The organism is Mesorhizobium sp. CA5 (assembly GCF_020165105.1).
In the GTDB taxonomy this organism is placed as follows: Bacteria; Pseudomonadota; Alphaproteobacteria; order Rhizobiales; family Rhizobiaceae; genus Mesorhizobium.
In genome coordinates, this window is the sequence record NZ_JAIUHJ010000011.1 from 112697 (window position 1) to 168630 (window position 55934).

Sequence of the window (55934 nt, forward strand, 5' to 3'; positions counted from 1 at the left end):
GCGGCAATCGCGAAAGAACCACGCGGTTCCGCACTCACCCATGCAGGTCCCTTGCAATCACCGGCCCGATCGTGAAGCCGGAGAAGGTCGCCTCAAAGCCTTCGCGCTGCGGCGAGCAGCACATCATACCGACATCGACCGTTTTCGAGATCGGGAAATAGGCCAGGCGCACCGGTTTCCAGTGGCCGTCCGAGGGGTCCAGATACTGGATGCGGATCGCCTCGGCGTGGCGGGTCAGGCGGATCCTGACGCCGTCCTTGCCGGCGGCAATGGCGACCAGCGACCAGTCGGATGTGTCGTTGGTGACCACGACGGAGAAGTATGCCAGCCCGTCGGTGTATTCGATGCCGGCCTTGATCCAGTGCGTTTCGCTCAGGCGCAGCATCAGCCCCGCCTGATCGTAGAGCACCTTGTAGTCGCCCTTGACGGTGACTTCGGCGCTGAAATCACCCTCGACGGAACGGTAGAGGAAATGGCCGTTGTCACGCCGGAAGCCGTAGAAGGTCTCGCGCCAGAAGTCGGTGTCCTTGCCTGTTCGGACGGTGAGCGTGCCGTCGCCGACCCTGTGCTGCGGCGGCGGGTTGAGCCATGTCATGTCGGCCACGCTCATCGATCTCCTCCCGGATTGGACTAGTGCGTTTCACCGTTTCATGGAAACGGCGAAACGCCCTATCTCCTTGTTTTTGCGCAATTCCGGACGGAAAACCGCCAACACTTTCCTGGAATTGCTCTAGCCGGCGAATGTATAGGCGGTTTTCACCGTGGTGTAGAACTCCATCGCGTAACGGCCTTGTTCGCGCGGGCCGTAGCTCGAGCCCTTGCGGCCGCCGAACGGCACGTGGAAATCGACGCCCGCCGTCGGCAGGTTGACCATCACCATGCCGGCTTCGGAATTGCGCTTGAAATGCGTCGCGTGCTTCAGGCTGGTGGTGCAGATGCCGGAGGTGAGGCCGAACGGCGTGTCGTTGGCGACAGCCAGCGCTTCGTCATAGTCCTTGACGCGGATGACATTGGCGACGGGGCCGAAAATCTCCTCGCGCGAGATGCGCATCGCATTGGTCGAGCCGACAAACAGCGCAGGCTGCAGGTAAAAGCCAGGCGCGCCGCGTTCCAGCCGGTCACCGCCGAAAGCGAGCTCGGCGCCTTCCTGGCGGCCGATGGCGATGTAATCCTCGTCCTGCTTGAGCTGGTTCTGGTCGACGACCGGGCCGATTTGGGTCTTGGCATCGAGCGCGTCGCCGATGACGAGCTTGTCCAGCCGCTCCTTGATCGCGTCGACAAACCGGTCGTGGATACCGTCGGTGACGATCAGGCGCGAGGACGCCGTGCAGCGCTGTCCGGTCGAGAAATAAGCGCCGTTGACCGCGCAGTCGACGGCCACCGCGAGATCGGCGTCGTCGAGCACGACGAGCGGATTCTTGCCGCCCATTTCGAGCTGAAATTTGCGCATGTGCTCCACACTTGCCGCGGCGACGCGCTTGCCGGTCCCGACCGAGCCTGTGAAGGAGATGGCGTTGACATCGGGATTGTCGAGCATCGCCTGGCCGACCACCGATCCCTTGCCCATGACGAGGTTGAGCACGCCCTTGGGCAGGCCGGCGCGGTGCAGGATATCGACGATGGTCCAGGCGCTTTCAGGAACCAGCTCGGCCGGCTTGAAGACGATCGTGTTGCCGTAGGCCAGCGCCGGCGCGATCTTCCAGGCGGGGATGGCGATGGGAAAATTCCACGGCGTAATGATGCCGACGACGCCTACGCCTTCGCGCGTCATCTCGACGCCGACGCCAGGCCGAACGCTCGGCACCATCTCGCCCGACAGACGCAGCGTCTCACCGGCGAAGAAGTCGAATATCTGCGCGGCGCGGATCGTCTCGCCGACGCCCTCTGCCAGCGTCTTGCCTTCCTCGCGCGCGAGCGACCGGCCGATCTCGTCCTTGCGTGCCATGATCTCGTCGGAGGTTTTCTTCAGCACGGCGTGGCGGGCAAGAGGCCCGGAACGCGACCAGGCGGGGAAGGCCGCCTTGGCGGCGGCGATAGCCTGCTTGGTTTCCTCCGGCCCGGCCGAAGCGTATTCGCCGACGACGTCGTTGGTGTTCGAGGGATTGATGTTGCGCGAGCCGGCCTCGCCAAGCCACTCGCCGTCGATCAGGTTCTTACGCAGCACGGTCATTGTCTTGTTCCTTGAAGCTGGGGTAGCGGCAGTCCGTCGGCCGGTCAATTGTCGGACAAATGATATAATGATTGTCCCGTGGCAGGTCTACCGGCCTTCTGCGACAAACCTAGGGCCTTGCGGCGTCAGGTCGAGAACGACCAGAACAGGCAGGCGAGCGTGACCGCGCCGAAGGCGACGAAGAACAGGCTTCTGAGCAGGACGTTGCGGCGAAGCTCGTTCATGGTGAGATGCGCCGCAACGATCACTGCCACGAACAGGAAACGCCAATTGAAAAGCGCCCAGAGCACCTCGTGCTGGCCGAACGCCCATCTGGCAAGCAGCGAGCCGACGATGGTCGCGAACAATACGATCGTCGCCCAGAAGATCGCATCGGCCGCATGAGTCAGGACGACGCCGGCGGCGCGGATGGGCAGGATCATCATCAGCATGGCAGCGAAGAAATAGACAGCGGCGATCGCCAGGAACGAGCCGGCGTCGGCGATGCCGTCGAGACGCTTCACGCCGAACGCGCCATAGGGATAGCCGTGCCTCGCCACGGCCAATGACAGCGCCATCAGCAAAGCGCTCAAAACCGTGACCAGTGCGAATGTGCCGAGGGCCTTGCTCATGCCTTTTCCTGTCGAGACGAATCAACAGGAGTCTAGCAGAGCATGGCCCTCGAAAGCCGCAATTCACTGCTCGACATTCTCGAAGACGTCAGGGCCTTTGCGAAGCCGAGACGAGATCGGCCTTGCGCCGGGCCGTCTCCAGGCCGACCGCGATGAAGCGGCGCGCATGACGAGCAAGCTCCATATTGTCGGTCCACAGATTGCGCCAGATCGCCGTCTTCCGCGACAGATTCTCGTCGACGATCTCGGACGAGAAGGATTCGAAGCTGAGATCGTCGCTGTAGCCGATCGCCGCCAGCGCATCGAAGATCGCCGAGAAATCGATGCTGCCGGTGCCCAGAAAGCCGCGATGGCTCTCGCCGATATGGACATAACCGATCTTCCTCGCGGCATGGCGGATGGCCAGGCCGACATCGGCCTCCTCGATGTTCATGTGGAAGGTGTCGAGGTGCAGGAAGATGTTGTCGGAGCCGGTGTCTTCGATGAAAGCTAGTCCTTGCGCGGCGGTGTTGAGCAGGTTGCTTTCGAAGCGGTTGACGATTTCGAGATTGAGCGTCACGCCGGCGGCCTTGGCCGTTTCCGCAACCCCGGCAAGTGTAGCGGCGCTGCGGTTCCACTGATCGCGCGTCGGCGGTTCGGTTTGCAGGCCGTGGCTTGCCGAGAGGATGCCGCCGACCTTTTGGCCGCCGAGATCGCGCGTGAGGGCGACGGTGCGGTTCAGGATCTCGACGCCGCGCGCGGCGACCGCCTTGTCGGGGCTGGAGATGTCGCCGTCGGCCGGCAGGCCGATGCTGATCGCCACGCCCAGGCCGAGATCGGTGATGCTTCTGGCCAGCCTGCCGATATCGACATCGGCCGGATCGAGATAGGAGAATTCGATCAGGTCGAAGCCGGCTTCCTTCGTGTTGGCCAGCGTGCGTTCGAGATCCGCCTGCGCCGAGCTCGCAGACCAGACGAAAGAATGGATACCAATGCGCGACATGATCGTCTCCGTCCGATGAGTGAGGCGCGGCCGGACCGATCCGGCCGCGCCAGCCTTGGGAGCAGGCTTTTTAGCGGGCCGCTGTCCAGCCCTTGTAGTCCTTCAGGTTCTCGGCGGTGATCAGCTTCGGATCGAGCAGCACGGTCGGCTCGGCCGGCTTCTTGCCGGCGAGCACATCTGCCGCCATCGTCAGCGACTGGCCGGCCATGACATAGGGATCCTGCGAAGCGGAAGCCTTGATCATTGAGGTGCCGGAGGCGAACTCCTTCTCGATGTCGGGGGCACCGTCGACCGCGGTGATGATGAATTCCGAGCGATTGAGCTGCTTGGCGGCAAGCTGCGCGCCGATCGCCGTAGGATCGTTGATGGCGAACACCGCGTCGATCTTGTCGAAGCGGGTGAGCAGCGACTGAAACACTTTCAGGCCGCCGTCGCGTGATCCTTCGGCGTTCTGGTCGTCGGACAGGATCTTGATGTCGGCGTGCTGCGAAAGAACGTTCTTGCAACCCTTGACGCGCTCCAGGATCGACGACGAGGCTGGGCCGTTGAGGATGACGTAGTTGCCTTTGCCGCCGGTCTGATCGACCAGATACTGGCAGGCCTCCTCTCCGGCCTTGACGTTGTTGGTCATCACGGTGACGTCGGCGCCCGGCGCCGAGACGTCGAAGGCAGCGACGACGATGCCAGCCGCCTGCGCCTTCTTGACCGCGGGCGCGATCGCCTTGGCATCGACGGCATTGAGCATGATGACATCGACGCCGGCGGCGATGAAGGAATCGATCTGCGAGACCTGCTTGTTGAGGTCGTAGTCGGCCGACACCGACGTCACCTCGACCTTCGGATTGATCTTCTTGGCCGCGTCCTCGATGCCCTTGATGGTGGCGACGAAGAAGGGGTTGCCGAGCAGGCCGACCGAGATGCCGACCTTGTTGAGGTCTTTGGCCGATGCCGGCGCGATGGCGAGGGCCGCGAGGGCTGCGCCGCAGAGCAGTTTGGCGATGGTCTTCATTTACTTGCTTCCTCCGATTGCCCCGCGCCTCTCACGGTGCGTTACACACAATCCGGCCCGTCTAGGCCGGCGACCGAGGTCAATCACGTTCTTGCTCCGGCCTGCAGCCGGTAACGGTCGAGGGCGACCGCCACGATGATGACCAATCCCTTGATGATGTACTGCCAGATGTCCGAGACACCGGCCAAAATGAGCCCGTTGGAGAGCACGGCGATGATCAGCCCGCCGATCAACGTGCCCCAAATCGAGCCGACGCCGCCGACGAAGCTGGTGCCGCCGAGAATGACGGCGGCGATGGCATCGAGCTCGTAGGACTGGCCTAGCTGCAGGCCATTGGCGGCGTAGAGTCTCGCCGCCGACATGACGCCGCCGAGGCCCGCGAGCAGGCCCGACACGCCATAGACGAAGAGCAGCACCAGCGGCACCTTGATGCCGGTGAGGCGCGCCGCCTCGGCATTGCCGCCCACGGCATAGATCCAGGTGCCGAGCACGGTGCGCTTGAGCACCAGCCAGGACAGCACCACCACGGTCAGCGCGATGATGACAAGCCAGGGAATGCCGAACAGTGAGCCATTGCCGATGAAGTCGAAAGGCAGGTCGGAATTGAAGACTGTCGTATCCTCGCCGAGCAGGCGGGCGACGCCGCGCACGGCGGTCAGCGAGCCCAGCGTGACAATGAAGGGCGGCAGCTTGATGTAGGCGACAAGCAGCCCGTTGATGACGCCGAAGCCGAGGCCGAGCAAAATGGCGGCCGGAATGCCGAGCATGCCCCAGTCCGGCACCAGCGACACCAGCACAGCGACCATCGCCGAGGCCGCGAGGATCGAGCCGACGGATAGGTCGATGCCGCCGGTGAGGATGACGAAGGTCATGCCCGCGGCCAGCACGATATTGATCGACGACTGCTGGCTGACGATGAGCAGGTTGGTGCCGGTAAGGAAGCGCGGGTTGATGAACTGGAAGCCGACAGCAAGCAGCACCAGAACCGGCAGCATGCCGAGCGCGGCGAAGGCCGTGCGCAGCCGTCGGCTCCTGACCGCTGCCTGATCCGCCGCTTTCGCCACTGTTGAGCTGTCGGTCATCTTGTCGGTCCTTCCTTGGCCGCCCCCGTCGCAAGTTCCATGATTTCTTCCTGACGCAGCGGCCTGCCCTCCGACGCCGTCACCTCGCCGGCGATGGCGCCGTCGCGCATCACGAGCACGCGGTCGGCCACCCCGATTACTTCGGGCAGTTCGCTGGAGATCATGAGAATGGCGATGCCCCGGCCGGCAAGACTGTCGATCAGCCGATAGATCTCCGACTTGGCGCCGACGTCGACGCCGCGCGTCGGCTCGTCGAGGATGACGATCCTGGGCTCGGTCTCAAGCAGGCGGGCAAGCAGCACCTTCTGCTGGTTGCCGCCCGACAGTGAGCCGGCATTGGCCTGCGCCGAGCGCGTGCGGATCGAGAGATCGGCGATGGCCTTGGCGGCACGCCGCTCGGCGGCGGTGAAATCACGAAAACCGCCGGCGCGCGCGTCTTTCGCAAGCACGCCCATATTGATGTTGTCGGCGATCGACATGTCGAGGAACAGCCCGAGCTCCTTGCGGTCCTCGGTGAGGTAAGCAATGCCGGCCTCCAGCGCCTCGCGTGGCGAAGCGATGGCAATCGGCTTGCCGTCGAGCTCCAGTTCGCCCGCGCTGCGGCGGTCGGCGCCGAAGATCAGCCTCGCGAGTTCGGTGCGGCCGGAACCAACCAGCCCCGCCAACGCCAGCACCTCGCCGTGGTAAAGATCGAACGAGCAGTTCTTCAGCAATCCGCCGTCCGACATGCCGCGCACCGACAGCGCTACCCGGCGCTGACTGTCCGGCGGCCGGTGATCCTTCTTATAGAAGGCCGAGAGATCGCGGCCGACCATCATCGAGACCAGGCGCGACGCATTGAGATCGGCGCGTTCCAGCGTGCCGACATAGCCGCTGTCCCGCAGCACGCTGACGCGGTCGGCGAGCTGGTAGACCTCCTCCATGCGGTGGCTGATGTAGATGATGGCAATGCCTTGCGCCTTCAGCGCCCCGATCACCTCGAACAGCCGGTCGGTCTCGCGCGAGGTCAGCGAGGTGGTCGGCTCGTCCATGACGATGATGCGGGCGCTGGTCGACAGCGCGCGGGCGATCTCGACCAGCTGGCGCTCGCCCAGCGACAGGCTGGAGACCGCGGCGCGCGCCGAAAAGGAAACGCCGAGCCGCTCGATGATTTCCTTGGCGCGACGGTTGCACTGGTCGCGGTCGACGATGCCGAACCTACGCGGCTCGTTGCCGAGGAAGATGTTCTGCGCCACAGTCAGGTTCGGCGCCAGCGACAGCTCCTGGTAGATGACCGCGATGCCCTGGGCGCGAGCCTTGATAGGATCGCCGCTGGCGACCGGCGCACCGTCGATCAGGATCTCGCCGCCGGCATCCGGCCGATAGGCGCCGGACAGCACCTTCATCAGCGTCGACTTGCCGGCGCCGTTCTCGCCCATCAGCGCATGCAGTTCGCCGGCATTGACGGTGAGCGATACGTCGTGCAGGGCCCGGACGGAACCAAAGGTCTTGGAGATGTGGCGCATCTCCAGCACCGGCCTTTGCGACGCCTCGACGCGGGCGGCGGCGCTCATCGCGCACCTCCTGCCGCCGCGCCGGCGATGTGGCGTCCGGCAATAAGGCCGCGCCAGTCGTCGCGGTAGCGATCCAGGCCTTTGAAGTCCGCGGCGCGTACCGGCTCCGGCCTATCGGCAGCGAATTCGCGGCCGATGCTCTCGAAGGCGAGAGCCGCGGCGCCCGTGGCGCTGCCTTCCAGCGTGGCCCCCTGCAGGAAGGATTGGCCGGGCCGCAGCGCCGCCAGGAGGCCGGCAAGCATCCCATCCGCATTCAGTCCGCCATCGACGATGACGGTGTCTGCCGAACGGATCAGGTCGAGCGAGAGATCGATCATCAGAGCCACATAAAGCAGCGCTACGGCGGCGCGCTCCCCAGCACCGGAAACGGGCCCGAGGATCTCGCCCGTCCGGCCCGGCAGCGGTCCGCCCGGGGCAAAGCTCGGCACGGCCATCGTGCCGGCGTCGATCGCCCGCTGTATGGCGGCCGAGGCGATCGCGCCTTGCCAGTTGCCGCTGATCACGGCGAATTCGCGCCCGCCCATGAAGCGGATCGTAGGCACCGGGCCGCCATCGACATCGACATTGGCCAGCATGTCGCGCTCGCTGTCGAGCGCCTCGAACGGACAGTCAGGGTTGAGAACGATCACCCAGGTGCCCGTCGACACCACGGTAAGCGGCCCGATGTCCTGCCGGCGATAGGCATGGAGCGCGGCATTGCTATCATGAACGCCGTTGTGAATGGCGACCGGTCTGCCCGCCCGGCCAAAGCGCCGCTCGCCAATGACGCCGCCGGCGTGCGCGAAGGCGGGCATGCGGCCCCGCCAGCCCTCGGCATCGACCAGCGAGGAGAAGTCACGCTTGCTCGGTGCCCACAGATGCGAGTGGCAGCCGAGATAGGAGACTTCCGAAACGGCGTGGCCGCCGAAGCGCCAGCTCCAATATTGCGGATAGCCGAGAATCGCCTTCGCCGCCGAGAACGCGCCGGGCTCCACTTCTTTCAGCCACAGCATGTGGCGGCCATAGTTGAAGCCGAGCGGCAGGCGCGGCGAGAAGGTCTCGGCGAAATCGGGAATGCGCCGATCGATCCGCGCGGCGATCTCGGCGGGCGGCTCCTGCTCATAGTCTAGGATCGGATGCGTCAGCGCCGTATCGTCGACCAGCGCGAAGGTGCAGCCGTGGCCCGACACCATCAGACCTTCGATGCCGTGGGCATCAGCGGCCTCGTTGACGGCGTCCAGCGCCCAGTTATGCAGCGCCGTTTCGTCAAGCACGCTGAGCCCGCTTTTGCGTATCCAGTCGGGTTTCGTGCGCCGTTCGTCGAGGATGCGCCCGTCCTGGTCGAAGACGAACAGCTTCGAATTGGTCTTGCCGAAATCGAGCACCGCCACCTTCACTGGACGGCTCCCGAAGGCGAGGCGATACGCACGGTGACACCGGCATCTTCCAGCATGCGCGCATCGGCGTCGGACAGGCCGTCATCGGTCACCAGCGTGCCGATGCGCGACAGCGGCAGCGCGACATTGCGGGCGTGGATCGACAGCTTCCGGCTGTCCGCCAGCACGACGATCTGGTCGGCGCAAAGGCTGAGATCGATAATCGAGCGCACCAGCAGCGGATGCGATTCCAGCACGCCCTCATGGCCGAGGCCCTGCGCGCCGAGAAAGAACTTCGAGGCATAAAACGGCACGGCCTGGGTGAGCGAATGGATGATGCCGGGCTCGCGGTGCAGATCGCCGCCGGCGATGGTCAGGCTGCAATGGCCATGATCGCTGAGATAGGCGGCGAGCGGCATGGAATTGGTGAAGAGGCGAATGTTGCGGTCGGCAAGCTTGACGCCGAGATGGAAGCAGGTCGAGCCGCCATGGACGATGACCGCATCGCCGTCGCGCACCATGGTGGCGGCTACAGCGGCGATTTGCCGTTTGGCATCGACCGCCAGGTCACGGTTCTCGTCATAGGGCCTCGCATAGGCGATGCCGGCATGCGAGGCGCCGTCGAGCGCCGAGATGCCGCCATAGACCTTCCTGGCTTCGCCGGCCTCGTCGATCTTGTCGATGTCGCGCCTGACCGTCGCCGCCGACACGCCAAGCCGCTCCTGCAGTTCACGCACCGAAGCGAACGGCCGGTCCCGCAATAGCTCGACGATCTGACGCTGGCGGCCGGAGTCGCTCAACTCTTCCTCCCGACAATGCCATTTTGCATGACAATTGATGCAACTTACTCAACATCAGTCGGATTGCAAGCCCGTTTTGACGATAATAGATCACTGTTGACGTAGATCGCTCGCATCTGCGATATCAGCACCAATCATTCTCCTGTAATGGGAGATCGTGCGAGACCGACCGAGCCGTTGGAGGAAGATCGCCATGGCGACCACAGTTGATGCGCAGGAGCTGGCCGCCTTGCGGACACTTTCGGCAGCCATCGGCGACGATCCGCACCTGACACAGGCAGCCGGCGGCAACACATCGCTGAAGGCAGGGGACACGCTGTGGATCAAGGCCTCCGGCACCTGGTTGAGGGACGCGCTGACGGACGACATCATGGTACCGGTCGCGATGGGTCCGCTCGTCGAGGCCCTCGAACGGCGTGATCCGAGCGCCGACAAGCCGCAGGCCTTTGCCATCGATGCCCTCAATCCGCGCGGCTTGCGCCCTTCGATCGAGACCATCGTACACGCGCTGATGCCGCAGCGAGTGGTGCTGCATGTCCACTGCGTCGAGACAATTTCACTCGCCGTTCAGGCCGATTGCGAGATCGAGGCCGGGCGGCGTCTCCAGGGCATCGCGTGGGCTTATGTCCCCTATCGCCGGCCGGGCCTGCCGCTTGCCCAGGGCATTGCCGAGCGTCTCGGGCAGGGGGTCGACGTGCTGATCCTCGGCAATCACGGACTGGTCGTCGCAGCGGAGACCGTGGCCGAGGCGGAGCGTCTGCTGCACCGGGTGAGATCGCTTTTGGCCCGCCCGGCGCGGCAGACACCGATCCCGGATATAGCGGCGCTGGCGGCACTTGCCGACGGCAGCGGTTACCGATTGCCGGCGGATATCGAGGCGCATGCGGTGGCGCTCGATGCGGACAGCCGCCGCATCGCCGAAGCCGGCAGCCTCTACCCTGACCACGTCATCTTCCTTGGCCGGGGCTCCGTGGTGGCAAGGCCTGGCGAGAAGGTCGCCGACGTCGTCGCGCGGCTGGGCACGAACCCCGTCGCGGTCCTCTTTCCAGGCGCCGGCGTGCTGATGCGCGGCGACGCCAGCTCCGGCGCGGACGCTATGCAGCGCTGCCTCGCCGACGTGACCGCGCGGATCGACACCACGGCGCGATTGAATTATCTCACCGCCGCCGAAAATGACGAGCTGGTCAACTGGGATGCCGAGCGGTATCGCCAGAGACTCAACGCGGCGGGTTAGGCGAATGGCGCCTCTTGCATTAGGCATCGACATCGGCACCTCCGGAGCGCGCGCCGTCGCGATGCGTCCGGACTTCTCCACCGCCGCGAGCGCCGCCGTGCCGCTCGAGCGCTTCGGCGCGAACGGCCGCGATCCGGCCGTTTGGTGGGCCGCCGTCGAAGCGACACTGCACGAGCTTTTTTCGCGCATCGATCGCATGGCTGTGCGCGCGATCGCCGTGGACGGTACGTCGGGAACCGTGCTGCCGACCGACGACGCCGGACGGCCGCTAGCCGAGCCGCTGATGTACAACGACAAGGTTCCGGATGCGGCCATCCTCGCCGTGATCGCCGGCACGGCGCCGGAGGCAAGTGCTGCGCATGGGGCGACCTCCGGTCTCGCCAAGGCGCTCTGGTTCCAGCGCCTGCCTGGCATCCACGCCGTGCTGCACCAGGCCGACTGGATTGCCGGGCAATTCTCGGCCCGCTTCGACATCAGCGACGAGAACAACAGCCTGAAGACCGGCTACGATGCCGAGGCGCGCCGCTGGCCGGAATGGATCGCGGCGACCGGCATGCGCGTGGAGCTTCTGCCCACCATTGTCAGGCCGGGTAGCGTGACCGGCAGGCTTACGGCCGCCGCCGCCGACCTGTTCGGGTTGCCGCGCGATGTCGCGGTGGTCGCCGGCACCACGGACGGCTGCGCCTCTTTCTTGGCGACGGGCGCGGCGGCCGCGGGCGACGGTGTCACCGCTCTCGGATCGTCGCTGACCATCAAGATCCTGTCCGACCGGCCGATCTCGGCGCCGCGCTACGGCATATACAGCCACCGGCTCGGCGATGCCTGGCTCGCGGGCGGCGCGTCGAACACCGGCGGCAAGGTGCTCGCCCAGCATTTTTCGCTCGCGCGCATCGTCGAACTCAGCGCCGCAATTGATCCCGCGACGGAGACCGGCCTCGACTATTATCCGCTCGGTTCGGCCGGCGAACGTTTTCCGGTCACCGATCCAACGCTCCAGCCGCGCCTGCTGCCCCGACCGGAATCGGACGCCGACTATCTCAAGGCGATGCTGGAAGGCATCGCGGCCATCGAGGCGCTCGGCTACCAGAGGCTCGCCGAACTCGGCGCGCCGAAGCTCACCTCGGTTCGAAGCGTCGGCGGCGGCGCCGCCAATGCCGCCTGGACCGCGATCCGACGGCGCAAGCTCGGCGTCGATTTTCTGCCGGCGCTCTCCGATGAGGCTGCGGCTGGCACGGCGCGGCTGGCGCTGATGGGCGTAAAGGAGGCGGGGCTGCTGCTGTGAGCGCGAAGCACGCCGTGCATCTCGACGGGATCGCAGCGCTCGCCGAACGCTACGAAGTGTTCCTGCTCGACCAGTTCGGCGTGCTGCATGGCGGACAACAGGCTTATCCCGGCGCGGTCGAAGCCCTGTCGGCGCTGAAGCGCGCCGGCAAGACCGTGGTGCTGATCTCGAATTCCGGCAAGCGGGCGGAGCCAAACGAAGGGCGGCTGCTGAAGCTTGGTTTCGAAGCGGGAAGCTGGGATCATTTCGTCTCATCCGGCGAGGTGGCTTGGCGCATCTTCCGAAACATGGCGGACTCGGGCGCGCTGCGGGCTGGCACGAGATGCCTGCTGATCAGCCGCGACGAGGACCGTTCGGCGATCGAGGGCCTGCCACTCGTTCTGACCGAGCGCGGCGATGACGCCGATCTGGTGCTGATTGCGGCCAGTGAAGGCGACCGCTACGACCTCGACCACTACCGAAGACCTCTCGGCCCGGCGGCGGCGCGGAAGGTGCCGTGCTTCTGCACCAACCCCGATCGGATCATGCTGACCGCGGTCGGACCGCGCTTCGGCGCCGGCGAGATCGCCGATCTTTACGAACAGCTCGGCGGCAGCGTCACCCGTATCGGCAAGCCCTATCCGGCGCTCTACGAAGCTGCGCTGGCGCTTGCGGGACATCCGGCACTCAGCGATGTGATCTGTGTCGGTGACAGTGTCGAGCACGATATAGCCGGCGGCAACGCGGCCGGCGTGTCGACCGCGCTGGTGATGACGGGAATATTGGCCGACAGGAGCGACCTGACGGGGCTGTTCGCAGACCTTGGCGCGTGGCCTGACTACACTCTGGGCGCTTTCCGCTGGCGCTGATCCGCGGACCTATCCAATCCGGTTTCCGCTCTTCGGATCAAACAGATGCAGCGCAGCCGGATCGGCGCCGAGGCGGATGATGTCGCCCGGCCTCACATCGCTGCGGCCCATGACGAAGACGCAGACCTGCTGGTTGGCCAGCCTGACATAGAACTGGGTCGACAGGCCGAGCGGCTCGACCACCTCGACCTCGGCCTTCAGCGCGCCGTCGTCCACGAGCTTGATGTGCTCCGGCCGCAGTCCGATGGTGAGGTCGTCGCCATCGCTCAGCGGCAGGCCATCCGGCAGCCGCAGCTTCTGGCCATCGGCGAGCACGGCATCCGCCTTGCCGCCCTTGGCGACCTTAGCCGGCAGGAAGTTCATACCCGGCGAGCCGATGAAGCCGGCCACGAAGGTGTTGACCGGACGGTCGTAAAGCTCCAGCGGGCGGCCGACCTGCTGCACATAGCCGTCATGCATGACGACGATGCGGTCGGCCATGGTCATGGCCTCGACCTGGTCGTGGGTGACATAGACCGACGTGGTCTTGAGCTGCTGGTGCAGCGCCTTGATCTCGGCACGCATATGGACGCGCAATTTGGCGTCGAGGTTGGAGAGCGGCTCGTCGAACAGGAACACCTTGGGGTCGCGCACGATGGCGCGGCCCATGGCGACGCGCTGGCGCTGACCGCCGGAAAGCTGGCGCGGCAGTCGGCCGAGATAGGCGTCGAGGCCGAGCCGCTTGGCGGCAGCACCTACCCTGCCGTCGATCGTCGTCTTCTCGGCCTTCTTCAAAAGCAGGCTGAAGCCCATATTGGAGGAGACATCCATATGCGGGTAGAGCGCGTAGGACTGGAACACCATGGCGATGTCCCGGTCCTTCGGCGCGACGTCGTTGACCAGCCGCTCGCCGATATGGATCTCGCCGCCGGTAACTTCCTCCAGGCCGGCGATCATGCGCAGCAGCGTGGACTTGCCGCAGCCGGACGGGCCGACCAGCACGACGAACTCGCCATCGGCGATCTCGAGATCGACGCCGTGCAGGATGCGCAGCGCGCCGTAATCCTTCTCGACGTTTTGCAGCGTGACGGAAGCCATCTTTTATCCTTTGACCGCGCCGGCGGTGAGGCCGGTGACGAGATAGCGTTGCAGGAAAGCGAAGAAGACGCAGACCGGGATCAGCGCCAGGATGGAGGCCGCCATCATCTGCCCCCAGTCGACGGCGAACTTGCCGATGAAGGTGAGCAGGCCGACGGCAAAGGTCTTCTGCTCGTCGCTGGAGATCAGCATCAGCGCGAACAGCAACTCGCTCCAGGCGGCGGTGAAGACGAAGCCCAGCGTCGCGCCCATGCCGGGCAAGGTCAGCGGCACGATCACCCGGCGCATCGCCTGCGCGCGGGTGCAGCCGTCAATCATCGCCGCTTCCTCCAGGTCTTTCGGGATGCCGTCGAAGAAGGACTGCATCAGGAAGGTTGCGAAGGCGGTGTTGAAGGCGGTGTAGATGATGATCAGGCCGATCAGGCTGTTGGTCAGGCCGAGGTCGCCCATGATGCGGTAGATCGGCGGGATGACCATGACCAGCGGGAAGGTCTGGGTGAGCAGCAACAGGATCGCCAAAGTCGCCTTGCCGCGGAAAGTGAAGCGCGACATGGCATAGCCGGCAAGAGTGGCGATGACGGTGACAAAGGCGGCCGTCGACACCGAGACGATGACGCTGTTGAGGAAATAGCGCGGAAAGTCGGAGGCCTCGAGCACGGTGGCGAAGTTCTGAAAAGTCGTCTGCGACGGCCAGAAGGTGATGCCTTCGGAATAGAGCAGGCGTTCGGGCGTCACCGAGATCTTCAGCGTCCAGAAGATCGGAAACAGCGCGAAGATCACGTAGGCCGCGATAGCGCCGTAGAGACCGATGCCGCCGAAAATGCGCGAGGAGGTGGAGCGACCGGCGATCATCAGACGTGCCTCACCAGGGTGCGGCGGATGGCGATCAGGCCGATGGCGTAGGCGATCAGCAGCACCAGAAGCAGCACCGCGACTGCCGAGGCGTAGCCTTTGTCCAGCGACTTGAAGGCGCTGACATAGATGTAGACCGGCACCGTGCTTGTGGAGCCGGCCGGCCCGCCCTCGGTCATGACGAAGATCAGGTCGGCGAAGGTGGCGATCCAGATGGTGCGCAGCATGACGGTGATGACGATGGTCGGCGCCAGGAAGGGCAGCGTCACCTTGGTGAAGCGCTGCCAGGGCGAAGCGCCGTCGATGGCCGCCGCTTCATGCAACTCGGAGGGGATCGACTTTAGCGCCGCCAGCAGCGTGATGGCGAAAAAGGGAATGCCGAACCAGATGTTGGCGACGATCGGCCCCCACATGGCGGTGGCGGGATCGGACAACACGTTGGTCGGCTCCGCCTTCAGGCCAAGCGCGAACAACCAATGCGGCAGCGGCCCGATGATAGGGTTGAACAGCCAGGCCCAGGTGAGGCCCGAGAGAAAGGACGGCACCGCCCAGGGCAGGAATACCACCGCCTGGACGACCTTGCGGCCGTAGAAGGGCTTGTCGAGGAGCAGCGCGAGACCCAGGCCAAGGAAGAACTGGAAGAACAGGCTGGCAACCGTCCACCACAACGTGTTGATCAGCGCCTGGCCGAGCACTTGGTCGGAGAGCATCGCCTGGTATTGGGCAAGGCCGACATATTGCGACTTGAAGGCCGAGAATTTGCGGAAGGAATAGCTGATGCCGATGATCAGCGGCACCAATAGCACCAGGACCAGCAGGACGATCGCAGGCGATAGATAGAGCCACGGCTCGATCGCGGCCTTGCTCAGCCGTTGCTTTCGCGGCCGGGCGGCGGATCGGATTTCGGAGACGGCGTAGGTCATACGTTTTGGCTCTACGGTGGTGAGTGGGTGCCGGCGGGCAAAACAGCGTTCTTCTCCCCGTAAAACGGGGAGAAGATGCCGGCAGGCAGATGAGGGGCGGAGCCAGCCTTTCAGAAGTCAGCGCTGCCCCTCATCCGGCCCTATCGGGCCACCTTCTCCCCGTAGAACGGGGAGAAGGAAATGGCCTGCGTTTACTTCTTGTTCTTGGCCAGCCAGTCCTGCTGTTCCTTGGTCAGGAACTTCGCCCATTCGTCGGCCACGTCCTTGGCCGGCTTCTGGCCGAGCAGCACTTCCTGAAAATTCTTGATCGCCACCTGGTCGACGAAGTTGCCGAGGTTTTCCAGATGCGTCGGCGGAGTCACCATTTCATATTTGGAGCTGTCGTTGAGCTCGGTAAACCAGCCCTTGAACTGCTCGGTCTTGAAATGCGCGTCCTGGTCGGCGCCGTTGTGGATCGGGACGACACCGACTTCCTTGGCCCATTCCAGATTGTCCTTGGGCGACAGAAGTGTGGCCATCAGCTTCCAGGCCTCGTCCTTGTGCTGGGAATTGGCGAACATGGCCCAGCCGGCATAGCCCAGCGTCGGATAGGACTTGCCGCTCGGGCCCACTGGGAGCGGCGCGACGGCGAAATCGTCGGCGCTCATCTTGTCTGCGATGCCGAGCAGCGCGTCCGGATCCTGGTTCAGCATGGCGCAGGTGCCGGAGTAGAAGCCGGTCACCGTCTCGTTGAAGCCCCAGCTCACCGAATCTTTCGGCGCCAGACCGTTCTTGTACATGTCTGCCAGCATCTGCAGGCCCTTGACCGAGCCTTCGTCATTGATGGTCGAGACACCGTCGTCGGTGAAATAGCCGCCCTTGCCGTCGGCGATGTTCATGAACATGTGCATGCCGTTGAAGGCGCCGGGGCCGCCGCGCAGGCAGTAGCCGTATTTGCCGGGGATCGCGGAGATCTTCTTGGAGAAGGAGACGAACTCGTCGAGGTTTTCCGGCGGACGGTCGAGGCCGGCTTCCTTGAACAGCTTCTTGTTCCAGAACAGCGCGTTCACATAATAGCCATAGGGTATCATGAACTGCGTATTGTTGACTGTCGAGCCGAACTGCTTGGCTCGGTCGCCAAGCGTCTTGGCGTCGGGCCACTTGGCCATGTAAGGGCCGAGATCCTCAAGCTGCCCGTTGTTGGCATAGAGGCCCATCCAGCGCTCGGGCATTTCGACCACATCGGGCGTGTCGCCGGCCTGCACCATGGTGAGGAACTTCTCGAAGGCCTGGCCCCAGGGCAGCGAGACCACCTCCACCTTGATGCCCGGGTTCGCCGTCTCGAATTCGGCAATCTGCTTCTTCAGGAATTCGGTGCGCGGCGGGCTGGTGATGACCTCGACCAGCTTGATGGTGGTATCGGCCAGCGCGCCGCTGGCGGAAATCGCCAGGCCGGCTACGGCGGCAAACATGAAGGTCAGTTTTTTCATCTTCGGGACTCCCATTTTGGACGACTATTTTTTTGATTTGTCGAAGGCTTTACTTTTGTCGAAGGCTTGGGCGATGTCGGCCCAGAGGTCCTCGACATTTTCCAATCCGACGTTGAAGCGGATGGTTCGAGGGCTGACGCCGAAGCGCGCCATCGAATTGATGCCCGGCGTCTGCTCGAGCGAGGCTTTTGCCGGCACGACCAGGCTTTCATGGCCGCCCCAGCTGACGCCGATGCGGAAATATTTCAGGGCGTCGACGAAGGCCGGGATGTCGACATCCTCGGTGACCTCGAAGGAGAACAGCCCGGCATAGCCGGCTAAAGTCTTCTTGCCGGGGTGGTTGGAATAGGCGGGATGGTTGACCCGCTCGACCTTGCCATGCGCCTTCAGCCGCTCGGCAATGATGAGCCCGCTCTTCATGTGGTGCGGCAGGCGCAGCGGCAGCGTGCGCAGGCCGCGCAGCAACAGCCAGCCTTCGAAGGGCGACAGCTTGCCGCCAAGCTGGGAATAGGTCTGTTCGTTGATGTGCTTGATATGGGCGGCTGAGCCGGCCACCACACCGGCGACGGTGTCGCTGTGGCCGCCCAGATATTTCGAGGCCGAGTGCAGCACCAGGTCGACGCCATGCGAGATCGGCTTCTGGAAAACGGGGGTGGCCCAGGAATTGTCGATGGTGGTGACGATGCCCTGCTCCTTCGCCAGCCGCGTCAGATGCTCCAGGTCCTGCAGCTCGAACATCATCGAGGTAGGGCTTTCGAGGTAGAGCAGCTTGGCGCCGGGAAGCGCCGCGGCAACCGCGTCAGGATCGGAGCCGTCGACATAATCGACCTTGATGTGTAAGCGCGGGAACAGCCGCTCGAACAGGCGGTAGGCGTCGCCATAGCAGTTGCGCACGGCAACCATACGCTCGCCGGCGCCGACAAAAGCGAGCACCGTAGCGCTGATGGCCGCCATGCCGCTGGAAAAGCCGCGCGCGGCCTCCGCGCCTTCGAGCGCGGCGACACGCGCTTCGAATTCCATCACCGTCGGGTTGTCGCCGCGCGAATAGATCGGCTGCTTTCGCCGGCCGGCGAAGGTGTCGGCCATGTCGGCATAATTGGCGAAGGTGAACAGAGAGGTCTGGTAGATCGGCGGCACCACCGCACCGTCGGGAAACGGATCGTCATGCGCCAGAAGCGTCGCCGCCTCGCTGAGATAGTCGCTGGCCATCGAGGCCGGGTCGAAAGTGCTGGGCTGCTCGTTCATCTGCGGTCCGAAAGTTTGAGGTTGGCAGCGCCGCGCTTCAAATCGTCCTCGACGGTGGCGATGAGTTTTAGCGCCTCGGCGCGAGCGCCATCTGGGTCACGCGCGGCGATGCAATTGAAGATGGTCCGGTGATAAGGAAAACTGGCATGGCCGAAGTCGCGCACGCCAAGAGGATGCTCCCAGAAACGGTGGAACAGTTCGTACATGGCGGCGATGATCTGCTCGAACAGCGGATTGCCGGAAGCGCGAAAGATCGCCTGGTGGAATTCCCAATCCTCGTCCGAGGACATCCCGGCGCGGGTTTGGAAGGCCTCTTCCATGAGGTCGAGCTTGCGCTCGATCTCGGCGAGCTCGGCTTTGCCGGCACGAATGGCGCAGAGCGCGGCGGCCTCCGCTTCCAGCGCGCGCCGGATCTCAAGCGTCGACATCAGGCCGGCGAAATCATTGCCACCGGCTAATGTCAGCGGCATGTGCAGCATATCGGGCGAGACGGCGGCCTTGAGGTAGGTGCCCGAACCCTGCCGCCGCTCGACCAGGCCGAGGCCTTCCCAGCGCGTCAGCGCCTCACGCACCGTGTTGCGGCTGACCTTGAGGCGTTCGGCGAGGATGCGCTCCGTCGGCAGCTTCTCGCCGGGACCCAGAGCCTCCTGCCGCACGAACCCCGCCAAGGCCTTCAGCACCGCGTCGTCGCGCGCCGTCGTCTGGATGGGGGGCAGGAAATCGGTCACGCCGGCTGGGCCTAAAAGTGGTTCAATGGTCCAACCAATTTCTGCACAGGCGGAAAGATGAGTCAACAACCGAAACCAGGCCCGACGCCGAATGGCGGGTTTTCCGGTCACAAGGCGGATTGGTAAGTCGGCAAATCGCCCTTACAACGTCGCCGGCAAAGGTCCGATGGCGGCAAGGCCGGCTTCTGTCAGTGCATAGATGCCGCGCTCGGCGCGGGCGAACCAGCCATAGTAATTGTGCTGCAGGATGCTGGCGGCGCGCGGCGAAAGGGTTTTGAGGTCGCGCGGCCGTTTCGGGCCGTCGACCATCGCGGCGGCGCAGGCGAGCGCCTCCTGGCGATAAGCGGTCATGATCGGCTTCTTGCGCGTGCTGCCGCCGACGGACGGATCGCCCTTGCGGCGGTGATGCTCCTCGACCAGGCGCGAGCGCCGGCGCGGGTCGCGGCGCGGCGGCAAGGCGGCGGGACTGAGCAGCAGTTCCACCTCGCCCTTCTTGCCGACGCCCAACAGGCCGAAGCCGAGACGGCGGCAGAGCGCGCGGAAGCGACGGTCGTGCTCACGGCCCTTGCCGCGCGCCGACATCAAGGCGGCCAGCCAGACCTCGTCACAGGCCGCCGCGCGATCGACGGCCTGCAGGACGAGCTCGAGGTTGAATTGCAGCTTGAGCTCGCAGATGACGACAACCGGCGGCTCGCCGGCACGCACGCCGACCACGTCGCAGCCGCCGATCTCGCCCTTGACGGCGAAATCCAGGCTCTCGAGGAACCGCTTCACCGGCTCGTAGAGGGAAGTCTCCTGCATTCGGCTGGCATAGCCGATTCGCAGCGGTCCAGTCGCGCGGGCGTAGTAACAGTTTGCAGCGTCACCTTTCAGGGCCGATGCAGGTAGTCCTCGATTGACTGTGCCTTCATCTCGATCGAGAAGCCGGGCGCACGGGGCGGCATATAGGCGGCATCGCGGATCACGCAGGGTTCGACGAAATGTTCATGCAGGTGATCGACATATTCGATCACCCGTCCGTCCTTGCTGCCCGACACCGCGATATAGTCGATCATCGACAGATGCTGGACATATTCGCATAGACCGACGCCGCCGGCATGCGGCCAGACCGGCAGGCGGTATTTGGCGGCGATCAGAAGCACCGCCAGAACCTCGTTCAGCCCGCCCATGCGGCAGGAATCGATCTGCACGACGTCGATCGCGCCGCCGGCGATGAACTGCTTGAACATGATGCGGTTCTGGCACATCTCGCCGGTCGCGACCTTGATCGGCGCGACAGCCTTGCGGATCTTCGCGTGGCCGGCGACATCGTCCGGACTGGTCGGCTCCTCGATGAAGAAGGGCTTGGCGAAGGCAAGGTCCTTGAGCCAATCGATCGCTTGGTCGACCTCCCAGACCTGGTTGGCGTCGATCATCAGGTAACGGTCCGGGCCGATCACTTCGCGAGCGATCTTGAGGCGGCGGATATCGTCGGCGCGATCGCGCCCTACCTTCAGCTTGATGTGATTGAAACCCTCGTCGACCGCTTCCTGGCAGAGGCGCCTGAGCTTGTCGTCGGGATAGCCGAGCCAGCCGGCCGAGGTGGTGTAGCAGGCATAGCCTTCGCGCTCGAGCGTGGCGATGCGCTCGGCCTTGCCGGCCTCGGCCCTCTTCAAAATCTCCAGCGCCTCGGCCGGCGTGATGGCGTCGCTGAGATAGCGGAAATCGACGATGCGCACGATCTCTTCCGGGCTCATCTCGGCGACCAGGCGCCAGACCGGCTTGCCGGCTTCCTTGGCCCAGAGATCCCAGACCGCGTTGACCACCGCGCCAACGGCAAGATGCATGGCGCCCTTGTCCGGCCCGATCCAGCGCAATTGGCTGTCGCCGGTGACGTGGTGCCAGAAGCGGCCGGGATCCTCTTTCACCCAGTCGAGGTCGAGCCCGACGACGAGGTGGCGCAGCGCTTCGATCGCCGCGCAGCAGATCTCGTTGCCGCGGCCGATGGTGAAGGTGAGACCATGGCCTCTCAGCGACGGGACATCGGTGTCGAGAATGACATAGGCGGCCGAATAGTCCGGGTCCGGATTCATCGCGTCCGAGCCGTCGAGACTTTGCGACGTGGGGAAGCGCAGGTCGAAGGTTCTGAGGGCTGTGATTTTTGTCATTGCTGCCTCGTACTGGCTCGCCTCGTAACTGGATTGCCGCCCGCGCTCAACCTGGCTGCCGCAACGGCCTCAGATCGACCAGCCGCCGTCGATATTATAGGCCTGTCCTGTCGTGTAGGTGGCGCCGGCGAGATAGACGGCAAGGTCTGCGATCTCGTCCGCCGTGCCGATCCTACCCATCGGCTGGCGGGAGATGAAGGCCGCGCGCGCCGCCTCATAGTCGCCCTGAGCCTGCATGCGGCCCTGAAGCGACGGGCTCTCCACAGTGCCGGGGCAAATGGCGTTGCAGCGGATTCCTTTAGCGACGTAGTCGGCGGCAATCGATTTTGTAAGCCCGATCACGGCCGCCTTGGTCACGCCATAGGCGAAGCGGTTCGGCACGCCCTTCGGCGCGCCGGCGACGGAGGCCATGTTGATGATCGAACCGTCGCCGCGCTCCAGCATGCCGGGCAGCACGGCGCGGATGGTGCGGATCATGGCGCGCACATTAAGATTGAAGGCAAAGTCGAGATCCTCGTCCTTCATCTCCAGGATCGAGCCGGCATGGACGAAGCCGGCGCAGTTGAACAGCACGTCGACGCGGCCGATTTCGGCGAAGGCGGCCTTCACCGCATCGTCGTTCAGCACATCGAGTTTTCGCGTCGTAATGCCAGGCGTCTTGCCAAGCTCGGCCAAGGCCGCCTCGTTGATGTCGGTGGCATGGACGATCGCGCCGGCCTTGGCGAAAGCCAGCGCGCTTGCCCGTCCTATGCCCTGCGCGGCCGCCGTGACGACCACGACCTTGCCAGTGATATCCGCCATGTTCTTTGTCTCCGTCTTTCAGCCGGGCCGTCGCTCGACGATATAGATGTGATCCGCCGCCAGCACGATCTCGTCGTGCTGGTTCAAAACCTCGACGTGTTCGATGACGCGTCCCGCGTTTGGCCGTTTGGGGTCGTCTTCCTTGGCGGCGATGGTGGTGCGCGTGCGGATCGTATCGCCGATGAAGACCGGCTTGATGAAGCGCAGCCGGTCGTAGCCGTAGGAGAAGGCGACCGGGTTGACGACGCTCGCCGTCAGCCCGACGCCGACCGAAAACACCAGCGTGCCATGCGCGATGCGCTGGCCGAAAGGTGTCGTCTTCATGAACTCGGCATCCATGTGATGCGGGAAGAAATCGCCGGTGTGGCCGGCATGGACGACGAAGTCCGTCTCGGTGATGGTGCGGCCGCTGGTGAGGCGCGACGAGCCGATCTCGTAGTCCTCGAAATAGGTGGTCTGTTCCATGTCCGGCCTTACGGCTTTGCAGCCAGCGGCGTCGCCGGCGCGGCACTCGATTTATAGGCGGCCTCGACCAGCGCCATTGTGTGCCAGGCGTCCTCGACGGAGCTGACCAGCTCCGCGTCTTCGCCGGATGCGAAGCGCTGGACATTGGCCATGCGGCCGACAAAGGCATCGGGGAACCATTCGCCGGCGAGCGACACGGTGACCCACTCCGAGCCGCCCTTGGGATGGATTTCCAGAATGTCCGGTTCGCCGCGCGGATAGTCGAGGTTGAGGCCGAGCTTGACATAGGCTGCGCCCTCTGTGCCGCAGATGCGGAACTCGCAAGCCTGATGGCGGCGCCCGAATTTGTGGTCGTGGTTGATCGAGAGCGCGCAGCGCACCGTATCGCCATAGTCGAGGATGGCGCTGGTGCGGGTCTGCGCGACCTTGTGATCGGGATGGCCGAGCGTCTTGGCATGCACGCCAAGCGGATTGCCGAGAAGCTGGCGGATCAGGTCGAGATAGTGGATCGAATGCATGGCGATCTCGACGCGCGGCGCCTTGAGCAGGAATTCCCAGAGCTGCCAGGGCGTGTCGAGCGCCAGAAGCGCGTCGAAATCCACCACCTCGCCCAGCCATCCCTTGGCAATGGCGTCCTTCAGCGCCAGCATCATCGGCGCGAAGCGGAGCTGGAAATTGACCGCCGCCTTGAGCTGCTTGGCGCGGCAGATCTCGAGAATTTCCGTCGCTTCGCCGAGATAATTGCCCATCGGCTTCTGGATCAGCGCCACCGCACCATCCGGCAAAGCCTTCAGCACCTCGGCATGCCGGCCCGGCGGGGTGGCGAGATCGAAGATCGCGTCCTTTACCGCAGCCGCTTCCTCGACCGAACGGAACGCCGTCACACCCCATGTCTCGGCCAGTTTTTGCGCCTTGGCCTGATCCGGATCGTAGAGGCCGGAAATCGGGAAGCCGGCCTTACGATAGGCGGGAAAATGCGCGTCGCCGACGATCGAGCCGGCGCCGAACGTCACGATCGAGCGCGGTTTTAAAGGCTTCGGCCAGGACTGCGCCAGCGATGCCGGATCGAAGGCATCAGTCATAATGGAAGACCTCGTCCATCGAGGCCCACCACTCGCCTTCCTTCCGCGTCTCAAGCGGCTCCTGACAGGGTATGCAAACGGACCACCATTCCTGCGTCTTCGGGTCGGCGGCCATCTTGGCCATGTCGGCGGCGTAGTCGGTGCCGTGATATTCGAAATAGGAGAAAAGCAGGTTCTCCGGCCGCTTCAGGTAGATCGAATAGTTCTTGATGTTACAGGCCGAGATCATGGTCAGCACGTCCGGCCAGACAGCAGCGTGAAGGCGGACATATTCTTCGACCTTTTCGGGCTTCAGGCCCAGCACCATTCCCATCCGCTGCATATCCGTCTCCCTATTTCGCGATCGCCGTGGTGAACTCGGCCATGCTCTTTGCCTTCACGGCGTCCCAGTCCCAGTCGATGCCGATCCCGGGCTCGCTGGGCGCCAGCGCATGGCCATTCTCGATGCGTATCTTGGCGCCCGTCAACTCGTCGAGTTGCGGAATATATTCGACATATTTGCCGTTCTGGATGGCGCAGACCAGGCTGACATGCAGTTCCATCAGGAAATGCGGGCAGACCGGCATGTCGAAAGCCTCCGCGGCGTGGGCGACTTTCAGCCAAGGGGTGATGCCGCCGATGCGACCGGCATCGACCTGGACGATGTTGCATGCACCCTTCTGCATGTATTCGCGAAAATGCCTTATCGAATAGAGCGACTCGCCGACCGCGATCGGCGTCGCGGTCGAGTTCGACAGCCGCACATGGCCGTCGATGTCGTCTGCCGGCAGCGGCTCCTCGATCCAGGCGAGATCGAGATCGCGCAACCGCTCGGCGCGGCGGATCGCCTCGTCGACGGAAAAGCCCTGATTGCAGTCGGTCATGATCTCGTAGCCGTCGCCGACCGCCTTGCGCACCGCCGACAGCCGCGCGACGTCCTCAGAACCGTGCGGCTTGCCTATCTTCACCTTGGAGCCGGTAAAGCCCTTGGCCATCGCTTCCAGTGCATCGTCGACCAGTGCCTGCGTCTCGATATGCAGCCAGCCGCCCTCTGTCGTGTAGAGCGGGCAGCGGTCCTTGGCGCCGCCGGCAAGCTTCCAGAGCGGCAGGTTCTGCTTTCTCGCGCGCAGGTCCCACAAGGCGATGTCGATGGCGGCCAGCGCGATCGCCGTGATGGCGCCGATGGTGGTGGCATGGGTGGCGAATTCGAGGTCGTGCCAGATCGCCTCGATCTTGTCGGCGTCGCGGCCGATCAGGCGCGGCGCGAGATGGTCGGCCAGAAGCCGCATCACCGACGAGCCGCCGGTGCCGATTGTGTAGCTGTAGCCGGTGCCCGATGCGCCGTCGGCATCGGTGATGGTGACGATCGGCGTCTCCTGGCTGACGAAGCTCTGGATGGCGTCGGTGCGCTTCACCTTCGGTACGAGGTCGACCATGCGCAGCTCGATTTTCTCGATTTTCGCCATGTCAGCTCCTCAGCGACTTGCCGGTTTCGGCGGAGAACAGATGCGCGCGGCTCAGGTCGAAGCTCATGCCGATCCTGTCACCTGCTTTCAGCGGCTTCGGATTGAGCATGCGCGAGACCCAGTCGGTGCCGTTGAACTCGGCGAAGACCAGCGTTTCGTTGCCGAGCGGCTCGGTGATGCTGACCGGCAGCTCGACGCGGTGGACTTCGGTCTCGCCGCCGGAGCTCAAGCCGTGGCCGGTCGGGTAGAAATCATCGGGGCGGATGCCGAATACGACCTTGTCGCCGGCAGCCGTCTTCGACTTGAACTGGCCGGGCAGCGGCAGGCTGTCGCCGCCGCTGAACATCAGCCTGCCGTCGCTCACCGTCGCCTCGTGCAGGTTCATCGGCGGCGAGCCGATGAAGCCGGCGACGAAGCGGGTCGCGGGACGGCTGAACACCTCGTCCGGCGTGCCGACCTGCTCGATATGGCCTGAGCGCATGATGACGATGCGGTCGGCCAACGTCATCGCCTCGACCTGGTCGTGGGTGACATAGATCACCGTCGACTTGACCTTGGCGTGCAGCTTCTTGATCTCGGTGCGCATCTGCGTGCGCAGCTTGGCGTCAAGGTTGGAGAGCGGCTCGTCGAACAGGAAGACATCCGGATCGCGCACGATGGCGCGGCCCATGGCGACGCGCTGGCGCTGGCCACCCGAGAGCTGCGAGGGGCGGCGCTCGAGCAGTTCGTCGAGGCCGAGGATGGCGGAGGCTTCGGCGACGCGCCGGTCCATGTCATCCTTGGCCGCACCCGCGATCTTGAGCGAGAAGCCGAGATTCTCGCGCACCGTCATGTGCGGATAGAGCGCATAGGACTGGAACACCATGGAGATGTTGCGCGAGCGCGGCGGCAGGTCGTTAACCATGCGCCCGCCGATGTCGATCGTGCCGCCGCTGATGTCCTCCAGCCCAGCGATCATGCGCAACGTCGTCGATTTGCCACAGCCGGACGGGCCAACCAGCGCGATGAATTCGCGGTCGGCGATATCGAGATCGATGCCATGCACAATCTCCATATTGCCGTAGCGCTTGGTGAGCTGTTTCAGCGAAACCGTTGCCATGGAAATCAACCTTTCACCGCGCCGGAGGTCAGGCCACCGACGAGGCGTTTCTGGACGATATAGGTGAGGGTCAGCGCCGGGATGATCATTACCACGGCCAGCGCGCACATGCCGCGCCAGTCGATGGTGAACTCGGCCGTATAGTCGAGTAGGCCGACCGGCAGCGTCTTGGAATTGACGGAACGAGTGAGTTGCGAGGCCAAAGCGAACTCGTTCCAGCAGGTGAGGAAGGCGAAGATGGCGGCCGAGGCGATGCCCGGACGCGCCAGCGGAAATTCGACCTGCCAGAACGCCTGCCAGCGCGTGCAGCCGTCGATCTGGGCTGCTTCGGCAAGGTCCTTCGGCACTTGGCGGAAGAAGCCGTCGATCAGCCAGATGGTGAACGGCACGTTGAGCGCGACATAGGCCAGGATCATGCCGATATGAGTGTCGATGATGCCCAGCCGCACATAGAGGAAGAACAAGGGCAGCGAGAGCGCGATGCCGGGCACGGTGCGGGTCAGCATCAGGCCGAGGAACATGCCCGACTTGCCGCGGAAGCGGTAGCGCGCGAAGGCGTAGCCGCCGGCCATGCCGATGGCCACCGCGATCGCCGTCGAGGTGACCGAGATGATCAGCGAGTTGCGGAAATAGTCGAGCACCGGGATGCCGCCTTTGCCGATGCCGCTGAACATGGCGACATAGGCGTCGACGGACAGCTGCTGCGGAATCCAGACCGGCGGCTTGGCCATGATCTCGACCGTGGGCCTGAGCGACGACAGCACGATCCAGATGCCCGGCAGGCAGATCACCAGCATGGCAAGGAATAGGCCGACGCGGTGCGCGACGGTGAGCGCGCGGCGCGTGAGGCGCGCGGAGGCGTTCTCGTCCATCCTCACCACTCCGCGCCGATCTGCGCGCGAGCCGCGGCGAGCTTGTTGTAGAAATAGACGGTGAAGGCGATCGATAGCAGAATCGAGAAATAGGCCATGGCATTGGCGAGGCCCATGCGGGCATCGCTGTAGGCCGTGCGCCCGACCAGCGTCCACAACAGCTCGGTGCGGCCGGCCGGGCCGCCATCGGTCATGATCTTGACGATGTCATAGGCTCGCGCGACATCGAGCGAGCGGATCGTCATGGCGATGTAGGCGAAGGGCATGACGAAGGGCCAGGTGACATAGCGGAAGGTCTGCCAGGGCGTGCAGCCATCGACGCGCGCCGCCTCGATCGGCTCCTTGGGCATGGCGAGCAGGCCGGCCAGGATCAGAATCGCGAAGATCGAGGTCGATGACCAGATCTCGGCGATCGAGATGGCGATGAAGGCGAGATGGCCTTCGATCAGCCACGGGATGGCGTCCTCAGTGATGCCCAGCGACTGCAGCGCATTGTTCACCAGGCCGATATTGTCGTTGAACATGAATTTGAACTGGAAGCCGACGAGGATCGGCGAGAACATCATCGGGAACATCATCAGCGTGCGCAGGATGCGCTGGCCGCGCGTTGCCTTCTCGACCAGCATGGCCAGGCCGAGGCCGAGCAGCATCTCGAGGTTCAGCGCGATGGTGAGCAACAGAACGGTGCGGCCGAAGGCCCACCAGAAATCCGCATTGGTGAGGATCGATAGATAGTTCCTGAAGCCGACGAAGACGAAGAAGGTCTCGGGCCGCGTCAGGCGGAAGGGCGTGAAGCTGGAATAGAGCGACAGGATCAACGGTAGCACCACCACAGCCGCCAGCACGACCATGGCCGGAAGCAGCAGCAGGAACGGCGCGGATGGCTTGAAGCCCTTCATCAGGATCCTGTGGTGTATTGCATTTCGGGCCGCCACGGGCATGGCCCCGGCCGGAGCGGAAAGTCAGCGGCGACAAGACGCTGTCGCCTCCCCCATTCACGATGGGGGAGGCAGCCTTGGGAGTGCTGCTTAGAGCTTGCCGGCGTCCTGAAGGATCTGCGTCGCCTTGGCGGCCGCCTCGTCCAGGGCCTGCTTGGACGTCTTGTCGCCAAGGATCGCCGCCTGCAGCTCGGGGTAGACGGCGTTGGAGATCTCGATCCACTCAGGCGTCTGCGGCACGGCGAAGGCGTGCTTGGCTTCCTCCTGGAAGGCGGCGAGGACCTCCTTCTTGTACGGATCGTTCTCAGCCTGCTTCAGGTCCCAGTCCCAAACCGCGGTGCGGGTCGGCAGCGGGCCGGCGGCGGCTTCCAGCTTCTGGCTGTCCTCATTGGTCAGCCACCACGCCAGAGAGGCGGCGGCTTCCTTGTTCGGGCAGTTCTCGGTCACTGAGAAGCCATGGAAACCCGACCAGCCGGTGCGCTTGCCGGAAGACCCCTTGGGCGCGACCTTCACGCCGACATTGCCGGCGACCTTCGAGGACTTCGGGTCGTTGAAGAAGCCGGCCCAGCCCGGCCAGTCGAGGTTGATCGCCACGGTGCCCGAGGCAAAGCCCTGGCCGAGATCGTCCCAGAGATAGTTGGTGGTGCCGGCCGGCACGGCCTTGGCCTTGTAAAGATTGACGAACCAGTCCAGCGCACGGATACCGGCCTCGGAATTGAAGACGGGCTTGCCATCCTTGTCGAGATATTCGCCGCCCTCGGCGACCACCATCTCGTAGAAGCGGCCGTTGATCGCCTCTTCCTTGCCGGCGAACTGCGTGCCGTAGAAATTGGGTGGGTTGGCGAAGAACTCGGCCTGATCGGTGACTTCCTTCCAGGTGTCGGGCGGCGCAAGGTCATAGCCGTATTTGGCCTTGAACTTGGTCTTGTTGTCGGCGTTCTCGTAGAGGCTCTTCTGGTAGTAGAGCGCCGAGACATCGAACTGCGCGCGCGGCAGCATCTCGAGCTTGCCGTCGATGGTCGCGGCCTTGATTGTCGACGGCACGAAAGCGTCGATCTCTTCCTTCGGCAAGAGCTTGCTGAGGTCGGTGTAAAGGCCGGTGTATTGCGGCGCGAAGGACGAATGGTTCCAGCCGACGCACCAGTTGGTGCTGCCCGAGGCGATGTCGGACTTCAGCTCCTTGTCGATGTCGAAGCCGTTCTTCTTGGTCAGGATGTTGACCTTGGCGCCGGTCGCCTTCTCCCATTCGGGGATGCGCTCATAGAGCTTTTCATATTGCTGACCGCCGATCAGCTTCACGTCGATCGTCACGCCCGGAAATTTGCCGGGCAGAGAGGCCGAAAACGCAGTGCCGCTCAGCAGCAGGCCAGCCAGGCCGGCGGAAATGCCTAGAACCAGTCTCGTCATGTTCTCCTCCCATGGGCTCGTAGCGACGGCCTGCCCGAGTGCGCGACCGATCGCCTGAGCTTCATTCATATGCAAATAGCATTTTCATTCCCGGGTCAAGCCGAATGTGCTTCCAGCGGAATGAAGTTCATGCATATATGCAGATCGAAATTCACTGGAGGGATGGGTGGCAGAGGAAGAAGATGGGGACCGCTACCGCGCGCCGGCGCTGGACAAGGGGCTGGATATTCTCGAGTTGTTGTCCAGCGTGGACGGCGGGCTGACGCAGGCGGAGATCGCCAAGCGGCTCGACCGCAGCCCGAACGAGTTCTATCGCATGCTCGACCGCTTGGTGCGGCGCGGCTATGTCACCAAGATCGACGGCGACCGTTACTCGCTGACGCTCAAGCTCTTCGGCCTCGCGCAATTGCACGCACCGGTTCGCCGGCTGGTGTCCTATGCGACGCCGATCATGCGGGAGCTGGCCGAAACCTCATCGCAGGCCAACCAGTTGGTCGTGTTCGACCGGGGCGCTGCCGTGGTGATCGCGCAGCAGGAAGCGCCTCGCTATTGGGGCATCTCAATCCGCGTCGGCTCGCATATCAGCCTGTTCGACACTGGTTCCGGCCATGTGCTGCTTGCCTTCCGCTCGCCCGAAGAGCGCAAGATGATGATCGCCGAGCATCTGCAGAGCACCGAGCATCTCAACCTGACGCCGGAATTCTTCGCCCGCCTCGACCAGGTGCGCGACCGCGGTTACGAGATGATGGCGTCGCTGCAGACCGCCGGCGTCTACAATCTTTCGACGCCGGTGCTGGGGCCGGACGGCAGAGCCATCGCGGCGCTGACCATTCCCTACATCACCTTAGTCAACGCGCCCACGGCGCCGGACATCACACTGACGATCCGGCATCTGCAGGATGCAGCGGCAAGGCTCTCGCAGCTCGCCGGGTCGGATGTGCCACAATCGTCGTAATTTCTTATTTGAATAATAGATTTTTCGGCGAGATAGTGTCTTAGGTGCGGGATCCGGTCATCCCGTCCTAACGCTTTGTTTTTTTGGAGCATGATCTTATCCGAAAAGTCTGCAACTTTTCAGGATCATTCTCCAGGCCACGGAGGATACGCCGCCATGATCATCGACACGCATCTGCACCTCATCGACCAGAGCGCGCTTCGCTATCCATGGCTTGCCGGTGTGCCGGCGCTGAACCGCGATTTCTCCTATGCCGAATATGCCGCCGATGCGCGGCGCTCAGGCATTGAAGCCGTGTTGCATATGGAGGTCGACGTAGACCCCGCCGACATCGCCGCCGAGACGGCGCACGTCAAGGCGATCGCCGGCCAGGCGGGCAGCCTGCTTCGCGGAGCGATCGCCTCCTGCCGGCCCGAGGAGGCCGGTTTCGAGGCTTATCTGGAAACGGTCAAGGCGGAGCCGTTCGTCAAGGGTTTCCGTCGCGTGCTGCATGTCGTTCCCGACGACGTTTCGGAAGGGGCGCTGTTTCGCCAGAACGTCAAGCGGCTGGCCGGCACTGGCCTGACATTCGATCTTGTGGTGCTGCCGCATCAGATCCCAAAGGCAATGGCGCTCGCCGACCTCGCGCCCGACGTCCAGTTCGTTCTCGACCATTGCGGCGTGCCCGACATCAAGGGCAATGCCGAGCATCCGTGGCGAGAGCATATGGAAGCAATTGCCAAGCGGCCCAACGTCACGGCCAAGATCTCCGGCGTCGTCGCCTATGCCGATCCGGCGACGTGGACGGTCGAGACGCTCCGGCCCTATGTCGGGCACACGATCCGGTGCTTCGGCTGGGACCGAGTGATCTGGGGCAGCGACTGGCCGGTCTGCACGTTGGGCGGCGGGCTGACGACCTGGATCGCCGCCACGCATGCGCTGCTGGCCGGTGCAAGCGATTCAGAGCGGACCTGCCTGCTCTCGGGCAATGCACGCCGGCTGTGGCGGATATAGACGTCAAGCTCGCCGAGCGTCGCGGCGGCGATCCGCACATCTAGCCGGCGGCTGGCACGAAACTCTCCCGGAACAGGCGATTGATGTCGGCGACGACATGGCCGGCGTCCTGCCGGCCGGCAAGGCCTTCATTGATGCGATCCGAAGCCAGCTGCTGGAAGGCCATGTAGCCGTCATGGCGCGGGCGGACCCAGGCGCCCTCGAGTGTCGCCCGCGTAGCGCGATAGAAGTCGCCGGTCGCGGCATTGACGGCATCGTCCTCCCAGGCCGCGGCGTGGCCGGGCTGGCCGCCTGCGGCAGCATAAGGGCCGCGCTGCACGTCGCCGCTGGCGATCCAGTAGGCGAAGTCGATTGCCGCCTGGCGCTGGGCGGAAAAGGCGGAGACGGCAATGCCGGTGCCGCCAAGCGCCGAGCCGACCGGGCCGTTGCCGCCGGCGACCGGCATGTCGGCGAAGGCGAGGCGGTGCGGGCGGAAACCCGCCACCGCATAGGGAACATAGCCATAGATCAGCGGCGCGCAGGCGATGCGCGAGCCGGACTTGGCCATCTTCTCGAAGACGGCGATCGGATCCATCGTCAGGCATGCGGGATCGACTAGCGCCGCAATCTCACGCAGCATCTCGAAGGCGGTTTCGCCGGTCTCGCCATCGACAAGGTCGTTCGAGCCGTCGACTATGCATGGCCGGCCGAGATCGGCGGCCAAAGTGTAGAAGCACATCAGCGAATGCGGCGGCCGCAGCGGCAGGAGCACGCGGCCCTGCTCGGCAAGCGCCAGCACTTCGGTCCAGATCGCCGGCGCGGCTTCGATCAGATCGGGCCGCCACGCCTGCACCTGGGTCGCGGCGTCGATCGGGAAAGCCCATTGCCGGCCCTGCCAGCTATAGCTCGGATAGGACTGGCCGACGCTTGCCGCAGCCAGCGCTTCGCGTTCCGCCTCGCGTCCGGGCACATCGAGCGGCGCAAGGCATTTCTCGGCGGTGATCTGGCCGACATGCGGGTGGTCGATGACGATCAAATCATAGGCGCGGGCGAGCTCTTCCACCGGGAAGGATTCGAAATCCTGCAGCGAGCGCTTTTCCCATTCGATCGAGACGCCGGTCCTTTCCTTCCACAGCGCCGAGCATGCCACCATCGGGTCGTAGCCGCGCGGATGGTTCCAGGTCATGCCTTTCAACCGGATCACAGGCCGAACTCCGCGCGGATTTTCTCGCTGTGCTCGCCGATCCGAGGGGCGGCCCGATCCACCTTGGCGCGCGCGCCGTCGACGCGCAGCGGCGAACGCGTGGTGAGGATCGACACGTTGTCCTCGCGTGTCACGGTCTGCAGCATGTCGAGGGTCTTGAAGCCATCGCTCTGCATCAGCTCCGGCCAGGTCAGCACCTTGGCGCACCAGACGTCGGCGGGCTCGAGAATGGCCAGCCACTCGTCGATGGTCTTCTCGGCGATGCGCCTGGCGATGATCGCCTTGATCTCGTCGCGGGCGGTGAACCAGGTCGCGGACTTGCCGCGGAACGGGTCGAGCTCGGGCAATTCGAGCAGGTCGGCTATCTTGGGGATCGGCGTCATAGCAATCGCCAGGTAGCCGTCCTTGGCCGGATAGACGCCGTAAGGCGCCGAGAGATAGGCATGGGCGCTGCGGAAGGACGAGCGCTTCGGCAGGCGGCGGCCGTCGTTGAGATGCGTGGTCAGCACCTCGAACTGGAAATCGACCAGCGCCTCGAGCAGGCTGGTCTCGACATGGCCGCCCTCGCCCGTGATGCCGCGCCGCACCAGCTTGGCGAGGATGCCCTGGGCGCAGGCGGCGCCCGCCAGCATGTCGGCGATCGCCAGGCCGAACGGCACCGGTCCCTGCTCTTCGTCGCCGTTCAGCCACATCACGCCGGAACGAGCCTGCGCGAGCAGATCCTGCCCAGGGCGCTTGACCCAGGGACCGTCCTCGCCATAGCCGCTGATCGAGGCATAGACGAGCCGGGGGTTGATTGTGCTGACATGCTCATAGTCGAGGCCGAGCCGCTCAATGACGCCCGGCCGGAAATTCTGGATCAGCACGTCGGCCTTGGCGACAAGACCGCGCAGCGCGGCGAGGTCGGCTTCGTTCTTCAAATCGATGGCAAGGCTCTCCTTGCCGCGGTTGATGGCGTGGAAAATGGTGGAATCGCCGCCGATCTCGGTGTCGCTGAGATAGAGCCGGCGCGACAGGTCGCCGCCGTCGGGCCGCTCGATCTTGATGACGCGCGCGCCGAGGTCGAGCAGGCGCAGCGAGCAGTAGGGTCCCGACAGGAACTGGCTCATGTCGACGACGACGAGGCCGGTCAGCGGAAGTTCTTTGTCAGCGGCCACGATTCACTTCTCGGTCTTGCCGACAAAATCGGCCGGGTTCTTGTATTTCACGGTCTGCAGATGCTCGCAGTAGAGCACCAGCTCCCCTTCACCCTTGAAGACTTCATAGCTGGCGCGGATCAGGCCCATATCCTGGTAGCGCGGCTTTTTGTCGAGGTTGGTGCGGATCGAATAGATGGTGTCGCCGATGAAGACCGGCTTGATGAAGCGCAGTCTGTCGTAGCCATAGGAAAAGGCGTTGATGCAGTTGGTGGCGACCAGGCCGAGCCCGGCCGAAAAGATGAAGGCGCCCGCCACCAGCCGCTTGCCGAAGATACCTTCCTTCTCGGCGAACATCTGGTCCTGCACGTAAGGATGGATGTCCAGCACCAACGCGTTGAACGTATGGCTTTCGCCCTCGGCGATGGTGCGGCGAAGCGAGCGGATTTTGTGGCCGACCTGCCAGTCCTCGTAGAACCAGTTTTCCGAATTCCAGACAGGGATTTCGGCATGCGCCTCAGGCATGTCGGCGGGATGCGTCGAGGCGACACCGACGGTCGGCGAGAATGCGCTCATGATCCTCTCCGGGAGCTTCCGGCGCGGCCTGCTCGGCGGTTCCGGGCGCGATGCCGGATGGCGAGATGCATGGTCGCTTTCCTCCCACTCTTTTCTTTTGTGAATAATATTTTCACATATGGGATTACCTTGCAAGCGACGATCGGCGAAATTTTCGCAAGCCGGCACCAGCGGAGGAGCCGCCGGCGACGCCAGGGAAGATCAATGCAAAGCGCCTGTCTTGCCTTTGTTGGCAGCCCCAATCGCGAGGCGCCTACTTCCAGGGCGCGGCGTCTACGCCTTCGACGAGGCGACGCTCGCCGCGCAGAAGCTTGCCGAGACCGACGAGGTCAGAACGCCGATGTGCGTGCGGATCATCGAGGACCGGCTTCAATACTGATCTTAGCGAGTGGAGTTCTTAGCGACTGACTTTGCTCACTGGCCGATCCGCGCGAACGAGCCGGTATAGGTCTGGCCCGCAAGCGCGTAGGTGACGTTGAGCATTCCCGGCGACGGCATCGTGGCGGTGATGTCGGCGCCGTTCGGCAAGCGTCCGAGCTTCAACGTATTGCCGGAAATCCTGCCGGAGCCGTCGGCGACGCCCGGCTTGTTGTCGGCCAGGTCGCCCCATGCGTAGCTGGCCGTCACCTGCCCGCCTGAAGACACGGTCAGGATCGCCAGCTTGCCGTCATACATGCCGTTGAGCTGCCCCGCCCATATGCCTGAGAATGCGGCGTATCTGGCGGGAACGCCCTTGCCGGGTGGAACGACCGCAGCCGCCTCATCCAGCACCGCCGAATTCGGTGAGGCCGGAGCGGGAGCGGCGGCCGGAGCGGGTTGCGGGTCAGCAACAGGCTGTGTGTCCGGGGTCGATTGACAAGCAGCAAGCGCGACCGCAATGCAAAGCATCGGCAAGAGATTGTTTTGTCGCGCAAGCAGCCCGGATCGAACACGTCCCTGCGCCGGATTTCCCAAAGCCGGAATTCTCATAAGCATCCCTCTGACAGTAAGCCCTTAGCCTAGTTGCGGCCACCAGCATAGGGATTTCCTCCGGCGCTTGTTTCGCCGGGATACGACCTTCGTTCGCTTCCCTTGGAGCGGCCTTCCTAGGGACGACATCTCGACTTGCAGGCATCCATCGACGCTCCGTCGCGGGCATGATGCCGGAACTCCCGTCAATGCCCAGCGTTCCAAAAAAGAAACCAGTAGCGAGCGCGCTCCGCCGATCCGAGCAAAGATTGTTCGTGAATTCCTTCGAGAAGAGCGCGATAGGTGCACGGAGCTCCAGCCATGGCTTTCACGCTTGAGAGTCCAGCCTTTGAAAACGGCCATACCATTCCCGAGCCCTATGTCCGCAACGGAGGCAATTTGTCGCCTCCCCTGCGGTGGAAGAACGCACCGGCCGGGACCAGAAGCTTCCTGCTCGTCGTCGAGGATCCCGATGCGCCGCGCGGCATGTTTCGCCATTGGGCGGTCTATGACATTGCCGCCGGGCGAGACCGCTTGCCGGAAGGCACCGCTGGACCGGAAACTTTCCACCAAGCCGTGAACGACTTCGGCAATGCCCATTATGACGGTCCCCAGCCGCCAAAAGGGCACGGCGTTCACCATTATCACTTCCGCCTTTCAGCACTCGACGTTGAGGCGCTGGAGACCAGCGGGGAACCGGAAATCGCGAATCTTCTGACCCAGGCGGCGCCCCATATGATCGCCACTGCCGACCTCGTCGGCACATATGAAAGCCGCTGATGCGCGATCCGACGCATCCTGTCGGCATTCGATCATGGCCCGTTCGAACGAGGAGAAAGACAATGCCGGACAAGAAAACCATTGAAAAGGCGCGCGAGGACAAGCGCGAAGGCAAGTCCGCTAGCACGCAGGCCGGTGAATTTGTTCACGCGGAAATCGACAAAGTCCGCAAGGGCAAGCACGGCGCCCGCTCCACCAAACAGGCGATCGCCATCGGCCTTTCGGAGGCGCGCCGCGCGGGCGTCGACCTGCCGCCTCCGAAGAAAGGCGATGTGAAGGAGAGCACGCGCAAGAGCGCCAAATATGCTTACGAGGCAGGCCAGGGCGAACGGAAGCCGAAGCGCCAGCCGAAGGTCTCGAAGGCGGTATCGAAGGTGCTTGAGAACGAGCCTAAGAGCACCGCCTCCCACAAGGCTCTGTCGAAGCAGGCCAAGAGCGCCGCAGCTGGCCGCACAGCCGAAGAGCGGTCGGCGGCGGCAAGGAAGGCCGCGCAGACCAAAGGCGCCGCCGGACGATCGGCTGCAGCGCGCAAGGCAGCCAGAACCCGCGCCCAGCACGGTTAGAGCAATTCCGGCGCGAGCGGTCTTCCGTTCGTGCAGTGTTCAGGAAGGACTGTTTGGTGGAGCCAATCGGACTAGACACCACGTCTCCTGCACCCGTTGCAAACCTTGAAATCCCATGGTAGGCGGTCTTATTAAGGGGTCAGAACGTGGGGTCAGAATTGAATGAGCAGGCGGAGGCAGACAAGGGCACGAAGGAACAACGGGGCGATGCGGCACCTTCAACTGAAGGGAAACCGATACCGCTACCGTAGGGCCATTCCGGCAGAGCTTCAACGGCACTTCGGAGGCAACAAGTTCTACGTCCGGTCGCTTGAAACCAGTGACGTTGTAGAGGCCAAGCGGCGTCGGGACGAGGCCGAGAGGGAGAGCGACAAGTTGTTCGCCGAGCTTCGGCGCGGCGGAATGACCGCCACCACCCGAGACACCATTCGGGAGCTTGGGGAGGTATGGGCAAGGGAGCTTGTGGAGAGCCGAGCGGACCCCGTTAGATGGACCGAAAAGCTGACAGGGCGAACCCCCGCCACGGACGAAGATGTCCACGACGCTTACGGCCATGTCATGGAACAGGCCGAGAGGGTCGAGCGGGAACACGGGGAAGAGGCCAAGGCAAAGTTTCTTAATGAGGCATTCGGCCGTGTCGGCGTGGACCGCTTCCGGGACGACTACCTTGGCGAGGTGAAGCTTGCCCCGAAGACCATCAGGGACCGAACGGGCCACCTTAACAGGTTCGCAAGGTGGGCCGAAGCCGAAGGGCTGCGACTGGCCGATATCGACCGCCGCACCGCAGGACGATATTTCACCTCACAGCTCGCCAGCGGAGACCGCTGGACCGCTCTGAAGCACCTGTCGAGCTTGCGGGGATATTGGGACTTCCTGAAGCGGCGCGGCCACGTCAACGGCCGCGATAACCCTTGGGAGGGCCAGCAGTTGCCCGACCGGAGCCGCAGGGTTGAACGTGGGGCACGTGACAATGACGAGCGGCCATTCACGACGAAGGAATTGCAAGCCCTGCTCTATCCTTCGGAGGCCGAGAAGGCCAAGGCACTGGGGCGGACCCCTGCCCCGCTCATTGACGACGCCATGCGCATTGCGGCGCTGACCGGGATGCGGCTTGCGGAGGTCGTTACGCTTTGGTGCGAGGAAGTCGACGAGGGCTTCTTCTCGATCGGCCACGGAAAGACGAGCGCGGCGGTGCGCCGTGTCCCCATCCATCCCGACCTTGTAGAGATCGTGGAGCGGCGCACAAAGGATAAGAAGCCGAAGGATTGGCTGTTTGATGAACTGGCGACCGAGAGGGACCCCGGCGACACCTTCGGCAAGCGTTTCGCCCGCTTTAGGGAGCGCCTAGGAGTTGACGACAAGAGGGACGGGAAACGCCGAAGCTTGGTCAACTTTCACAGCTTCCGCCGATGGTTCATCACCGAAGCAGAGCGCGGCGACATTCCGGAGAGCACAGTGGCGGCGGTTGTAGGTCACGAGGAGGGCCGCAAGGGCATCACGTTCGGGGTCTACTCGCGTGGACCCTCGGACGAACAACTGCGGGCCTGCGTCGAGGCCGTGAAGCTCCCGCCTGCAAAGTCTGGAAAAAATGACTGAGCGAGGGAGCCTCCCCCAAGATTTTTGCAGACCCGAGCACCCGAGCACGCGAGCATCCGATTACCGGAGTACCCGAGCACTGGAAATATCAGCTAACCCTTTGAGCTTTTTTCTATTTTCAATTCGCACGGTCCATCTTGCGAATGCGAGTTGGACTATATGGTGCAACTCGCAAGATTGGCCTTTTGACGGTACAACTATGGTCTAGCGCCACATTTTCTATTTAAGTATTTGATTTTACAAGCGATTTTCCCCATATTAGCAGTGTACCAGCGAGGTGCTGCTCGGGCGGTGCGGCTCCAACCCCGCACCGGAAGCACAATAGCTCGGTATCGGCCGGGGGTCCAAACCTCGGCCACCCTCTTCTCCTGCTCTCAAATCATTGGGGTTATGATGGCAAAGAAATCTCGCGCCGCCAAGAAAACGGAAGCTCTTCGCGCCAGCTTATGGCCTGACCTGGACCCAAGCCATCTGTGGAGCCGCCATACTGACGACGGCTACACTTCAATCCCTCGGACGTTGCCGATCATCATGAGCATCATCGATGACTTGACAAAGGGTAAGCCGGCATCTGCGGCATACTTTGAGCTTTGGTGCCGCGCCTTCGATGAAATGTATGTGAGCCTTGGAGCTGCAGCCGCACTCGCTACCCACTCTGGGTACAGCGGGCAGAGAGCTATTCGCATGTGGCAGGAGCGAATTGAGAGCTTGGATAAACTCGGTTTCATTCGGACCAAGGAAGGGTCAGCCGGTAGGCTGTCGCACGCCGTCATTCTCAATCCTCATCTCGTTATCAAGGCATTGCATGACAAGAAGCATCCGGGCGTGACCAAGGAAAAATATGCAGCCTTGGTCGAGCGTGCCACCGAGACGGGTTCCGACGATTTTCAATCCTAGTCTAGCGGGGAGACCTTGTTCAAAGGCGTCTCCTGTAGGAACATACTCCTAGATGGGGCGACGTTCAAAAGGAGGTCGCTATGGTCCGACGCAACAAACCCAAGCAGCTATCAAACGGAGAGCTGGAGCAATTCATGAAGGCGGCCGAGGTGCTGCACAATAGCATCACCCGGCCTCTCATATCGCCCCAGTGCGACCACTACAGGTCCCTTCAGGATTTGCATCAGGCGCTCTTGAAGACCGTGCGGGAAGTCACCGGTAAGGATGCGACGTTCGTCCGCTGGTTTGGAGCCGGGTCGAAGTAGGCTTCAGCTCTGCGGCTTCACAAGCGAATACGTTTCGCCCGTCGCATGGCTTTCAAGGACATGCTCTGAAACGAGATGCAATTCCGGCCCGTCAATGTGGCCGAGAAAGTAGCGGCCCCCGGCGCTGCTATGCCCAACACCTTCAGCGGCGTTCATGTCAGCAAAGTCGCCGCGCGTGACCCATATGACGCCTTGCCGATTACCAGCCGCGTCGAACGCCACGAGACTTGTATGTTGCATCGCCATTAACCCCGCTGGATCGATGTTCCATTAATATCAGTGCGCTCCAAGTTAGCGGAGGGCCGCTCACTCGTCTCCTGTTAAGGTGCCCATAAGGAACCCTTGAACTTCGCAAATCCTGCCCCGCCACCACGCTCCCTCATTGACTGGGATGGGCTGGCTTGGGCCAAAATATATGTGTGCGTTTTTGAGGTGAATGAAATTCGGCGGCGTCTTAGGCGTGCTGTCGTCGGGGTCTGAAATGTAGAGGTCGCCGTGACTTGCATACAGTTCTGCTAGCTGGGTCGCCAAATCGGGAGCCTTCTCCCGCAATCCATCTGCGACCGCCTTCCCAAATTCCTCGAAATACTGCTTTCCAGATGTAAGTTCACCGCTAACCAAGGAGCCGCCTACAGTGAGTGTAATCTTTAGAGTCATGCCGCCAGTATTCACCATGTCGACCAAACTCTGGAGAAACCAGTCATTCGCCGGTCCAACCGGCGGGACATCGCTGTCTCCAGATTTATCTGTCCGGTTCTCGCTTTCCTTTTCGTCCCCAGCGGTCGTCATATGAAATCCTCTCCCTCTTGTTTGAGGCATAGTGAGCACGAACAAGGGCCGATTTCAATCTGGCGGAAAAATCCGAGGGGTCGAACTCGACAGTTGATGCAGCGCGATACCCCCCCGCCGGGGTCGCGGCCCGCCCTCACACCCGGGGCCCACGCTCGGCCACCAATAGGCCGTCTTTCGTGTCCGGATAGCGGCTGGAGGGGCTTCGCTGGGTTGGATGGTGTAGGACACCGGGCAGGCCCTAACGCCTCTCCAGCCACGGTCTATTTGTCAGGCACAACGAACGTTGCCTTGGGACAATTAGCCTCTTCGTGGTAACAGTGGCTTCAGCCAAGTGCCAACTTGGGACCACTGAACGTCCGCAAAGAGTGCCGCTTCTTAAACACTGTCATAGTACGCCATCATCCCTTTGCAAAATTTCCCGGACACAGTCAGCGATTGATCTCTAGTCAAGCTTCTCTGCAGCGCCCTGGGTTTGTCATAGATAGCGTCTTCAGGGTTACGCTCTCGCCCCTGCCAGCCATGGTAGAAGTGCAACAACTCAAAATTTCCGATCACATGAGGAAGAATGTACCTGTCTATCGAGGCTGCTGTTTTTGATATCATAGCCATATACCTTAGAAACGTAGAATGGCTTAGTCGATTTGCGGGTTCAATATTCCCTTGAGACGGCTCTTTGGAAACGTTGCTGTCCCTACCGAAGCCATGGGCAAAATCATTTCTAAGCCGTCTTATCTCTTCTAGGTCGGATATGCTTATGCTTTTATCTTCATATGGCCCAAACAGCCTTCGAAAACCTGCAAACCTTGCATTCCAATCCCCTTTTGTTATGTCATCTATCTCGGCCTTGTATGGTATTTCTATATCGCGCTTTAACAGAGTTAGTCCGTCAATCTCTCTCGTCGAACCGTACCTACACATAGGTTCAGCCATCAGCGCTGATCGAACAATTTGACGAAGGTATGTTTCCAAATAGGCAGTCGCGGAAACCAAAGCGCTTAGGCGCAGCCAGTTCTCCAGTTCCGTTCTTGCGTCCAACCAATCACCGACCGTTGGTGGAATTCTGAGCGCATCGGGACCGGTCGCGTGGAATGCATCTGCTGTTGGCGTTGTTGGTGACGCGTCGAAAGCGCTCTTCGCAGTAAATCTGGAGAATTCCGAAATTACTTTGAAAGACCAAAAATTCTGATTGATCTCAGTTTCGTACTTATTGAATGACCTCAGAGCGAAACTTCGGCTCATCGCTGGAGCATAGCGATCAAAGGCCTGGTTTTGCGGCATCACTAATTAACCCCCATATTCCTCATACGACTTTCTGGACATATTCTAGTCCACGCAAGCTTTGAGTGCGGACGCCGATGCTCGCTATCTCGATCGGCCCACGCCCCTATTGAAAATGTCGGAAAAATGCGAGGGGTCGAACTGAACAGTTGGAGCAGTGCGATACCCCCCGGGGATGGGCATTGGGCTATGGCTTCCGGTTATCGATTTTCTCGGCAGCCATAACGGAGTCGACTCCGTTGACTTTCGACCGGAGGGCGAGTTCCTCATAGAGGTAGCGTGCGAACATCGAACCCGCGCCCATCACCACCCACAACGGCACACCAATGGCCCCACCAAGGGCAGCTATGCCGGCACTATGGCCGCCGAACACTGCAACACCAACGGCGGCAGCACCAAGTCCCATTCTCTGGGCGAAAGAGCGATTGTCCCAGCCAACGCTTTTGGTCTGTGACGCTACGATCTTCATCATCGGCCAGATGACCTTGCTTGAGACCGTGACGGCGATTGCCTTCTTCGCCTTTTGGCGGGCAGGCAGGTCCGAGTTCCGAATCTCGAGAAGCTTCAGTGCCCAAGCCTTGAGCGCGTCATTTTGGTCCGGCGTTGCCTCTTCAGCAATTCGAACCGCAAGTTGACGATAGGTCTTCTCATCCATGTGCAGCCCTCAATGTGCTGCCTTGGCTCGTATCAGAGCCGCGACTGCAATGACAGGTGTCCGGAAGGGTATAGCCCAGCGTACAGCGAAGGAGCTGTCCGAAAGAGTGTCCGTTAGGTTGACTTCCATCAACGGACAGGCTAGTCAGCGTACATCACGCTAACGGACAACCGAGGAGCCCATGTCCAAGACCATTCTTTATGCCCGCGTCTCGACCGTTGACCAGACGCTCGGCCACCAGCGCACCCAAGCGGAGGCCGCTGGGTTCACCATTGACGAGGTGGTGGCGGACCACGGGGTCTCTGGGGTGAGTACCACGCTTGCGGAGCGGCCCGAGGGTCGAAGGCTCCGGGACATGCTGCGGAGAGGGGATACGCTCGTGGTCCGCTGGGTGGATCGGCTGGGCCGCAACTACCAAGACGTTTGCGACACCATTCGCGAGTTCATGCGGAAGGGCGTGGTCGTGCGGACCGTGATCAATTCCATGACGTTCGACGGGGCTACCAAGGACCCCATGCAACAGGCCGTGCGGGACGCGCTCATAGCCTTCATGGCGGCAACTGCCCAGGCGCAGGCCGAAGCCACGAAAGAGGCCCAGCGGGCAGGCATAGAGGCCGCTCGGGCACAGGAAGATCGCTACAGGGGCCGCAAGCCCAGTTACGACAGAGCCGCGCTACAGGCCGTCACCGACATGCTGGCGCAGGGACAAGGAACATCCGCCGTCGCCAAGGCGTCAGGTCTCACGCGTCAGACTGTGCTGCGGATCAGGGAAGACCCAGCGGCGGCCGAAAAGGCGCTTGTGGCTTGGGGCATGTGAGGGAGGATCGGAGATGGCTTACACGCTGGCAATGACCTTCATGGCCCTTTACGGCATGTGCGGAGCGGTTGCAGTGGTGAGGTGGATCGTCGGCCGGTAGCTAGACGCCTGCGGTCGTCCTTACCACACCCGTCTTCGCACTTCCCGGCTTCGGTATCCAAATCGCCGACTGGTCGTCGCCGAAGGGCACGGCGCGACCTTCCAACACGCAAATGCCGACCGCTGCACAGACCACGGCGTCAAGCATGTCTTCGTAGGCTTTCCACTCTTGGCCGCTCGCACGCTCAGAATCGAGTTCTGGCATCGCCGCCCCTACACCGGAGAGTTCGTTTTCCATCAGGGCCGCAATGGCGCTCATCTGACGTTGAATGTTGAGCGCCCGGACCTTGGGCGTCTCGTCGGGCCAGTAGCTACGTCTGTTGCCGAACTTGTAGGGAAGCCGCCGCTCCGCAGAAGCGAACTCAATCAAAGCGGGGTGCGGATAGACCTCCACAAGGCCGCTCACCACCGGCCCAGATGTACGCAGCTCGTAACCCTTCAGCTCGAAGCTCGCCCGCAGCTTGTCGCTTACAGGCCCAGGACGGACCGCACTCGGCGTGTGCGTCCCCGCCCATCTATGCCCATACGCCCGAGAGACCGCATCATCGCTGGCCCGGCGGGCTACAATTGGTGTCCGCGAAAGGGGCATGTCGACAGCTACCAGATCGACCGGGGAGCCCACCAAGGCATTGGCCGCTTCCAGCGCTTCAGAAGCTCCGCCGGTCACGCCGGGTCGCGCCGTTGCCTCTGCAAGAGCACAGAAGGCGCTGTAGGAGGATGCTGCCGCCCGCAACCGCCAGCTACCGCGCTCCTCGACGGCTAACGCGACACCGCTCGGCTGGGTCGCCGTCCAAGCCGCATCTATTCCCAAGACCGCTCGCATATTGTCCTCGCCGACAATTTTTTTCGGGCACAGTCCGGGCACACATGCCTTGGAATGCCTTATGCCACAAGGCTCGGCGCTGGATTAGGTCTCTAAAGCTCGATAACCTCATGAAATTGTTTATATATTCGTGTTGACATTCACTTGGTGGCGACACATATCCGGCTTTCACAACACGCATACCGAGTGGTGGGCTTGGCCCGACCGCTGAACCCTGAAGACCGACCCACTCGCGGGCCATTCGGCCCCAAGAGCCTCCTTTCCAAAACCAGTTGGCTGTCCTGCAAGACAGCCCGGTCGATTGCAGCCATGCCTGACGTGCCCTCTAGGGGCCGGCAGCGGGACCGTACGGGGCAAGACGATGATCCCCGGCCGAACGATAGAATGGAAGCGGGTTTGCGCCCGGGACCGGCACTCTGCCGGACGCGCAAAGTACCGCATAGCCGCCAATCCGGGTTAGTCCCCGGTGAGGGTAGCGGAGCCTTGCGTCGTGCAAGGGGGACCGTGAACCGGGAAGGTCAGGACGACCCCCGGCGGCACATGACACATATCAACAAATCAACGGTCGGGAAGTCCCGACCTCTTTCAACTCTTCCGTCCCTCTGTGCTTAGGGGCGGATACAAATATTAGGAGAAGTGAATGCGAACATGTCGCGCTGCACACTGCGGCGCACCTACGTCTTCCCGCTTCAGCCCGCACTGTCGGCGACACAAAAGCCGACTACGGCGCCAGGGCGATGTCGAGCAGACTGCCATCAGGCGAAGTGAGCTTGCGCCATACGTTGCCATAGTGCGGGACCGCATCGCCAAGAACGCCCACAGTCCCCTTTGGGGCCACATGGATGCCCGGTGGGCCGCGCTGGCTACCTCGGCAAAGGACACCGCCGGCAATCGGGTTCAGAGCCGATACCAGCGGCAAGCGGCGCATGAGGTGCTGAACCTCGACGCCGAATGCTCCGCACGGGACATAGCCGTGACTGCGATGGCGATGTTCCTGTTCTGGACCGAGAGACCGGAGCGGTTCCTATCGGATGCCGCCTTTCGCCTCCAGCTCGTGAAGCGAGTGCGGGCACTTTCAAGCCGAAACTCGGGCCTTCGCTACGACCACCGAACTGGCAGGCAGGAGCGTGTGTACCGGGAGCTTAGTCCCAAGGCAGGAATGATCGTCGCTCGTGATCTGACCGCCGCCTTTGGAGGTGCCGGACTAAAACTCGCCGAACTCGAAAAACGTGATCAAGAAAGGAAACAAGCAATGACCGATGAAATCAACCAAGCCCTTCGGGACCTCGTGTGACTGCCATTGAAAGGAGGAGGGGCAGTTAGGCGGTGGAGTACTTTGACGAGGTACTCGATCGAAAGACCGGAGAGCTTGTCCGGATCAGCAAGGGTGAATGGATCACCATAACCGAGATGGCTACGAGCTTCGGAGTAGGTCCAAAGAAGGCAAGGGCAGTTCTACGTGAAATGGGCGTCCTACAAATCGAAGACCGTGGTGGTCATTGTAGACAACGCCTTACACGATGGGTCGTCCAGCGCGGCTGGGGGAAGCGACACGAGCCCAAAGGGCGCTACCCGTTCGATGTGATCGGTCCTGAAGCGCAACATTGGATTGCCGAACGCTGGGTCGAGACAGTGGACAAGCTTCGCGCCAAGACCTTGGAGGGGGAGAGCGGTTCAGCTGCTTCTGCTCTTCAGCAGTTCAAAGCCCGACGGTTACACCCCATGAGAACCCAGCACGAAATCTGCTGGTTGATTGACCACTTTCCGTCTTTGTCACAGTCGGAAATCGCTTCCATTGTTGAAATCAGTCAGCAGCTTGTCAGCAAGTTTGCCGGGATACGGCAAGCCCAACGAGACAGGTGGCACGAGTGGCAGCGGATTGCTGCCTAGATCAGTACGACCGAATGGGTAGGCGTGACGTACATAGACATATTACCCAAGCCCACAACACCTTCGAAACACATCCCACGAGGAGCAAACAATGAGCATTTTCACCCAGGGGCCTTCGGGCCTCCGGCTCGTCGTCCATTGCGACGGTGCCTGTCTCGGCAACCCCGGTCCCGGCGGCTGGGCTGCAACTATCAAACTCATGGACGGCGATCAGGAGATCAGCCGGACAGAGGTCGTCGGGTCGGAACCGACGAAGACAACCAACGTCCGTATGGAAATGAGCGGAGCCATCGGAGCCCTCCGCGCACTGCCGGACAACGATGGCACCCCGGTTGCGGTCTTCTGCGACAATGAGATGGTAAGCAGGGGAATGAACGAATGGCTCTCGGGGTGGATTGCCCGAGGGTGGCGGACCGCAGGCAAGAAGCCTGTGAAAAACCCAGACCTATGGCAGGAGCTTGCCTCGCTTGCCACGGGCCGCACGATCACTTGGCACTGGGTGAGAGGCCATGCGGGCGATCGGCACAACGAGGAGGTAGACGCGCTTGCCAACGCCGCTGCGGCAAAGGCCATGCGGCAGGCCCAAGCCGGCTAACAGCCAGACAAGGGACGGCCCCGGTCAATGTGCCGGGGGGGTCGCCTTCACGCGTCCATTTCGAGCCGCTGGTGTCCCGGCTGCTCATGCCAGATCACTTGTCGAAGGTCACGCTTGTCGACCACCTGACCGCACGCAGGGCAGGAGTAGAAGTAGTCAACCTGCTTCGACATCTCGCTACTGTGCCGCCTGCCTGTGCTTGGTTATCCTCTAAGCTTGTCGGCCTCGCGTTCCAGCGTCTTGCGGTCGTTGCCGTGCTGCTTGATCAACTCGCGCACCTGTTGGACCGTCAGGCCCACCTTGTTGGCGAAGTGTCGGACTTCGTAGTCTTCTTCTGCTGACACTCGGTCTCGGTCGCGGCCCCCACGCTTGCTCTTGTCGTCTGCCATGCTGCGTTCCTCCTTGGCCAAAGAGAACAGCGGCCATACGGGATAGTTCCATGAGCGCCAGCTAACGGAACGCTTACGGCTGTGCGATATTGGATAAAATGCGAGTGTCGCTGTAGTTCGTATGCATTCGTAAGCCTGTCAGCCGCGTCCGGCTGTCATTCATCCGCCCTACCGTCGCCGAAAGAGCTCGCTAAAGAGAAGTCCGAGTGGCTGAAGCCGGGTCTTGTCGGTCGGGTGAAGTTCCTGCAAGGCGAAAGACAAGCTATGACATGCCTCGCATAAGGACTTTCGCGAGGACAGTTGACGTTTCCATGCTGCCGTGGGAGCGGCCATTACAAGATTGACGTCAAAGCAAGGGGCGTTCGCTGACCTCAAAGCGCTGGCGGGTAGTCGGCGGTGCTGTAGTCACCTGTCTCGATCTTCTTTCGCCGCTGTTCTTCCGCCTTCAGCCCGTCATAGATAACATAGAGCAGACCCTCCGCGTCGGGATGCGAGGGGAGAATGGCCATATAGGCCATTTCGCCGAAATTGTAGTACATCGAGACTGCATTGAGCACATCCGCAAGGGCTGCTAATGCCGCATCGACCTTGAGCCTTGTGGCTTCCTTTAGGGTTTTCGACGGATCAAGCCTATACTCAAGGCTGTTGTGGCTGATCCTTCTGTTACGCCAATCTCGGCAGAAGTCCTCGGCCTGAACCGCCACCTTGACCTTGTCCGTAACCCGGTTGGCGCCGGCGGTGTCGGGCATGAGCGCAGCCAGGCGTTTGATGGTGAGCGTCTCGTTCCCCCAGATCGTCGGCTTGTCGGTCATCCTCGAAATCGAGAGCAGTACCTGATCGAAAAGACAATCCTGAACAATGCGAAAGAAGCTTCCTGATGCTGCGTTCAACAGATCGACGCGTGACCCCTTCGTTCCGAAAAGAACCTTGTACTGGTTCCAAACTAACTGAGTATGGCAGAGCTCCTGAACGAGTTCGGCATAGATCGCGCCTAACTCGGAGCCCATGACCTTTTCGTACTGGGCCCGAGCTTCGGCCGCCGTCTGTTCTTTGCTCATCCACCCGCACCTTTTGATTGGCAGGCCGATACTTGCGCAGGGATGCGCAGGCAAGCCCAGCGCCGAAGCTAGCGCGCTTCCAAACTCCCGCCAATCGGCCTTGCTGGGCCCCAGACATCGAGAGCTACAGGTAATCCTCGTCCTCGGCCCGATGCTCAAAGCAGAACCAATGAGGCGTTTGCTTCGGCTTGGCAAAGCCCCAGCCCGGCATCCTTCGCAGCCTTAAGGGTTGCCGGAGCGGGCGCAAACATAATAGTCCGACAAAAGGCCCCAGCTAACCGCCGGGGTCGCTTTCTTTGTCGCGCTCACTAGCGAAGACTATGGTCTTGGTCACCTCGCGGGCGGTCCTCACTCGAAGCTCGGCCAGCGGCATGTCCCTAAACTCACCCATCCGTGGGTGGGGTTCGAGTTGCAGCAGAAGCGACTTTTGCGGATAGTCGCTGTAAATCTCGAGCATACGGTCGTATAGCCTCAGGGGTCCGAGATGCTTTCACCGCGCGGCCCCTCCGGCTTTCCAAAAACCGCGTCCCCAAGCTTCTTTGCCGCCTTGTCCTCCTGCGGCGTGAGGGGAATGGAAATAAGTGCCCGTTCTCCATCTTCATCGCCGCACACGGCAGCGACTGCTGTCCCATTCCAGGCCGAGGTTATCTCCTCAATAACACCGGTCCTAGCGGCGCCGTCCTGGCCCGGGTACTCGATCCGGCTCCCGATCTTTGGTGGCTCGATAGGTTGCCCGCTGTCGTCAAGCAACTCATCCGGAACGCTATCGAAACTGTTTGGAACTTGCTGGACCTCCACGAGGCATTCGACCACCCGCCGTATCGGGCGGTGCTTATCGTGTCGCTGCATCGCCGTCTCTAAATCGAGCTTCTCACCACGAAAGTCTGGCATTGCGAATCCCATCAGCAGGCCGAATTGCAGCCCGGCTTGGGAATGATCGTCGGCGAAGTCGGCATTGTTCGTCACCACGACGTAGGCCGGCCTGATCGGCTCGCCCTCGACGGTTAAGTTTTCAGAATCTCTCACAGCCTCGGTAATCAGACTCCTGACTTTTTCACCATTTTCCTCTGTGATGCCCTGGCCGATCCCCAACTCTAACCAAAACACCGGGTTCGCCAATTTCTTGGCCGATGCAGAATAAAGCCTGTGGCGCAGCCACGCGCGAAGCTCCAACACGAATTCGGCGTTCTCGGGATCACACCGGGCCTTCCAATTGCTCTTGCGTTTCGCCTCGACAGCGTACCTCGGGCCTGCCGCGAACGACGCGAAAAACTCCGGCTTGCTTCCTCGGCTCTTGACCTCCTCCGCCCCTTCAATCGCAGCACCGGCCAGAGCGAAGGCCGAGGCCACGAGCGCCTCTTGGCAGGCGGGGAGGAACTCCGATGGTCTTCGCAGTCGCTTGATAAGGCTCCTTGGGGGTTTGTCGTTATGCTCGATGAGGTAGAGCGCGTAGGAAAGCCGGTTGAGGGCTGAAAGGCCGCCGGTCATCGGAAGTGGCGCTGGAAACGGCTGTCGGTTGCGAGCGTCCTGTAAAAGTCGCAACCAGCGGAAAATGGGATGGTCCGGAATCACCTTCGATGCACTTGCGCCCCACTGCCGCCCCAGCGTGTCCTTCAAGTTCTCAATGAGAAAGTCCGGGAAAAAGCGCCAAGTCGGTGATGACAGCACCCGTTTACCGCAGACTACTATCCGGACGCCGGCAGCGGTGAGTGTGATAACGGGCCGCCCGTGTCCCTGATGTCGTCGGCGGAGCATTTCCCGCGCCTCTATGAGTCGCAAGTCCATACGAAGCCGCTCCTCGCTGCCGGGTTCTATCCCCGGCGGGCGCTGGAGCCGCCCGTGACAGTGCTTGTACCTTTTCCCACTCCCGCAAGGGCACGGGCCGTTCCGAGAAGGTGTCCTCTGGCCGATTGATTCCATGGCAACATGTTAGCAGCACAGACCCAGAGCAGGCATGCGAGTACGCACGACAGGATCGCCTATCCGTGATCTACCCGCGATCCACTCATGGCGGGGTCAGAAAAGGGGATCAGGGGGTCATTTCTGACCCATCTAAGTGGTTGATTTTATTTATGTATAGACTGATGGTGGAGCCAATCGGAATCGAACCGACGACCTCTTGAATGCCATTCAAGCGCTCTCCCAACTGAGCTATGGCCCCACTCCCGGCAGTCGGCCGGCGCCGTTTCCGGCGAAGAGATCCGGCGCGGTTGGGAACCGCGCCGTCGTTTAGTGCTGGCGGCTTCTAGCGCCGCCTTCGGTCAAGATCAAGCCTTGAAAAGCCGCTTTTTCGTCACAGGCCAAAATGGCCGGCAAACGAACTCAGACTTCGTCATCGTCGTCGCCGACACCGATCATATCGGCGACGTCATCGTCCTCTTCCTCTTCGTCGGCCAGGAAGGTGTCGTCCTCATCGTCGCCGAGATCGACATCCTCTTCATCGTCGCCAAGATCTGGAAGCTCGTCGCCGCCGCCCTTCACTTCGTCATCGGCCTCCTCGAGCGAGACGACTTCGGCGCCTTCCTCTTCGTCGGCGTCCACTTCCTTCTCGGCGACTTCCTCATCTTCCTCGAGGGCGGAAATCTTGCCTTCCTCGAAATAGGAGCGTGGATAGCTCTTGCCGGTATAGGGCGAGACGATCGGGTCTTTGTTGAGATCGTAGAATTTCCGACCCGTTTCGGGGTCGACACGCTTGGTGCCAAGTTCAGCTTTTGCCACAGCAGGCCTCGTCAATAAAAGAGTGGTCCCCATAACCGCAGTTTTGAGCGCTGTCAAAGCCAAAAGCCGGCATTGTAAAATGCTCGTATTCGAAGGTCTCGAACAAGGGGATGACCATTGCAACGCACCGTGATACGAGACCGCCGCAGCATGACGAACCGAGCCGGCCAGCCGGCATTTCATTTGGAAGACAAGGATGTCTCACTCCGCCGCCGCTAAGCCGGCCACGGCCCGCAAATCCCCTGCCCTTGCCGGCACCGCGCGCGTGCCGGGCGACAAATCGATCTCGCACCGCTCGTTCATGTTCGGCGGCCTTGCCTCCGGCGAAACCCGCATCACCGGCCTGCTCGAAGGCGAGGACGTGATGCGCACGGGCGCCGCCATGAAGGCGATGGGCGCGCATATCGAAAAGAACGGCGGCGAATGGGTGATCCGCGGCACCGGCAACGGCGCGTTGCTGCAGCCCGAAAGCCCGCTCGACTTCGGCAATGCCGGCACCGGCTCGCGCCTCACCATGGGGCTCGTCGGCACCTATGACATGGAGACGACCTTCGTCGGCGACGCCTCGCTTTCCGGCCGGCCGATGGGGCGCGTGCTCGATCCGCTGCGCCAGATGGGCGTGCAGGTGCTGAAGGCCGCTCCCGGCGACCGCATGCCGATCACGCTGCGCGGCCCGAAGCATGCAGCGCCCATCACCTATCGCGTGCCGATGGCATCCGCCCAGGTGAAGTCGGCGGTGCTGCTTGCCGGCTTGAACACGCCCGGCATTACCACGGTGATCGAACCCGTGATGACGCGCGATCATACCGAAAAGATGCTGAAGGGGTTCGGCGCCAACCTGAGCGTCGAGACGGATGAGCGCGGCGTGCGCCACATCTTCATCGAAGGCCAGGGCAAGCTCACCGGACAGACGATCGCCGTGCCGGGAGATCCATCCTCGGCCGGCTTCCCGCTGGTCGCGGCGCTGATCGTGCCGGGCTCGGACATCATCATCGAGAACGTGCTGATGAACCCGACGCGCACCGGGTTGCTCATGACCCTGCAGGAAATGGGCGGCCGTATCGACATCCTCAATCCGCGCAATGCCGGCGGCGAGGACGTGGCGGACCTGCGCGTGCGCTCCTCCGAGCTCAAGGGCGTCATCGTGCCGCCGGAACGCGCGCCGTCGATGATCGACGAGTATCCGGTGCTGGCCGTCGCCGCGAGCTTCGCCGAGGGCGAGACGCTGATGCAGGGACTGGAGGAACTTCGGGTCAAGGAATCCGACCGTCTGGCGGCGGTGGCTCGGGGCCTGGAGCTCAACGGCGTCGACTGCACCGAGGGCGAGGCCTCGCTCGCCGTGCGCGGCAGACCGGGCGGCAAGGGACTGGGCGCTCATCCCAACGGCCCCGATACGGCGGTGAAGACACATCTCGACCACCGCATCGCCATGAGTTTTCTGGTGATGGGGCTGGCCACCGAGAAGCCGGTGACGATCGACGACGCCAACATGATCGCGACGAGCTTTCCGGAATTCATGGGGCTGATGAAGGGGCTGGGCGCGGAGATTGGGTGAGGTCGATGGACTGGAGCCGAACTGAGACGCTGGCGGGACAGCGCCCCCCTCTGTCCTGCCGGACATCTCCCCCTCAAGGGGGGAGATCAGCTGTCGCGTCGGCTTTCGCCAATCACCAGCGTTTAAAGATCGAGCGGGGCGCCGAAGCTGCCAATCTCCCCCCAAGTGGGGGAGATGTCCGGCAGGACAGAGGGGGGCGCGAAGGATCGCGGCGGTTATTGTATTTGTCGCCCCCTCCAACCGCGACGCTCCATCCATGAGCACCCCCTTCACCATCGCCATCGACGGCCCGGCAGGCGCGGGCAAAGGCACGCTGGCCCGCCGGCTCGCCGACCACTACCGGCTGAACCTGCTCGATACCGGCCTCACCTATCGCGCTGTGGCCCACAAGCTGCTCGAACTCGGCCTGCCGCTCGACAATGTCTCGGCGGCGGAAACCGCGGCGCGGCAGGTCGATCTGTCGAAGCTCGATCGCACCGTGCTGGCCGCGCATGCGGTGGGCGAGGCGGCCTCCAAGGTCGCGGTCATTCCGACCGTACGGCGCATCCTGGTAGAGAAGCAGCGGGCCTTCGCCAAGGCACCGCCGGGTGCTGTGCTCGACGGCCGCGACATCGGCACGGTGGTGTGCCCCGATGCCGACATCAAGCTCTATGTCACGGCAAGCGCCGAAGTGCGCGCCAGGCGCCGGCTGGCCGAGATCGAGAGCATGGGCGGCAGCGCCGATTTCGCCACCATCCTTGCCGATATCGAGCGCCGCGACGAGCGCGACATGGGCCGCGCCGACTCGCCACTGAAGCCGGCGTCAGACGCGCACTTGCTTGATACCAGCGAAATGGCTATAGAAGCCGCGTTTCTGGTGGCGATGGCGATCGTTGACGACGTCCTTGCCAAGAGAAACAAGGCCTGATCAGGTTTTTCGATTGCCGTTGGCGGCGAAAATACCCATATCGGGCACGAACCAGCCTGCCAGCATTCTTCATGCGCCGGACTTGCCGCCTGAACAGCGGCCAAGGGCTTTCAGCCCGGAACGCCGGCAGGCTCACGCAACGCTAACCCACGGCGCCCGCCCCGCTTGAAGACCGGGGTATTCCAGGAGAAACAATGTCAGTAGCTAATCCGTCTCGCGACGATTTCGCGAGCATGCTCGAAGAATCATTCACCGCCGGCCATTCCGGCGAGGGCCAGGTTGTCCGGGGCACGATCACCGCGATCGAAAAGGACATGGCCATCATCGATGTCGGCCTCAAGGTCGAAGGCCGCGTGCCGCTGAAGGAATTCGGCGCCAAGGGCAAGGAATCCTCCCTCAAGGTCGGCGACACCGTCGAGGTCTATGTCGAGCGCATCGAAAACGCGCTTGGCGAAGCCATGCTGTCGCGCGAGAAGGCTCGCCGCGAGGAGAGCTGGGTGCGTCTCGAAGAGAAGTTCACCAAGGGTGAGCGCGTCGAAGGCGTCATCTTCAACCAGGTCAAGGGCGGCTTCACCGTCGACCTCGACGGCGCCGTGGCGTTCCTGCCGCGTAGCCAGGTCGATATCCGCCCGATCCGCGATGTCACCCCGCTGATGCATAACCCGCAGCCCTTCGAGATCCTCAAGATGGATCGCCGCCGCGGCAACATCGTGGTGTCGCGCCGCACCGTGCTCGAAGAGAGCCGCGCCGAACAGCGCTCGGAAATCGTGCAGAACCTCGAGGAAGGCCAGGTGGTCGAAGGCGTGGTCAAGAACATCACCGACTACGGTGCGTTTGTCGACCTCGGCGGCATCGACGGCCTGCTGCATGTCACCGACATGGCCTGGCGCCGCGTCAACCATCCGACCGAGATCCTCAACATCGGCCAGACGGTCAAGGTGCAGATCATCCGCATCAACCAGGAAACCCACCGCATCTCGCTCGGCATGAAGCAGCTCGAGTCGGATCCGTGGTCGGATATCGGCACCAAGTTCCCGATCGGCAAGAAGATCAAGGGCACCGTCACCAACATCACCGACTACGGCGCGTTCGTCGAGCTGGAACCGGGCATCGAGGGCCTCATCCACGTTTCGGAAATGTCGTGGACGAAGAAGAACGTGCATCCCGGCAAGATCCTGTCGACGACGCAGGAAGTCGACGTGGTGGTGCTCGAGGTCGATCCGGCCAAGCGCCGCATCTCGCTCGGCCTCAAGCAGACGCTGGAAAACCCGTGGCAGGCTTTCGCCTCGAGCCATCCGGTCGGCAGCCAGGTCGAGGGCGAGGTCAAGAACAAGACCGAGTTCGGCCTGTTCATCGGCCTGGAAGGCGACGTGGACGGCATGGTGCACCTCTCCGACCTCGACTGGACCCGTCCGGGCGAGCAGGTCATCGAAGAGTACAATCGCGGCGACATGGTCAAGGCGCAGGTGCTCGACGTCGACATCGAGAAGGAGCGCATCTCGCTCGGCATCAAGCAGCTGGCCCGCGACACCGTCGGCGAAGCGGCCAGCAGCGGCGAGCTGCGCAAGAACGCCGTCGTCACCTGCGAGGTCATCGGCGTGAAGGATGGCGGCCTGGACGTGCGGCTGGTCGACAGCGGCATCGAGACCTTCATCAAGCGTTCGGACCTTTCGCGCGACCGCGACGAGCAGCGGCCCGAGCGCTTCACCGTCGGCCAGAAGGTCGATGCCCGCGTCATCGCCTTCGACAAGAAGACCCGCAAGCTGCAGGTCTCGATCAAGGCACTGGAAATCGCCGAGGAGAAGGAAGCGGTCGCTCAGTACGGCTCGACCGACTCCGGCGCTTCGCTGGGCGACATTCTGGGCGCCGCGCTGAAGAAGCAGGGCAACTAAAGCCTTCCGGGAAGCCGCTTGCGGCTTTCCGTCGGAATTGCGTAAGCCCTTTGGCGAACAGCAAAAACCCCGCCGGAGCGATCCGGCGGGGTTTTTCTATTGTCTGGATTTCTGTGCGGTCAGGCGCGGCCGTAGAGCGGCACCAGCGTGCCGCTCATCGCCAGGTTGGCGGGCGAGGCGAGGTAGGCGATCGCTTCCGCCGCGGCCTCCAGGCTGACCCATTTGGCGAAATCGGCATCGGGCATGTCGGCGCGGTTGGCGGGCGTGTCGAGCGTCGAGGGCGCCACGGCGTTGACGAGGATGCCCTTGCCCTTCAACTCCTCGGCCATGGCCACAGTCATCGCCGCGACCGCCGCCTTGCTTGCGGCATAGGCAACCATGCCGGAGCCGCGCCTCGGATCGAGTCCGGCGCGCGCGGTGACGTTGACGATGCGGCCGGCCGTGTTGGAGTCCAGCATCGAGCGCACCGCGGCGCGGCTGCACAGGAAAGCCGTGCGTGCGTTGGTGTCCATCATCTCGGCGAAGGAGGCCGACTCGATCTTTTCGACCGGGGCCATGGTGAAGCCGCCGGCAAGGTGGATCGAGGCCCAGAGCTCGGGAACCTGATGGTAGAAGGCCTCGACCTTGGCCGAATCCGACAGGTCGACATTATGCGCCAAATGCACGCTGGCATGGGCTGCGTAAGGAAAATGCGGCGGGGCCGCCGCGTGGGCATTTGGCACGTGGCAGATCGCGTCTTGCTCCAGCAGTCTGCCGACAACCGCGCCGCCGAGCGCCCCAGTGCCGCCCGTCACCACGACATGCCTGCCATTCAGCGTTTCCGTCATACCTAGACCGCTCCTGTCATTTTTTTATGATTATATCTTGGGTTATGCCGCCCCAGGCTCGAACGTCGCGCCTTTCGCGCTGTCACTCAATTGAAATATCGACATGGCTGGCGCAGCGTCTTTGCATGCGTCGGACCTTGGCGGGCGGCATCGATTTGCCGGCGCCGAAAGGGGTCAACCGGCAGATGCACCGATCTTTCAGTCGACGGTGATTTCGATGACGCGCGGCTT

59 protein-coding genes, 1 tRNA gene and 1 pseudogene (1 of these 61 cut by a window edge) are annotated in these 55934 nt (G+C 62.7%); 18 read left to right on the plus strand and 43 right to left on the minus strand.

The window, feature by feature from the left end; all coding sequences use genetic code 11:
* Positions 1–34: 34 nt before the first annotated feature.
* The 9 genes from LB529_RS16380 to LB529_RS16420 form a co-directional block, all read right to left on the minus strand.
* On the minus strand, positions 35–610 hold the full coding sequence (locus LB529_RS16380; RefSeq protein ID WP_224711653.1) for a DUF1349 domain-containing protein: 576 nt from the start codon (positions 608–610) through the stop codon (positions 35–37).
* Between the two features lie 120 nt (positions 611–730).
* Positions 731–2170, minus strand: coding sequence for an aldehyde dehydrogenase family protein (locus tag LB529_RS16385; RefSeq protein ID WP_224628958.1), 1440 nt, complete (start codon positions 2168–2170; stop codon positions 731–733).
* A 125-nt stretch (positions 2171–2295) separates the two neighbouring features.
* Positions 2296–2781, minus strand: coding sequence for a hypothetical protein (locus tag LB529_RS16390; RefSeq protein WP_224631380.1), 486 nt, complete (start codon positions 2779–2781; stop codon positions 2296–2298).
* 88 nt (positions 2782–2869) lie between these two features.
* The gene (locus LB529_RS16395) at positions 2870–3763 is read right to left on the minus strand and encodes a sugar phosphate isomerase/epimerase family protein (RefSeq protein ID WP_224711654.1); all 894 of its coding nucleotides are present in this window, start codon (positions 3761–3763) and stop codon (positions 2870–2872) included.
* A gap of 70 nt (positions 3764–3833) precedes the next feature.
* Positions 3834–4772, minus strand: a complete 939-nt coding sequence (locus tag LB529_RS16400; protein WP_224711655.1) for an ABC transporter substrate-binding protein — start codon at positions 4770–4772, stop codon at positions 3834–3836.
* An 83-nt stretch (positions 4773–4855) separates the two neighbouring features.
* Positions 4856–5854: an ABC transporter permease subunit gene (locus LB529_RS16405; protein ID WP_140845601.1), complete on the minus strand. Its 999-nt coding sequence runs from the start codon at positions 5852–5854 to the stop codon at positions 4856–4858.
* Positions 5851–7407, minus strand: a complete 1557-nt coding sequence (locus LB529_RS16410) for a sugar ABC transporter ATP-binding protein (RefSeq protein ID WP_224711656.1) — start codon at positions 7405–7407, stop codon at positions 5851–5853. Before LB529_RS16410 ends, LB529_RS16405 begins: the two co-directional genes overlap by 4 nt.
* Complete coding sequence (locus tag LB529_RS16415) at positions 7404–8783, minus strand: FGGY-family carbohydrate kinase (protein ID WP_224711657.1); 1380 nt, start codon at positions 8781–8783, stop codon at positions 7404–7406. The genes LB529_RS16410 and LB529_RS16415 overlap by 4 nt, the downstream gene beginning before the upstream one ends.
* Positions 8780–9562 (minus strand): DeoR/GlpR family DNA-binding transcription regulator, encoded by a 783-nt coding sequence (locus tag LB529_RS16420; RefSeq protein WP_095769331.1) that lies wholly within the window; start codon positions 9560–9562, stop codon positions 8780–8782. Before LB529_RS16420 ends, LB529_RS16415 begins: the two co-directional genes overlap by 4 nt.
* A gap of 193 nt (positions 9563–9755) precedes the next feature.
* On the opposite strand from LB529_RS16420, the gene LB529_RS16425 reads away from it, so the two are divergent.
* The 3 genes from LB529_RS16425 to LB529_RS16435 are packed head-to-tail and all read left to right on the plus strand — an operon-like array spanning position 9756 to position 12926.
* Positions 9756–10796: a class II aldolase/adducin family protein gene (locus LB529_RS16425; protein ID WP_224711658.1), complete on the plus strand. Its 1041-nt coding sequence runs from the start codon at positions 9756–9758 to the stop codon at positions 10794–10796.
* 4 nt (positions 10797–10800) lie between these two features.
* A complete protein-coding gene (locus LB529_RS16430) occupies positions 10801–12078 on the plus strand; it encodes an FGGY-family carbohydrate kinase (RefSeq protein WP_224711659.1) in 1278 nt (425 codons plus the stop codon).
* Entirely contained in the window at positions 12075–12926 is an 852-nt protein-coding gene (locus LB529_RS16435) for a TIGR01459 family HAD-type hydrolase (protein ID WP_224711660.1), read from the plus strand. The genes LB529_RS16430 and LB529_RS16435 overlap by 4 nt, the downstream gene beginning before the upstream one ends.
* A gap of 9 nt (positions 12927–12935) precedes the next feature.
* On the opposite strand, the gene LB529_RS16440 is transcribed toward LB529_RS16435, so the two are convergent.
* The 17 genes from LB529_RS16440 to LB529_RS16520 form a co-directional block, all read right to left on the minus strand.
* Positions 12936–14003, minus strand: a complete 1068-nt coding sequence (locus LB529_RS16440) for an ABC transporter ATP-binding protein (protein ID WP_224711661.1) — start codon at positions 14001–14003, stop codon at positions 12936–12938.
* Between the two features lie 3 nt (positions 14004–14006).
* Entirely contained in the window at positions 14007–14855 is an 849-nt protein-coding gene (locus LB529_RS16445; protein ID WP_095769336.1) for a carbohydrate ABC transporter permease, read from the minus strand.
* Positions 14855–15778 carry a carbohydrate ABC transporter permease gene (locus LB529_RS16450; RefSeq protein ID WP_224531429.1) on the minus strand — a complete coding sequence of 308 codons (924 nt, stop codon included), beginning with the start codon at positions 15776–15778 and terminating at the stop codon, positions 14855–14857. The genes LB529_RS16445 and LB529_RS16450 overlap by 1 nt, the downstream gene beginning before the upstream one ends.
* A gap of 191 nt (positions 15779–15969) precedes the next feature.
* Complete coding sequence (locus LB529_RS16455; protein WP_224711662.1) at positions 15970–17247, minus strand: ABC transporter substrate-binding protein; 1278 nt, start codon at positions 17245–17247, stop codon at positions 15970–15972.
* Between the two features lie 24 nt (positions 17248–17271).
* Positions 17272–18492 (minus strand): PLP-dependent transferase, encoded by a 1221-nt coding sequence (locus LB529_RS16460; protein WP_224711663.1) that lies wholly within the window; start codon positions 18490–18492, stop codon positions 17272–17274.
* Positions 18489–19220, minus strand: coding sequence for a FadR/GntR family transcriptional regulator (locus tag LB529_RS16465; RefSeq protein ID WP_140688122.1), 732 nt, complete (start codon positions 19218–19220; stop codon positions 18489–18491). The genes LB529_RS16460 and LB529_RS16465 overlap by 4 nt, the downstream gene beginning before the upstream one ends.
* 141 nt (positions 19221–19361) lie before the next feature.
* On the minus strand, positions 19362–20021 hold the full coding sequence (locus tag LB529_RS16470) for a DUF2161 domain-containing phosphodiesterase (RefSeq protein WP_224711664.1): 660 nt from the start codon (positions 20019–20021) through the stop codon (positions 19362–19364).
* A 68-nt stretch (positions 20022–20089) separates the two neighbouring features.
* Complete coding sequence (locus tag LB529_RS16475) at positions 20090–21367, minus strand: L-fuconate dehydratase (RefSeq protein WP_224711665.1); 1278 nt, start codon at positions 21365–21367, stop codon at positions 20090–20092.
* Positions 21368–21436: 69 nt separating this feature from the next.
* Positions 21437–22168, minus strand: a complete 732-nt coding sequence (locus tag LB529_RS16480; RefSeq protein WP_224711666.1) for an SDR family oxidoreductase — start codon at positions 22166–22168, stop codon at positions 21437–21439.
* Positions 22169–22186: 18 nt separating this feature from the next.
* Complete coding sequence (locus LB529_RS16485; protein WP_224711667.1) at positions 22187–22633, minus strand: MaoC/PaaZ C-terminal domain-containing protein; 447 nt, start codon at positions 22631–22633, stop codon at positions 22187–22189.
* Between the two features lie 8 nt (positions 22634–22641).
* Positions 22642–23715, minus strand: a complete 1074-nt coding sequence (locus LB529_RS16490) for a Gfo/Idh/MocA family protein (protein WP_224711668.1) — start codon at positions 23713–23715, stop codon at positions 22642–22644.
* Entirely contained in the window at positions 23708–24037 is a 330-nt protein-coding gene (locus LB529_RS16495; RefSeq protein ID WP_224711669.1) for an L-rhamnose mutarotase, read from the minus strand. Before LB529_RS16495 ends, LB529_RS16490 begins: the two co-directional genes overlap by 8 nt.
* Positions 24038–24047: 10 nt before the next feature.
* Complete coding sequence (locus tag LB529_RS16500; protein ID WP_224711670.1) at positions 24048–25160, minus strand: mandelate racemase/muconate lactonizing enzyme family protein; 1113 nt, start codon at positions 25158–25160, stop codon at positions 24048–24050.
* 1 nt (position 25161) lies between these two features.
* Positions 25162–26259: an ABC transporter ATP-binding protein gene (locus LB529_RS16505; protein WP_224711671.1), complete on the minus strand. Its 1098-nt coding sequence runs from the start codon at positions 26257–26259 to the stop codon at positions 25162–25164.
* A gap of 5 nt (positions 26260–26264) precedes the next feature.
* Positions 26265–27131 (minus strand): carbohydrate ABC transporter permease, encoded by an 867-nt coding sequence (locus LB529_RS16510; protein ID WP_224711672.1) that lies wholly within the window; start codon positions 27129–27131, stop codon positions 26265–26267.
* A gap of 2 nt (positions 27132–27133) precedes the next feature.
* Positions 27134–28030, minus strand: coding sequence for a carbohydrate ABC transporter permease (locus LB529_RS16515; RefSeq protein ID WP_224631391.1), 897 nt, complete (start codon positions 28028–28030; stop codon positions 27134–27136).
* A gap of 129 nt (positions 28031–28159) precedes the next feature.
* Complete coding sequence (locus tag LB529_RS16520) at positions 28160–29476, minus strand: ABC transporter substrate-binding protein (RefSeq protein WP_224711673.1); 1317 nt, start codon at positions 29474–29476, stop codon at positions 28160–28162.
* A gap of 166 nt (positions 29477–29642) precedes the next feature.
* Here LB529_RS16520 and LB529_RS16525 point away from each other — a divergent pair, with 166 nt between their 5' ends.
* A complete protein-coding gene (locus tag LB529_RS16525; RefSeq protein ID WP_095769349.1) occupies positions 29643–30431 on the plus strand; it encodes an IclR family transcriptional regulator in 789 nt (262 codons plus the stop codon).
* 156 nt (positions 30432–30587) lie between these two features.
* Complete coding sequence (locus LB529_RS16530; protein ID WP_224711674.1) at positions 30588–31424, plus strand: amidohydrolase family protein; 837 nt, start codon at positions 30588–30590, stop codon at positions 31422–31424.
* Between the two features lie 40 nt (positions 31425–31464).
* Here the strand turns inward: LB529_RS16530 and LB529_RS16535 are convergent, their stop codons facing one another.
* Genes LB529_RS16535 through LB529_RS16545 form a run of 3 tightly spaced genes read right to left on the minus strand, consistent with a single transcriptional unit; the run spans position 31465 to position 34319 of the window.
* Entirely contained in the window at positions 31465–32589 is a 1125-nt protein-coding gene (locus LB529_RS16535) for an extracellular solute-binding protein (RefSeq protein ID WP_224711711.1), read from the minus strand.
* 14 nt (positions 32590–32603) lie between these two features.
* Positions 32604–33764, minus strand: coding sequence for a CaiB/BaiF CoA transferase family protein (locus LB529_RS16540; RefSeq protein WP_224711675.1), 1161 nt, complete (start codon positions 33762–33764; stop codon positions 32604–32606).
* A 3-nt stretch (positions 33765–33767) separates the two neighbouring features.
* Entirely contained in the window at positions 33768–34319 is a 552-nt protein-coding gene (locus tag LB529_RS16545) for a MaoC family dehydratase (RefSeq protein WP_224711676.1), read from the minus strand.
* A gap of 229 nt (positions 34320–34548) precedes the next feature.
* On the opposite strand from LB529_RS16545, the gene LB529_RS16550 reads away from it, so the two are divergent.
* Entirely contained in the window at positions 34549–34698 is a 150-nt protein-coding gene (locus LB529_RS16550) for a hypothetical protein (protein ID WP_224711677.1), read from the plus strand.
* 35 nt (positions 34699–34733) lie between these two features.
* On the opposite strand, the gene LB529_RS16555 is transcribed toward LB529_RS16550, so the two are convergent.
* The gene (locus tag LB529_RS16555) at positions 34734–35090 is read right to left on the minus strand and encodes a hypothetical protein (RefSeq protein ID WP_224711678.1); all 357 of its coding nucleotides are present in this window, start codon (positions 35088–35090) and stop codon (positions 34734–34736) included.
* A gap of 498 nt (positions 35091–35588) precedes the next feature.
* Here LB529_RS16555 and LB529_RS16560 point away from each other — a divergent pair, with 498 nt between their 5' ends.
* The 5 genes from LB529_RS16560 to LB529_RS16580 all read left to right on the plus strand — a co-directional run bounded on the left by LB529_RS16560 (position 35589) and on the right by LB529_RS16580 (position 39408).
* A complete protein-coding gene (locus LB529_RS16560; RefSeq protein ID WP_224711679.1) occupies positions 35589–36047 on the plus strand; it encodes a YbhB/YbcL family Raf kinase inhibitor-like protein in 459 nt (152 codons plus the stop codon).
* A 62-nt stretch (positions 36048–36109) separates the two neighbouring features.
* The gene (locus LB529_RS16565) at positions 36110–36610 is read left to right on the plus strand and encodes a DUF6496 domain-containing protein (protein ID WP_224711680.1); all 501 of its coding nucleotides are present in this window, start codon (positions 36110–36112) and stop codon (positions 36608–36610) included.
* Positions 36611–36817: 207 nt separating this feature from the next.
* Complete coding sequence (locus LB529_RS16570) at positions 36818–38206, plus strand: DUF6538 domain-containing protein (protein ID WP_224711681.1); 1389 nt, start codon at positions 36818–36820, stop codon at positions 38204–38206.
* A gap of 393 nt (positions 38207–38599) precedes the next feature.
* Positions 38600–39103 carry a hypothetical protein gene (locus tag LB529_RS16575; protein WP_224711682.1) on the plus strand — a complete coding sequence of 168 codons (504 nt, stop codon included), beginning with the start codon at positions 38600–38602 and terminating at the stop codon, positions 39101–39103.
* Positions 39104–39183: 80 nt separating this feature from the next.
* Positions 39184–39408, plus strand: a complete 225-nt coding sequence (locus LB529_RS16580; protein WP_224711683.1) for a hypothetical protein — start codon at positions 39184–39186, stop codon at positions 39406–39408.
* Between the two features lie 3 nt (positions 39409–39411).
* Here the strand turns inward: LB529_RS16580 and LB529_RS16585 are convergent, their stop codons facing one another.
* The 4 genes from LB529_RS16585 to LB529_RS16600 form a co-directional block, all read right to left on the minus strand.
* The gene (locus tag LB529_RS16585; RefSeq protein ID WP_224711684.1) at positions 39412–39654 is read right to left on the minus strand and encodes a hypothetical protein; all 243 of its coding nucleotides are present in this window, start codon (positions 39652–39654) and stop codon (positions 39412–39414) included.
* A gap of 60 nt (positions 39655–39714) precedes the next feature.
* Positions 39715–40197: a gas vesicle accessory protein GvpU gene (gene gvpU, locus LB529_RS16590; RefSeq protein WP_224711685.1), complete on the minus strand. Its 483-nt coding sequence runs from the start codon at positions 40195–40197 to the stop codon at positions 39715–39717.
* A gap of 378 nt (positions 40198–40575) precedes the next feature.
* Positions 40576–41478 (minus strand): hypothetical protein, encoded by a 903-nt coding sequence (locus LB529_RS16595; protein WP_224711686.1) that lies wholly within the window; start codon positions 41476–41478, stop codon positions 40576–40578.
* A 187-nt stretch (positions 41479–41665) separates the two neighbouring features.
* On the minus strand, positions 41666–42133 hold the full coding sequence (locus LB529_RS16600; RefSeq protein WP_224711687.1) for a hypothetical protein: 468 nt from the start codon (positions 42131–42133) through the stop codon (positions 41666–41668).
* 181 nt (positions 42134–42314) lie between these two features.
* On the opposite strand from LB529_RS16600, the gene LB529_RS16605 reads away from it, so the two are divergent.
* Complete coding sequence (locus LB529_RS16605) at positions 42315–42950, plus strand: recombinase family protein (RefSeq protein ID WP_224711688.1); 636 nt, start codon at positions 42315–42317, stop codon at positions 42948–42950.
* A gap of 100 nt (positions 42951–43050) precedes the next feature.
* Here LB529_RS16605 and LB529_RS16610 read toward each other — a convergent pair whose 3' ends face one another.
* On the minus strand, positions 43051–43872 hold the full coding sequence (locus LB529_RS16610; protein WP_224711712.1) for a DUF429 domain-containing protein: 822 nt from the start codon (positions 43870–43872) through the stop codon (positions 43051–43053).
* 838 nt (positions 43873–44710) lie between these two features.
* Between LB529_RS16610 and LB529_RS16615 the strand changes: the two genes are divergently transcribed.
* From LB529_RS16615 to LB529_RS16625, 3 genes are all read left to right on the plus strand, one after another.
* Complete coding sequence (locus LB529_RS16615) at positions 44711–45166, plus strand: hypothetical protein (protein ID WP_224711689.1); 456 nt, start codon at positions 44711–44713, stop codon at positions 45164–45166.
* 32 nt (positions 45167–45198) lie between these two features.
* On the plus strand, positions 45199–45762 hold the full coding sequence (locus LB529_RS16620) for a hypothetical protein (protein WP_224711690.1): 564 nt from the start codon (positions 45199–45201) through the stop codon (positions 45760–45762).
* 91 nt (positions 45763–45853) lie between these two features.
* Positions 45854–46357 carry a ribonuclease H gene (locus tag LB529_RS16625; protein ID WP_224711691.1) on the plus strand — a complete coding sequence of 168 codons (504 nt, stop codon included), beginning with the start codon at positions 45854–45856 and terminating at the stop codon, positions 46355–46357.
* Positions 46358–46560: 203 nt separating this feature from the next.
* Here LB529_RS16625 and LB529_RS16630 read toward each other — a convergent pair whose 3' ends face one another.
* From LB529_RS16630 to LB529_RS16655, 6 genes and pseudogenes are all read right to left on the minus strand, one after another.
* The gene (locus tag LB529_RS16630; RefSeq protein WP_127245653.1) at positions 46561–46746 is read right to left on the minus strand and encodes a DUF3606 domain-containing protein; all 186 of its coding nucleotides are present in this window, start codon (positions 46744–46746) and stop codon (positions 46561–46563) included.
* 371 nt (positions 46747–47117) lie between these two features.
* Complete coding sequence (locus tag LB529_RS16635; RefSeq protein ID WP_224711692.1) at positions 47118–47804, minus strand: hypothetical protein; 687 nt, start codon at positions 47802–47804, stop codon at positions 47118–47120.
* Positions 47805–48275: 471 nt separating this feature from the next.
* Complete coding sequence (locus LB529_RS16640) at positions 48276–49589, minus strand: hypothetical protein (protein ID WP_224711715.1); 1314 nt, start codon at positions 49587–49589, stop codon at positions 48276–48278.
* A 48-nt stretch (positions 49590–49637) separates the two neighbouring features.
* Positions 49638–49724 (minus strand): annotated as a pseudogene (locus LB529_RS29220) (SEC-C metal-binding domain-containing protein); the annotation flags it as partial.
* Between the two features lie 165 nt (positions 49725–49889).
* Positions 49890–49965: transfer RNA gene (locus LB529_RS16650), tRNA-Ala, on the minus strand.
* 161 nt (positions 49966–50126) lie between these two features.
* Complete coding sequence (locus LB529_RS16655; protein ID WP_224631414.1) at positions 50127–50522, minus strand: TIGR02300 family protein; 396 nt, start codon at positions 50520–50522, stop codon at positions 50127–50129.
* 196 nt (positions 50523–50718) lie between these two features.
* Between LB529_RS16655 and aroA the strand changes: the two genes are divergently transcribed.
* The 3 genes from aroA (at position 50719) to rpsA (ending at position 54876) form a co-directional block, all read left to right on the plus strand.
* On the plus strand, positions 50719–52077 hold the full coding sequence (gene aroA, locus LB529_RS16660; RefSeq protein WP_224711693.1) for a 3-phosphoshikimate 1-carboxyvinyltransferase: 1359 nt from the start codon (positions 50719–50721) through the stop codon (positions 52075–52077).
* 256 nt (positions 52078–52333) lie between these two features.
* Complete coding sequence (cmk, locus tag LB529_RS16665; RefSeq protein WP_224711694.1) at positions 52334–52984, plus strand: (d)CMP kinase; 651 nt, start codon at positions 52334–52336, stop codon at positions 52982–52984.
* A gap of 194 nt (positions 52985–53178) precedes the next feature.
* Positions 53179–54876 (plus strand): 30S ribosomal protein S1, encoded by a 1698-nt coding sequence (gene rpsA / locus LB529_RS16670; protein WP_095769359.1) that lies wholly within the window; start codon positions 53179–53181, stop codon positions 54874–54876.
* A gap of 119 nt (positions 54877–54995) precedes the next feature.
* Here rpsA and LB529_RS16675 read toward each other — a convergent pair whose 3' ends face one another.
* Both LB529_RS16675 and LB529_RS16680 read right to left on the minus strand, forming a co-directional pair.
* On the minus strand, positions 54996–55703 hold the full coding sequence (locus LB529_RS16675; protein WP_224711695.1) for an SDR family NAD(P)-dependent oxidoreductase: 708 nt from the start codon (positions 55701–55703) through the stop codon (positions 54996–54998).
* Between the two features lie 198 nt (positions 55704–55901).
* A protein-coding gene (locus tag LB529_RS16680) for a 5-guanidino-2-oxopentanoate decarboxylase (protein ID WP_224711696.1) crosses the window boundary here: on the minus strand, positions 55902–55934 show its 3' end. The gene runs 1548 nt beyond the window's last position; 33 of the gene's 1581 nt are visible here — the last part of the coding sequence; its start codon lies beyond the right edge, outside the window; the stop codon is at positions 55902–55904.

Coding starts and splice junctions, on each gene's coding strand:
- LB529_RS16380 (WP_224711653.1), bottom strand. CDS start 610: ATGAGCGTGGCCGACATGACATGGCTCAACCCGCCGCCGCAGCACAGG.
- LB529_RS16385 (WP_224628958.1), bottom strand. CDS start 2,170: ATGACCGTGCTGCGTAAGAACCTGATCGACGGCGAGTGGCTTGGCGAG.
- LB529_RS16390 (WP_224631380.1), bottom strand. CDS start 2,781: ATGAGCAAGGCCCTCGGCACATTCGCACTGGTCACGGTTTTGAGCGCT.
- LB529_RS16395 (WP_224711654.1), bottom strand. CDS start 3,763: ATGTCGCGCATTGGTATCCATTCTTTCGTCTGGTCTGCGAGCTCGGCG.
- LB529_RS16400 (WP_224711655.1), bottom strand. CDS start 4,772: ATGAAGACCATCGCCAAACTGCTCTGCGGCGCAGCCCTCGCGGCCCTC.
- LB529_RS16405 (WP_140845601.1), bottom strand. CDS start 5,854: ATGACCGACAGCTCAACAGTGGCGAAAGCGGCGGATCAGGCAGCGGTC.
- LB529_RS16410 (WP_224711656.1), bottom strand. CDS start 7,407: ATGAGCGCCGCCGCCCGCGTCGAGGCGTCGCAAAGGCCGGTGCTGGAG.
- LB529_RS16425 (WP_224711658.1), top strand. CDS start 9,756: ATGGCGACCACAGTTGATGCGCAGGAGCTGGCCGCCTTGCGGACACTT.
- LB529_RS16430 (WP_224711659.1), top strand. CDS start 10,801: ATGGCGCCTCTTGCATTAGGCATCGACATCGGCACCTCCGGAGCGCGC.
- LB529_RS16440 (WP_224711661.1), bottom strand. CDS start 14,003: ATGGCTTCCGTCACGCTGCAAAACGTCGAGAAGGATTACGGCGCGCTG.
- LB529_RS16445 (WP_095769336.1), bottom strand. CDS start 14,855: ATGATCGCCGGTCGCTCCACCTCCTCGCGCATTTTCGGCGGCATCGGT.
- LB529_RS16450 (WP_224531429.1), bottom strand. CDS start 15,778: ATGACCTACGCCGTCTCCGAAATCCGATCCGCCGCCCGGCCGCGAAAG.
- LB529_RS16455 (WP_224711662.1), bottom strand. CDS start 17,247: ATGAAAAAACTGACCTTCATGTTTGCCGCCGTAGCCGGCCTGGCGATT.
- LB529_RS16460 (WP_224711663.1), bottom strand. CDS start 18,492: ATGAACGAGCAGCCCAGCACTTTCGACCCGGCCTCGATGGCCAGCGAC.
- LB529_RS16470 (WP_224711664.1), bottom strand. CDS start 20,021: ATGCAGGAGACTTCCCTCTACGAGCCGGTGAAGCGGTTCCTCGAGAGC.
- LB529_RS16475 (WP_224711665.1), bottom strand. CDS start 21,367: ATGACAAAAATCACAGCCCTCAGAACCTTCGACCTGCGCTTCCCCACG.
- LB529_RS16480 (WP_224711666.1), bottom strand. CDS start 22,168: ATGGCGGATATCACTGGCAAGGTCGTGGTCGTCACGGCGGCCGCGCAG.
- LB529_RS16485 (WP_224711667.1), bottom strand. CDS start 22,633: ATGGAACAGACCACCTATTTCGAGGACTACGAGATCGGCTCGTCGCGC.
- LB529_RS16490 (WP_224711668.1), bottom strand. CDS start 23,715: ATGACTGATGCCTTCGATCCGGCATCGCTGGCGCAGTCCTGGCCGAAG.
- LB529_RS16495 (WP_224711669.1), bottom strand. CDS start 24,037: ATGCAGCGGATGGGAATGGTGCTGGGCCTGAAGCCCGAAAAGGTCGAA.
- LB529_RS16500 (WP_224711670.1), bottom strand. CDS start 25,160: ATGGCGAAAATCGAGAAAATCGAGCTGCGCATGGTCGACCTCGTACCG.
- LB529_RS16505 (WP_224711671.1), bottom strand. CDS start 26,259: ATGGCAACGGTTTCGCTGAAACAGCTCACCAAGCGCTACGGCAATATG.
- LB529_RS16510 (WP_224711672.1), bottom strand. CDS start 27,131: ATGGACGAGAACGCCTCCGCGCGCCTCACGCGCCGCGCGCTCACCGTC.
- LB529_RS16515 (WP_224631391.1), bottom strand. CDS start 28,030: ATGAAGGGCTTCAAGCCATCCGCGCCGTTCCTGCTGCTGCTTCCGGCC.
- LB529_RS16520 (WP_224711673.1), bottom strand. CDS start 29,476: ATGACGAGACTGGTTCTAGGCATTTCCGCCGGCCTGGCTGGCCTGCTG.
- LB529_RS16530 (WP_224711674.1), top strand. CDS start 30,588: ATGATCATCGACACGCATCTGCACCTCATCGACCAGAGCGCGCTTCGC.
- LB529_RS16535 (WP_224711711.1), bottom strand. CDS start 32,589: ATGACCTGGAACCATCCGCGCGGCTACGACCCGATGGTGGCATGCTCG.
- LB529_RS16545 (WP_224711676.1), bottom strand. CDS start 34,319: ATGAGCGCATTCTCGCCGACCGTCGGTGTCGCCTCGACGCATCCCGCC.
- LB529_RS16560 (WP_224711679.1), top strand. CDS start 35,589: ATGGCTTTCACGCTTGAGAGTCCAGCCTTTGAAAACGGCCATACCATT.
- LB529_RS16565 (WP_224711680.1), top strand. CDS start 36,110: ATGCCGGACAAGAAAACCATTGAAAAGGCGCGCGAGGACAAGCGCGAA.
- LB529_RS16570 (WP_224711681.1), top strand. CDS start 36,818: ATGCGGCACCTTCAACTGAAGGGAAACCGATACCGCTACCGTAGGGCC.
- LB529_RS16575 (WP_224711682.1), top strand. CDS start 38,600: ATGGCAAAGAAATCTCGCGCCGCCAAGAAAACGGAAGCTCTTCGCGCC.
- LB529_RS16580 (WP_224711683.1), top strand. CDS start 39,184: ATGGTCCGACGCAACAAACCCAAGCAGCTATCAAACGGAGAGCTGGAG.
- LB529_RS16585 (WP_224711684.1), bottom strand. CDS start 39,654: ATGGCGATGCAACATACAAGTCTCGTGGCGTTCGACGCGGCTGGTAAT.
- gvpU (WP_224711685.1), bottom strand. CDS start 40,197: ATGACGACCGCTGGGGACGAAAAGGAAAGCGAGAACCGGACAGATAAA.
- LB529_RS16595 (WP_224711686.1), bottom strand. CDS start 41,478: ATGCCGCAAAACCAGGCCTTTGATCGCTATGCTCCAGCGATGAGCCGA.
- LB529_RS16600 (WP_224711687.1), bottom strand. CDS start 42,133: ATGGATGAGAAGACCTATCGTCAACTTGCGGTTCGAATTGCTGAAGAG.
- LB529_RS16605 (WP_224711688.1), top strand. CDS start 42,315: ATGTCCAAGACCATTCTTTATGCCCGCGTCTCGACCGTTGACCAGACG.
- LB529_RS16610 (WP_224711712.1), bottom strand. CDS start 43,872: ATGCGAGCGGTCTTGGGAATAGATGCGGCTTGGACGGCGACCCAGCCG.
- LB529_RS16615 (WP_224711689.1), top strand. CDS start 44,711: ATGGATGCCCGGTGGGCCGCGCTGGCTACCTCGGCAAAGGACACCGCC.
- LB529_RS16625 (WP_224711691.1), top strand. CDS start 45,854: ATGAGCATTTTCACCCAGGGGCCTTCGGGCCTCCGGCTCGTCGTCCAT.
- LB529_RS16630 (WP_127245653.1), bottom strand. CDS start 46,746: ATGGCAGACGACAAGAGCAAGCGTGGGGGCCGCGACCGAGACCGAGTG.
- LB529_RS16635 (WP_224711692.1), bottom strand. CDS start 47,804: ATGAGCAAAGAACAGACGGCGGCCGAAGCTCGGGCCCAGTACGAAAAG.
- LB529_RS16640 (WP_224711715.1), bottom strand. CDS start 49,589: ATGGACTTGCGACTCATAGAGGCGCGGGAAATGCTCCGCCGACGACAT.
- aroA (WP_224711693.1), top strand. CDS start 50,719: ATGTCTCACTCCGCCGCCGCTAAGCCGGCCACGGCCCGCAAATCCCCT.
- cmk (WP_224711694.1), top strand. CDS start 52,334: ATGAGCACCCCCTTCACCATCGCCATCGACGGCCCGGCAGGCGCGGGC.
- rpsA (WP_095769359.1), top strand. CDS start 53,179: ATGTCAGTAGCTAATCCGTCTCGCGACGATTTCGCGAGCATGCTCGAA.
- LB529_RS16675 (WP_224711695.1), bottom strand. CDS start 55,703: ATGACGGAAACGCTGAATGGCAGGCATGTCGTGGTGACGGGCGGCACT.